The sequence below is a fragment of the Sporichthyaceae bacterium genome, assembly GCA_036269075.1.
Taxonomy (GTDB): Bacteria; Actinomycetota; Actinomycetes; order Sporichthyales; family Sporichthyaceae; genus DASQPJ01.
Genome location: DATASX010000085.1, coordinates 1 through 55,340, shown reverse-complemented (window position 1 = coordinate 55,340; position 55,340 = coordinate 1). Strand labels below are relative to the sequence as shown.

The 55,340-nt window shown below is 70.4% G+C and carries 59 protein-coding genes; 34 read left to right on the top strand and 25 right to left on the bottom strand.

Annotated features, from left to right (window positions below; translation table 11 throughout):
* The first annotated feature begins 311 nt into the window (after nt 1-311).
* Complete coding sequence (locus VHU88_15645; GenBank protein HEX3613121.1) at nt 312-872, top strand: hypothetical protein; 561 nt, start codon at nt 312-314, stop codon at nt 870-872.
* A 39-nt stretch (nt 873-911) separates the two neighbouring features.
* Here the strand turns inward: VHU88_15645 and VHU88_15640 are convergent, their stop codons facing one another.
* On the bottom strand, nt 912-1,361 hold the full coding sequence (locus tag VHU88_15640; GenBank protein ID HEX3613120.1) for a nitroreductase/quinone reductase family protein: 450 nt from the start codon (nt 1,359-1,361) through the stop codon (nt 912-914).
* A 170-nt stretch (nt 1,362-1,531) separates the two neighbouring features.
* Between VHU88_15640 and VHU88_15635 the strand changes: the two genes are divergently transcribed.
* From VHU88_15635 to VHU88_15625, 3 genes are all read left to right on the top strand, one after another.
* A complete protein-coding gene (locus VHU88_15635) occupies nt 1,532-1,816 on the top strand; it encodes a hypothetical protein (protein HEX3613119.1) in 285 nt (94 codons plus the stop codon).
* A gap of 328 nt (nt 1,817-2,144) precedes the next feature.
* Nucleotides 2,145-2,348: a cold-shock protein gene (locus VHU88_15630; protein ID HEX3613118.1), complete on the top strand. Its 204-nt coding sequence runs from the start codon at nt 2,145-2,147 to the stop codon at nt 2,346-2,348.
* A 142-nt stretch (nt 2,349-2,490) separates the two neighbouring features.
* Nucleotides 2,491-2,946, top strand: coding sequence for a group II truncated hemoglobin (locus VHU88_15625; GenBank protein ID HEX3613117.1), 456 nt, complete (start codon nt 2,491-2,493; stop codon nt 2,944-2,946).
* Nucleotides 2,947-2,988: 42 nt separating this feature from the next.
* Here the strand turns inward: VHU88_15625 and VHU88_15620 are convergent, their stop codons facing one another.
* On the bottom strand, nt 2,989-3,480 hold the full coding sequence (locus VHU88_15620) for a CinA family protein (protein HEX3613116.1): 492 nt from the start codon (nt 3,478-3,480) through the stop codon (nt 2,989-2,991).
* A 137-nt stretch (nt 3,481-3,617) separates the two neighbouring features.
* Between VHU88_15620 and VHU88_15615 the strand changes: the two genes are divergently transcribed.
* The gene (locus tag VHU88_15615) at nt 3,618-3,938 is read left to right on the top strand and encodes a hypothetical protein (protein ID HEX3613115.1); all 321 of its coding nucleotides are present in this window, start codon (nt 3,618-3,620) and stop codon (nt 3,936-3,938) included.
* Here the strand turns inward: VHU88_15615 and VHU88_15610 are convergent.
* Nucleotides 3,849-5,078 carry a YbfB/YjiJ family MFS transporter gene (locus VHU88_15610; GenBank protein HEX3613114.1) on the bottom strand — a complete coding sequence of 410 codons (1,230 nt, stop codon included), beginning with the start codon at nt 5,076-5,078 and terminating at the stop codon, nt 3,849-3,851. The two genes, VHU88_15615 and VHU88_15610, sit on opposite strands and share 90 nt — an antisense overlap.
* 82 nt (nt 5,079-5,160) lie before the next feature.
* Nucleotides 5,161-5,598, bottom strand: coding sequence for a hypothetical protein (locus tag VHU88_15605; protein ID HEX3613113.1), 438 nt, complete (start codon nt 5,596-5,598; stop codon nt 5,161-5,163).
* Between the two features lie 140 nt (nt 5,599-5,738).
* On the opposite strand from VHU88_15605, the gene VHU88_15600 reads away from it, so the two are divergent.
* Complete coding sequence (locus VHU88_15600) at nt 5,739-6,212, top strand: hypothetical protein (protein ID HEX3613112.1); 474 nt, start codon at nt 5,739-5,741, stop codon at nt 6,210-6,212.
* 118 nt (nt 6,213-6,330) lie between these two features.
* On the top strand, nt 6,331-6,684 hold the full coding sequence (locus tag VHU88_15595) for a hypothetical protein (protein HEX3613111.1): 354 nt from the start codon (nt 6,331-6,333) through the stop codon (nt 6,682-6,684).
* A 35-nt stretch (nt 6,685-6,719) separates the two neighbouring features.
* Here VHU88_15595 and VHU88_15590 read toward each other — a convergent pair whose 3' ends face one another.
* Complete coding sequence (locus VHU88_15590) at nt 6,720-8,168, bottom strand: DHA2 family efflux MFS transporter permease subunit (protein HEX3613110.1); 1,449 nt, start codon at nt 8,166-8,168, stop codon at nt 6,720-6,722.
* 226 nt (nt 8,169-8,394) lie between these two features.
* On the opposite strand from VHU88_15590, the gene VHU88_15585 reads away from it, so the two are divergent.
* From VHU88_15585 to VHU88_15575, 3 genes are all read left to right on the top strand, one after another.
* Nucleotides 8,395-8,694, top strand: a complete 300-nt coding sequence (locus VHU88_15585; GenBank protein ID HEX3613109.1) for a hypothetical protein — start codon at nt 8,395-8,397, stop codon at nt 8,692-8,694.
* Between the two features lie 320 nt (nt 8,695-9,014).
* Nucleotides 9,015-9,296 carry a hypothetical protein gene (locus tag VHU88_15580; GenBank protein ID HEX3613108.1) on the top strand — a complete coding sequence of 94 codons (282 nt, stop codon included), beginning with the start codon at nt 9,015-9,017 and terminating at the stop codon, nt 9,294-9,296.
* Between the two features lie 146 nt (nt 9,297-9,442).
* On the top strand, nt 9,443-9,853 hold the full coding sequence (locus VHU88_15575) for a DUF302 domain-containing protein (protein HEX3613107.1): 411 nt from the start codon (nt 9,443-9,445) through the stop codon (nt 9,851-9,853).
* A 27-nt stretch (nt 9,854-9,880) separates the two neighbouring features.
* Here the strand turns inward: VHU88_15575 and VHU88_15570 are convergent, their stop codons facing one another.
* Nucleotides 9,881-10,267, bottom strand: coding sequence for a hypothetical protein (locus VHU88_15570; protein ID HEX3613106.1), 387 nt, complete (start codon nt 10,265-10,267; stop codon nt 9,881-9,883).
* A 170-nt stretch (nt 10,268-10,437) separates the two neighbouring features.
* On the opposite strand from VHU88_15570, the gene VHU88_15565 reads away from it, so the two are divergent.
* The 4 genes from VHU88_15565 (at nt 10,438) to VHU88_15550 (ending at nt 13,909) form a co-directional block, all read left to right on the top strand.
* Nucleotides 10,438-11,697, top strand: coding sequence for a phosphodiester glycosidase family protein (locus tag VHU88_15565; GenBank protein ID HEX3613105.1), 1,260 nt, complete (start codon nt 10,438-10,440; stop codon nt 11,695-11,697).
* 84 nt (nt 11,698-11,781) lie between these two features.
* Nucleotides 11,782-12,408: a GNAT family N-acetyltransferase gene (locus VHU88_15560; protein HEX3613104.1), complete on the top strand. Its 627-nt coding sequence runs from the start codon at nt 11,782-11,784 to the stop codon at nt 12,406-12,408.
* A gap of 31 nt (nt 12,409-12,439) precedes the next feature.
* Complete coding sequence (locus VHU88_15555) at nt 12,440-13,129, top strand: hypothetical protein (protein ID HEX3613103.1); 690 nt, start codon at nt 12,440-12,442, stop codon at nt 13,127-13,129.
* 114 nt (nt 13,130-13,243) lie between these two features.
* Nucleotides 13,244-13,909 (top strand): Crp/Fnr family transcriptional regulator, encoded by a 666-nt coding sequence (locus VHU88_15550; protein ID HEX3613102.1) that lies wholly within the window; start codon nt 13,244-13,246, stop codon nt 13,907-13,909.
* Nucleotides 13,910-13,921: 12 nt separating this feature from the next.
* On the opposite strand, the gene VHU88_15545 is transcribed toward VHU88_15550, so the two are convergent.
* From VHU88_15545 to VHU88_15530, 4 genes are read right to left on the bottom strand one after another with little or no spacing between them, the layout of a single operon-like run.
* Nucleotides 13,922-14,338 (bottom strand): DUF3037 domain-containing protein, encoded by a 417-nt coding sequence (locus VHU88_15545; protein ID HEX3613101.1) that lies wholly within the window; start codon nt 14,336-14,338, stop codon nt 13,922-13,924.
* Nucleotides 14,335-15,165: a HipA family kinase gene (locus tag VHU88_15540; GenBank protein ID HEX3613100.1), complete on the bottom strand. Its 831-nt coding sequence runs from the start codon at nt 15,163-15,165 to the stop codon at nt 14,335-14,337. The genes VHU88_15545 and VHU88_15540 overlap by 4 nt, the downstream gene beginning before the upstream one ends.
* A gap of 53 nt (nt 15,166-15,218) precedes the next feature.
* Entirely contained in the window at nt 15,219-16,007 is a 789-nt protein-coding gene (locus VHU88_15535) for a methyltransferase domain-containing protein (protein ID HEX3613099.1), read from the bottom strand.
* A 50-nt stretch (nt 16,008-16,057) separates the two neighbouring features.
* Nucleotides 16,058-17,632, bottom strand: a complete 1,575-nt coding sequence (locus tag VHU88_15530) for a HAMP domain-containing sensor histidine kinase (GenBank protein HEX3613098.1) — start codon at nt 17,630-17,632, stop codon at nt 16,058-16,060.
* 199 nt (nt 17,633-17,831) lie between these two features.
* On the opposite strand from VHU88_15530, the gene VHU88_15525 reads away from it, so the two are divergent.
* From VHU88_15525 to VHU88_15515, 3 genes are all read left to right on the top strand, one after another.
* Nucleotides 17,832-18,341, top strand: a complete 510-nt coding sequence (locus VHU88_15525; protein ID HEX3613097.1) for a hypothetical protein — start codon at nt 17,832-17,834, stop codon at nt 18,339-18,341.
* A 96-nt stretch (nt 18,342-18,437) separates the two neighbouring features.
* Entirely contained in the window at nt 18,438-19,052 is a 615-nt protein-coding gene (locus VHU88_15520; GenBank protein HEX3613096.1) for a hypothetical protein, read from the top strand.
* A gap of 405 nt (nt 19,053-19,457) precedes the next feature.
* Entirely contained in the window at nt 19,458-20,309 is an 852-nt protein-coding gene (locus VHU88_15515; protein ID HEX3613095.1) for a serine protease, read from the top strand.
* A 65-nt stretch (nt 20,310-20,374) separates the two neighbouring features.
* On the opposite strand, the gene VHU88_15510 is transcribed toward VHU88_15515, so the two are convergent.
* Together VHU88_15510 and VHU88_15505 are read right to left on the bottom strand one after the other, a co-directional pair.
* Nucleotides 20,375-21,037 carry an NAD(P)H-binding protein gene (locus VHU88_15510; GenBank protein ID HEX3613094.1) on the bottom strand — a complete coding sequence of 221 codons (663 nt, stop codon included), beginning with the start codon at nt 21,035-21,037 and terminating at the stop codon, nt 20,375-20,377.
* 112 nt (nt 21,038-21,149) lie between these two features.
* The gene (locus tag VHU88_15505; protein ID HEX3613093.1) at nt 21,150-22,649 is read right to left on the bottom strand and encodes an MFS transporter; all 1,500 of its coding nucleotides are present in this window, start codon (nt 22,647-22,649) and stop codon (nt 21,150-21,152) included.
* A 101-nt stretch (nt 22,650-22,750) separates the two neighbouring features.
* On the opposite strand from VHU88_15505, the gene VHU88_15500 reads away from it, so the two are divergent.
* Nucleotides 22,751-23,404, top strand: coding sequence for a helix-turn-helix domain-containing protein (locus VHU88_15500; protein HEX3613092.1), 654 nt, complete (start codon nt 22,751-22,753; stop codon nt 23,402-23,404).
* A gap of 34 nt (nt 23,405-23,438) precedes the next feature.
* Here VHU88_15500 and VHU88_15495 read toward each other — a convergent pair whose 3' ends face one another.
* The 4 genes from VHU88_15495 to VHU88_15480 all read right to left on the bottom strand — a co-directional run bounded on the left by VHU88_15495 (nt 23,439) and on the right by VHU88_15480 (nt 27,670).
* The gene (locus tag VHU88_15495) at nt 23,439-23,684 is read right to left on the bottom strand and encodes a hypothetical protein (protein HEX3613091.1); all 246 of its coding nucleotides are present in this window, start codon (nt 23,682-23,684) and stop codon (nt 23,439-23,441) included.
* An 82-nt stretch (nt 23,685-23,766) separates the two neighbouring features.
* A complete protein-coding gene (locus VHU88_15490; protein HEX3613090.1) occupies nt 23,767-24,408 on the bottom strand; it encodes a hypothetical protein in 642 nt (213 codons plus the stop codon).
* A gap of 292 nt (nt 24,409-24,700) precedes the next feature.
* Nucleotides 24,701-25,714, bottom strand: coding sequence for an SDR family oxidoreductase (locus VHU88_15485; protein HEX3613089.1), 1,014 nt, complete (start codon nt 25,712-25,714; stop codon nt 24,701-24,703).
* A gap of 186 nt (nt 25,715-25,900) precedes the next feature.
* Nucleotides 25,901-27,670: an LCP family protein gene (locus tag VHU88_15480; protein HEX3613088.1), complete on the bottom strand. Its 1,770-nt coding sequence runs from the start codon at nt 27,668-27,670 to the stop codon at nt 25,901-25,903.
* Between the two features lie 393 nt (nt 27,671-28,063).
* On the opposite strand from VHU88_15480, the gene VHU88_15475 reads away from it, so the two are divergent.
* From VHU88_15475 to VHU88_15465, 3 genes are read left to right on the top strand one after another with little or no spacing between them, the layout of a single operon-like run.
* Complete coding sequence (locus tag VHU88_15475; GenBank protein HEX3613087.1) at nt 28,064-31,084, top strand: Pls/PosA family non-ribosomal peptide synthetase; 3,021 nt, start codon at nt 28,064-28,066, stop codon at nt 31,082-31,084.
* Nucleotides 31,085-31,109: 25 nt separating this feature from the next.
* The gene (locus VHU88_15470) at nt 31,110-31,490 is read left to right on the top strand and encodes a YciI family protein (GenBank protein ID HEX3613086.1); all 381 of its coding nucleotides are present in this window, start codon (nt 31,110-31,112) and stop codon (nt 31,488-31,490) included.
* A 41-nt stretch (nt 31,491-31,531) separates the two neighbouring features.
* Nucleotides 31,532-32,359: an isocitrate lyase/phosphoenolpyruvate mutase family protein gene (locus tag VHU88_15465; protein ID HEX3613085.1), complete on the top strand. Its 828-nt coding sequence runs from the start codon at nt 31,532-31,534 to the stop codon at nt 32,357-32,359.
* Here the strand turns inward: VHU88_15465 and VHU88_15460 are convergent, their stop codons facing one another.
* Nucleotides 32,360-33,658 carry an MFS transporter gene (locus VHU88_15460; GenBank protein HEX3613084.1) on the bottom strand — a complete coding sequence of 433 codons (1,299 nt, stop codon included), beginning with the start codon at nt 33,656-33,658 and terminating at the stop codon, nt 32,360-32,362. It lies immediately after the preceding gene.
* 443 nt (nt 33,659-34,101) lie between these two features.
* Here VHU88_15460 and VHU88_15455 point away from each other — a divergent pair, with 443 nt between their 5' ends.
* Both VHU88_15455 and VHU88_15450 read left to right on the top strand, forming a co-directional pair.
* The gene (locus VHU88_15455; GenBank protein HEX3613083.1) at nt 34,102-34,230 is read left to right on the top strand and encodes a hypothetical protein; all 129 of its coding nucleotides are present in this window, start codon (nt 34,102-34,104) and stop codon (nt 34,228-34,230) included.
* Between the two features lie 139 nt (nt 34,231-34,369).
* On the top strand, nt 34,370-34,984 hold the full coding sequence (locus tag VHU88_15450) for a hypothetical protein (protein HEX3613082.1): 615 nt from the start codon (nt 34,370-34,372) through the stop codon (nt 34,982-34,984).
* Nucleotides 34,985-35,010: 26 nt separating this feature from the next.
* Here the strand turns inward: VHU88_15450 and VHU88_15445 are convergent, their stop codons facing one another.
* The 4 genes from VHU88_15445 to VHU88_15430 form a co-directional block, all read right to left on the bottom strand.
* The gene (locus VHU88_15445) at nt 35,011-35,769 is read right to left on the bottom strand and encodes a hypothetical protein (GenBank protein HEX3613081.1); all 759 of its coding nucleotides are present in this window, start codon (nt 35,767-35,769) and stop codon (nt 35,011-35,013) included.
* Between the two features lie 126 nt (nt 35,770-35,895).
* Nucleotides 35,896-36,975: an acyl-CoA dehydrogenase family protein gene (locus VHU88_15440; protein HEX3613080.1), complete on the bottom strand. Its 1,080-nt coding sequence runs from the start codon at nt 36,973-36,975 to the stop codon at nt 35,896-35,898.
* A 10-nt stretch (nt 36,976-36,985) separates the two neighbouring features.
* Nucleotides 36,986-38,098, bottom strand: a complete 1,113-nt coding sequence (locus VHU88_15435; GenBank protein ID HEX3613079.1) for an acyl-CoA dehydrogenase family protein — start codon at nt 38,096-38,098, stop codon at nt 36,986-36,988.
* Nucleotides 38,099-38,100: 2 nt separating this feature from the next.
* Nucleotides 38,101-38,865 (bottom strand): SDR family oxidoreductase, encoded by a 765-nt coding sequence (locus VHU88_15430; GenBank protein HEX3613078.1) that lies wholly within the window; start codon nt 38,863-38,865, stop codon nt 38,101-38,103.
* A gap of 91 nt (nt 38,866-38,956) precedes the next feature.
* On the opposite strand from VHU88_15430, the gene VHU88_15425 reads away from it, so the two are divergent.
* Nucleotides 38,957-39,715: an SDR family oxidoreductase gene (locus VHU88_15425; GenBank protein ID HEX3613077.1), complete on the top strand. Its 759-nt coding sequence runs from the start codon at nt 38,957-38,959 to the stop codon at nt 39,713-39,715.
* Here VHU88_15425 and VHU88_15420 read toward each other — a convergent pair.
* The 3 genes from VHU88_15420 to VHU88_15410 are packed head-to-tail and all read right to left on the bottom strand — an operon-like array spanning nt 39,702 to nt 43,683.
* On the bottom strand, nt 39,702-40,532 hold the full coding sequence (locus VHU88_15420; protein ID HEX3613076.1) for an alpha/beta hydrolase: 831 nt from the start codon (nt 40,530-40,532) through the stop codon (nt 39,702-39,704). The two genes, VHU88_15425 and VHU88_15420, sit on opposite strands and share 14 nt — an antisense overlap.
* Nucleotides 40,532-41,707, bottom strand: coding sequence for an acyl-CoA dehydrogenase family protein (locus VHU88_15415; protein HEX3613075.1), 1,176 nt, complete (start codon nt 41,705-41,707; stop codon nt 40,532-40,534). Before VHU88_15415 ends, VHU88_15420 begins: the two co-directional genes overlap by 1 nt.
* A complete protein-coding gene (locus VHU88_15410) occupies nt 41,704-43,683 on the bottom strand; it encodes an NAD(P)/FAD-dependent oxidoreductase (GenBank protein ID HEX3613074.1) in 1,980 nt (659 codons plus the stop codon). The genes VHU88_15415 and VHU88_15410 overlap by 4 nt, the downstream gene beginning before the upstream one ends.
* Nucleotides 43,684-43,807: 124 nt before the next feature.
* Between VHU88_15410 and VHU88_15405 the strand changes: the two genes are divergently transcribed.
* Genes VHU88_15405 through VHU88_15360 form a run of 10 tightly spaced genes read left to right on the top strand, consistent with a single transcriptional unit; the run spans nt 43,808 to nt 53,947 of the window.
* The gene (locus VHU88_15405) at nt 43,808-44,941 is read left to right on the top strand and encodes a Zn-dependent alcohol dehydrogenase (protein HEX3613073.1); all 1,134 of its coding nucleotides are present in this window, start codon (nt 43,808-43,810) and stop codon (nt 44,939-44,941) included.
* Nucleotides 44,938-46,716, top strand: coding sequence for an AMP-binding protein (locus VHU88_15400; GenBank protein ID HEX3613072.1), 1,779 nt, complete (start codon nt 44,938-44,940; stop codon nt 46,714-46,716). Before VHU88_15405 ends, VHU88_15400 begins: the two co-directional genes overlap by 4 nt.
* 26 nt (nt 46,717-46,742) lie before the next feature.
* Nucleotides 46,743-47,399 carry a TetR/AcrR family transcriptional regulator gene (locus VHU88_15395; GenBank protein ID HEX3613071.1) on the top strand — a complete coding sequence of 219 codons (657 nt, stop codon included), beginning with the start codon at nt 46,743-46,745 and terminating at the stop codon, nt 47,397-47,399.
* 54 nt (nt 47,400-47,453) lie between these two features.
* Nucleotides 47,454-48,242 (top strand): enoyl-CoA hydratase/isomerase family protein, encoded by a 789-nt coding sequence (locus tag VHU88_15390; GenBank protein HEX3613070.1) that lies wholly within the window; start codon nt 47,454-47,456, stop codon nt 48,240-48,242.
* Nucleotides 48,243-48,278: 36 nt separating this feature from the next.
* The gene (locus tag VHU88_15385; protein HEX3613069.1) at nt 48,279-49,067 is read left to right on the top strand and encodes an alpha/beta hydrolase; all 789 of its coding nucleotides are present in this window, start codon (nt 48,279-48,281) and stop codon (nt 49,065-49,067) included.
* Nucleotides 49,068-49,070: 3 nt separating this feature from the next.
* A complete protein-coding gene (locus VHU88_15380) occupies nt 49,071-50,195 on the top strand; it encodes an acyl-CoA dehydrogenase family protein (GenBank protein ID HEX3613068.1) in 1,125 nt (374 codons plus the stop codon).
* A gap of 27 nt (nt 50,196-50,222) precedes the next feature.
* On the top strand, nt 50,223-51,422 hold the full coding sequence (locus tag VHU88_15375) for a thiolase family protein (protein ID HEX3613067.1): 1,200 nt from the start codon (nt 50,223-50,225) through the stop codon (nt 51,420-51,422).
* A 4-nt stretch (nt 51,423-51,426) separates the two neighbouring features.
* Nucleotides 51,427-52,185: an SDR family NAD(P)-dependent oxidoreductase gene (locus VHU88_15370; GenBank protein ID HEX3613066.1), complete on the top strand. Its 759-nt coding sequence runs from the start codon at nt 51,427-51,429 to the stop codon at nt 52,183-52,185.
* Nucleotides 52,182-52,949 carry a crotonase/enoyl-CoA hydratase family protein gene (locus tag VHU88_15365; GenBank protein ID HEX3613065.1) on the top strand — a complete coding sequence of 256 codons (768 nt, stop codon included), beginning with the start codon at nt 52,182-52,184 and terminating at the stop codon, nt 52,947-52,949. Before VHU88_15370 ends, VHU88_15365 begins: the two co-directional genes overlap by 4 nt.
* Complete coding sequence (locus VHU88_15360) at nt 52,946-53,947, top strand: acyl-CoA dehydrogenase family protein (protein HEX3613064.1); 1,002 nt, start codon at nt 52,946-52,948, stop codon at nt 53,945-53,947. The genes VHU88_15365 and VHU88_15360 overlap by 4 nt, the downstream gene beginning before the upstream one ends.
* 13 nt (nt 53,948-53,960) lie before the next feature.
* Here the strand turns inward: VHU88_15360 and VHU88_15355 are convergent, their stop codons facing one another.
* The gene (locus tag VHU88_15355; protein ID HEX3613063.1) at nt 53,961-55,208 is read right to left on the bottom strand and encodes an LLM class flavin-dependent oxidoreductase; all 1,248 of its coding nucleotides are present in this window, start codon (nt 55,206-55,208) and stop codon (nt 53,961-53,963) included.
* Nucleotides 55,209-55,340 lie beyond the last annotated feature (132 nt).

Genomic DNA, 55,340 nt, shown 5'->3' with positions numbered 1-55,340 from the left:
GGTCAGGGCAGAGATCGGGCGCAACCCCTGGTGGCACGGGAAGGCAGGCCGGTATGCAGTCGGCGCCCGGCACACCGGACGGGTCGGGCCCGAGCCGTTCGGTCGTGATCCTCGGCCCGCTCTGCCGTCGCATCAACGGCACCGTTCTGCGCCTGGCCGGCCGCGCCGGACGACGGACCGCTTCCTGACCCGACGTCAGATCCTGCTGCGCCACGTCGGTAGCGCTCGTAGATCTGCAGTACGGTCGCGGCAGCACCCCGGCCGGTCCGGCGGCGGGAGATGAGGGGTGGGCGTTGCGCAGGCTCCAGTTCATGCCGAGCAGCAGGCCCGGTCGGGTAGCCGTGGTCGCCTGCCTCGCCGGCCTGGTCGCGCTGCTTGCGGGCCTGCTCGCTCGCGGCGGCGACGCGCCCGACGTCGCCGGCAAGCCACTGCGGACCTTCACGGCCCCGGGTCTGCGCATCGGCCTGCCGTGCACCCCGAAGAAGATCAGCCAGACGGTGAACACACCGAAGGGTCCGCTGACCTTGGACGACTACGTCTGCGCCGGCGGGACGGACGGCTACAGCCTCAGCACCACCACCACACCCGCGCTGGCGGGCAGGACGATCGACCCGAACGCGACCGCGAGCGGTGCCGCGGCAAACCTCGCCGGCACGGCCCACGACGTGCGGGCCACCATCTACCAGGGGCATCAGGCAGTCGACTTCCGCGTCCCCGACGCGACGTCGGACTCCGTGAAGGTCACGGTGTTCGCCAGAGCCGTCTACGTCGGCTCGGCCGTGTACTTCCTCGAGTACCTCAAGAAGGGCAACAACATTCCCGTCCCGCCGGCCGCATACCTGGACTTCCTGAATTCGCTCCGGTTCGACTGACCCGACCGACCAGCCGCCGGCCAATATCCTGAGGACGCGTCAGTTGTTGTCGAACTCGCACACCACGACGGGGATGTCGCGGTCCGTGAAAGTCTGGTACTGCGCGTAGCCCCGGTAGACCTGCACGATCCGCGGCCACAGTTCGGCCTTCTCCTGCGGGTCGGCCGTGCGCGCCCTGGCCTTCCTTGTGCTGCCGGCGATCGTTATCTCGACCGCGGGTTGCGCCGCCAGGTTCAGGTACCAGTCCGGATGCCGGTCGTGGCCGCCCTTGGAGGCCACCACCACGACCCGGCCGGGTTCGGCGATCGGCGCGGTAAGCATCGTCGAGTGGCGCTTGCCCGATCGCCGGCCGGTCGTGTGCAGTTCGAGGGTCTGCATGCGGCCCAGTCGTTTCGGGAACCGCCCACCGGTCGCTGCCAGCAATGTCCGGTGGCCGTGTTCCAGGACCCAGGCCCCGACCTCGGCCACCTTGTTGTTCCGCAAGAACATGTCGCAGCCTCCCGGTCATTCCATCTGGGCCGATCCTCGCACCTCGCCCACCGCCGGACGGTTCACCCGGCAGGCCGAATCCGAACCGCTTCCCGACGTGTTCAATGAAAGCGCCCGTGGGCTCGGAGCAGGAAGCACCGACCGTCCCGGCACGAACGTCAGGAGGACTCATGCACACCCGACTTGCACGGCGGTTGTCGGTGGTGGCGGTGCTGATCGCCGGGCCCACCCTTGCCGGCGCCTGCGCCGGCGCGGCCCAGGCCGCGACCGCCTCCGCCACGATGGGCACCTGGCAAGGGCATCACCACTGGCACGAGAACTGCAACAACGATCCGGACTCCGAGATGGCCATGGACCCGTACGTCTGCCCGCCGAGCCACAACTGGGGTGACCACTACGAGGAGCACGCCTACCCGGGCGACTACTACGGCTACGGATACGGCCCGCGCTACTGAACCCGAAGGATCCGTGCCTGCGGTCACCTGCTGGATCCCCCTGACGCACGCCAGGCAGCTGCCGGCGGCGCCCCGTCACCCCTGACGGGTGAACCGCGCTCGTGCCTAAGTCCGCGACATCACCGGGCGCGGGTGGGTCGGTGCCATCCGGCCGCCGGCGTGCTAGCCTCTTCGGCAGGTTGCAGCCCAGTAGTTCCTCGTACTCTGTTTTCGCAGACGCCCGCGGACAACGCCCGCCGGGCGTCTCCGTGTCTCCGGGCCCCCGAGGATGAAGTTGCGACCGAGGTCGCGTGGGCGGCCGCCGACAGGTACGAAAGGCATGACGAGCATGGCAACTGGCATCGTGAAGTGGTTCAACGCCGAGAAGGGCTTCGGGTTCATCGCGCAGGACGGCGGCGGTCCGGACGTGTTCGTCCACTACTCCGCCATCGACTCCAGCGGCTACCGGTCCCTCGAGGACAACCAGAAGGTCGAGTTCGACATCACCCAGGGCCAGAAGGGCCCGCAGGCCGAGCACGTTCGGCCCGTCTGACCCTCGCCCGGACGCGCCTGTCGCGCCCCACGCCGCGGTTCACCGAGGCAGTCTCAAGCCGACCGGCCCGACTCCTGCACTGGCGGGCCGGTCGGTTTCATGCCCTGCGGGCGTCCTCGGGGTTCTGGAAAAATCCGATGGCATGACCACCGTCTACGAGGCCGCCGGCGGCGCTGAAGGCATGCACCGACTGGCTGCGGCCTGGCATGCCCGGGTCCTGGCCGACGATGTCGTCGAGCACGCGTTCAGCCACGGCTACCACCCGCAGCACACGGAGCGGTTGGCTGCCTACTGGACCGAGGCCCTCGGCGGGCCGCCCGCCTACAGCACCGCCCACGGCGACGAAACCGCAGTCGTGCGCATGCACAGTGGCAACGGCCCCCACGAGGAGATGAACACCCGCGCGAGCGCCTGCTTCGATCAGGCGCTCGTCGACACCGGCCTGGCCGAGGACGACCGACTGCGCACCGTGCTGCACGAGTACTTCACCTGGGCGACCACGACCACGATGTACCGGTACCACCGCAGCGCGCACGAGGTGCCGACCGGTCTGCGCATCCCCCGCTGGTCCTGGGAAGGCCTGGTCGCCGAGGCCTGACGGCCCCCCGCGGGGAGTGCGCCAACTGCTGATGCCGTCGGATCAGGACAAGTTCTCCAACAGCAGAGCGAGGCCGGCCGCGGCGAACAACTCCATGTTGCGTTCGCGGTCGGCCGACCCGGTCAGCAGATTCCGGGCTTCGGTTCGGCCGTCCGGGCCGTGGACGGCGACCCAGGCGTGGCCGGCCGGGTCGCCGTACGGGTTCCCGGCCGGCCCGGACGCGCCGGTCTCGCTGATGCCCCAGTCCGCGTCCAGTTTCGCGGCGGCCGAGTCCGCCAGCCAACGGGCGAAGGGCTCGCTGGCTCCCCGGGTGCCGGCATCCGGCGGCCGCGCACCGGCCAGCAGTTCGTTCGCCCCCTCGACGGTGTAGATCACCAAGCCGCCCCGGTAGTAAGCCGAGGCCCCGGCGACCGTGAGCAACGCGGCCGAGATCAGTCCACCGGCCGCGGATTCCGCGACCGCGAGCGTCTGGCCGCGGGACTTCAACCGCGCCGCGATCGCCGCGGCCGGCTCTGTCAACTCGGCAGGCAACATGTAATTCCCGATGGGCTGTACCGGTTGATAGAGCTAGGTCGACTACCGGATCATCCGAACGTACACGCAACCCGAAGCGGGTAGGACGCGTATATCAGCGACAAGTCTGAAAACTGGCTGCAGGATCGGGGACCGGGATGATCGTCGGACGTCGCTCGCCGGTCGAGCCGGATGTGCTGCATGCGCTGAAAGCCGTCGGTGGCCTCTGGCCGGCCGAAGTCCGCGGCCTGCCGTACGCCCGGGTGCTGCTGGACGTGCTTGGGCTGATCGGCGGCATCGTCGGAACCATCGCGCTCGCGGCCGCGGTGCCGAGCACCGCCGGGGACCGCACCTCGTTGGTCATCGTCCTGATCTTCACGGCTCTGGTGTCAGTTCTCGGGGTGGTCGATCTGGTCGCACTCCTGCGGCCGCGTCGGCCGCAACCCGCTCCCGCGCAACGCCTGTACGTCGTCCGCTGAGGACGGTCCGCCCTGCGGGTGCTGGGTCGGCAGGGCGGCTGCCGCGAGCGCCGAGGCTGCGACGACGGCTGCGCTGAGCGCGAGGGCCGGGCGGTAGCCGCCGTGCAGCAGCGGTGCCACGGTCACCGGACCCAGGATCTGCCCGACGCTGTAACCGGTCGTCAGGAACGCGACCGCGCCCGTCGTGCCCAGGTGGTTCCCGATCGCCAGTGTCGTCACGACGATCCCGAGGAAGGTCCCCCCGTACAGGGCCGCGGAGATCAGGGCCGCCGGGGCGCCGTCGAACAGCACCGGCAGCAGGACCGCGACCACCTGCAGCGCCAGCGCCGCCACCAGCAACGACGGCCGCGACCAGCGCCGAGCCAGCCCCGCCCACAGCACGGCCGAGGGAATAGCCGCGATCCCCACGACCACCCACGCGCCGGTGCCCACCCAAGCCGCTGCGTGCTGGTCGACCGCGGCCACCAGGAACGTGCCGGCGACGATGTACCCGAACCCCTCCAGCGAGTAACTCGTGACCAGGACGGCGAAACCACGCCCCGGCCGCCCCGCAGCGTCGGGCGAAGCCGCAGGCGCGGGCGCACCGGGCATCGGCAGCGTCCACGCCAGGGCTGCGCCGAGGAGGACGAGGACCGCGGAGCACCACCACGCCTCTTGCCAGTTGCCGTTCTCCCGCAGAACCAGCAGGAGCACCCCGGACAGAGCGATTCCTGCCCCCACCCCGCCGAACCCCCAGCCGACCAGGTGGTGCCGGTGCTCGCGCAGGCCCGCCAGCAACGCGCCGGCGGCGCTGATGAACACCAGCCCGCTGGTCACCCCGGCCACGCACCGCAACTCCGCCCAGACCGGCACGCTGGTCGAGGTCGGCATGAGTGCCAGCGACCCCGCCAGCACCAGCATCGAGGCCCGGAAGGCCGCCACGGATCGGGTCAGCCGCGGCACCAGGATCATGATCACCGCACCGACGAGGTAGCCGACGTAGTTCGCCGTCGCCAGGTCCGCACCGGCCTGCCGGGACAGGCCCGCCTGCTCGTGCATCAACGGCAGGATCGGGGTGTACACGAACCTGCCCACGCCCATCGCCGCAGCCAACGCCGCCCACCCCTGCCCGACCAGCACCCACGGCCGGCCGGTTCTCACCCTCGACCCCCGTTCCGGCACGGCTACCTGGGCCAGGCCGCGCACTGCGACCTCGTCGAGCAAACTGACGTAGCGTCAGGAATCAGTAGGGCCGGGCAAAGCACGAGATCCGGTCGTGCATCCCGATGCCCGGGCGGAAGACGCCGACCTGCGCGGAGCGCCGGCCGATCCAGCCCAGCCAGCCGAGGGAAGCCACCATTGCCAGGAACAGTCCCATTCCCGGGGACACGCCGAACAGGCCGCCGAAACCCGAGGATGTCCGTTCGACGCGGATGAAGTCGTGCCCGACGCAGTAGACCGCGATCACCGCGCAGACCAGGTCCGTGACGCGCGCCCACACGGTCGCCGGAGCCGTGGTGAGCACCAGGCCGATCACGCCGAGGGCCAACGCGGCCTTGCCGTTCTCCGTCGACGTCCCGGAGACGCCGATCGGGCCGGCGGTGAACCAGGTGAACGTCGGCGCGATGAAGAGAACGGCCAGCAGGATGCGCTTGACATTGAGCGGCGTGAACGTCTCCACGAAACCGATCCTCGATGACAACGGGGCGCTGGGCAAGTGACGGCGCCCCGCAGGAGCCGCTCGAGCCACGAATTGTCGGCACCCGCCGGCAGGATTCGCCCTGTGGAGTGCCTGACCGACCCGACCGCCGTGGGCGACGGATGACGAGCAGTGCACCCGTCCGGGTGCGGGAGCGCATGTTCTGGTGCCGAGCGGACGCGCTGGCCGTCTGGGTGGCCCACGTCGTGGAGGAGATCCGCGGCGTCGGCGCCGCGCCGGAGTGGCTGCAGGCCCTTGAGCAGGACTGGTCCGTCGCGGCCGGATTCCCCGACTTCGGCCTGCACTGGGATCCGGAGAGCAACCACGACCTGACCGTCATGGCAGGTGTCTGCAGCGCAGCCTTGCTGCGGGCCAGCGCCGCCGGCGACCTCACCGCGGAACGGCTGTGCCGCTGGGAGATCCTCGACGGCATGACCGTGGCGGGAGGCAACGACGGTCACCCGGTCGAGGTGGACCGGGTCCTCGAGGTCGGCGCGGCGTTCCGAGGTCTGGTCGACGGAACCTTCCCCGCGGACCCACCCGAGCGGCACTGGTTCCTCGGCACGGGCGAAGGACCGCAGCCCACCGACCGGTGAGAAATGCACACGACTCCTGGCCGTGTGTCCCGCTCGAGCTGACCGTTCGACCGATGTGCGAACAGTTGCGGAGGTTGTTCAGTCGAATGGAACCGAACATTCGTCCTCCGGAGTACCGATGGCCAAGCTCACCGCTCACTTCTCGCCGTTGGAGAACGAGACTCTGCTGGCGACCGTCGAGGTCGGCGACGTCCGTTTTCGCACAGACGCGGGGAAAGCCAGACAGACCGCTTACGACGGCACGGCCTACTTGTTCGTCACCGACCAGCGGGTGTTGATCCGTGGCAAGACCGGACTGTTCAAGGTGCGCGAGAAGACGATCCCGGTCGGTTCGATCACCCAGGTCGGTGAGTACAAGGCCGGTGTCGACCAGCGCGTGCTCATCTACCACGTCCACGGCCGGGTCCAACTGCTCGTCCACGGCAGTCAGGAAGCGCTGATCGCCTCGGTGCGACAGGCGATGTTCGTCTGACCGTCCGGCGTTGTGAACGCCTAATTCTTCGGCCTCTAATTCTTCGGTGTCGACAGCGGACTTCGCGCAGGTTCGCGGCGCAGCCCCAGAACAAACATCGGCGTGGCGACCGCGGCGACGGCCGCCGCGATCACGAGCGCCACCCGGTAGGCGTGGGTGAGCTGCGCACTGCCGTGCGCGGCGGCCAACCCGGACACGACCGGGACAACAGCCAGGCCGGTGAGGCTCGCCGTCCGTGCGATGCCGTTGTTCAGACCCGATGCCACTCCGGCGCGCTCGGCACCGGCGGCCGCCATCACACCTGCGGTGAGCGGCGCGACGAACGTCGTCAGGCCCAGACCCAGCAGGATTGCACCCGGCGCCACGTCGGTGCTCCAGGTCGGGTGGGTGCCGACCCGAGTCAGTAGCAGCAGCCCACCGGCCGCCGCCAACGGGCCCAATGCCAGCTGCCACCGGAGTCCGACCTGTTCGGCCAGCGAGCCGGAACGCCCCGAGAACAACAGCATCAGCACGGTCACCGGCAGCAGTGCCAGGCCTGCCCGCAGCGCGCTCCACCCGGCGGCGGCCTGCAGTTGGTAGGCGACGAGGAAGAACGTCAGGCCTATCGAGGTGTACAGGAAGAACGTGCCGATGTTGAGCACCGTGAAATCACGGTCGGCGAACATCGCCGGCGGGACCAGTGGGTCGCCGGCCCGTCGCACATGCCGCACGAACGCCGCGCTCGCGGCCAGCCCGACGCCGGCCGCCGACAGCACCCCTCCATCGAGCCACCCGCGCGGTCCTGCCTCGGTCAGCGCCCACGTCGCCGTGGCCAGTGCGACGACGGCCCAGCCGGTCCCCCGCAGATCGACCGGTCGACCGCCCTGCTGGTCCCGGGTCTCCGGGATCGCCGCGTGGGCACCCACCACGACGAAGCCGGCCACCGGGATGTTCAGCAGGAAAGCCCAGCGCCAGCCCGGCCCGTCCACGATCAGCCCGCCGAGCAGCGGACCCAGGGCTCCGGCCACCCCACTGAGCCCGGACCACGCTCCGACCGCCGTGGCCCGATCGGCGGGACGGAAAATGGACTGGATGATCGCCAGGCTGCCCGGCGTCAACAACGCGCCACCGATGCCCTGCAGGACCCGGGCCGTGATCAGCCAACCCACGGAGGGAGCAAGCCCGCACAGTGCCGAGGCTCCCGCGAACGCGATGGCACCCACCACGAACACCCGGCGACGACCGAACCGATCGCCCAGCGCGCCGCCCAGCAGGATCAACGAGGCCAGGGCGAGCAGGTATCCGGTGAGCACCCACTGCAGCGCGCTGACGTCGGCGTGCAGGTCCTGACCGATGTGCGGGACGGCAACGTTGACGACGGTGGCGTCAAGGGACGCCATGCCACTGGCAGCGACCGTGGCCGCCAGCGCGAGACGGCCGCGCGCCGAGTGCAGCACGAGCCCGGCCGCTGCGTCACCGAAAGCTGCCGCCGGGCGCGAGCACATGCGCTGAGACTGTCACAGCAGGGGGCCGATCGTTCGCGCGTGGCGGCCTGTTCGCCGCAGGCCGACCGAGTTGACGAATCGTCAGATGTGCAGACGTCGGCCACGACCACCGCACTCCGAACAGGGTAGAACCGACCGTTCGCGGGTATTGACTATCGGTGACTGGCCTTTCACAAGAGGTCGGACCGATGCCGACCGACCTCGGCGGGAGCTTTCAGGAGGAATCATGTCGACCCGAATTGCACAGCGGATGTTGACGGCGGCCTTGCTGGTCGCCGGTGCCACTGCGGTGGGCACCGGAGCAGCCCATGCAGGCGTGGCGAACCTTTCGGCCGACGGGGCGTCTTCGAGCGCCGGGTACGCACCTGCGTACCACCATCACCACTGGGCCCCGAACTGCAACAACGACCCGGACTCCGAATACGCGATGGACCGCGACGTCTGCCCGCCCAGCCACAACGCCGGCGACCACTACGCGGAAGAGGGCTACCCGGGCGACTACGGGTACGGCTACCCCGGTTACTGAGACCGCGGAAACAACCGGACAAAGCGTGTAACGCTGCCGGCGAATTGCACGATGTCAAGGTGTGTCCACCAGTAATTCTGCGCGCGGCAGCATAAGGCAGTCGTGCACGATCAGCAGACCCGCAATTCCCTGACACAGCTGGGATCCCGCCCCTGCAATCGCCGGATCCCGTTACCCCGCATTGCGTGGGGCAAACCTTGCTCGGCTCGCGAATTCCCCGAATTCGCGGACGGGCCGACGACTGCCTGGACTGCCCGGCCGATGCTGCGAATGTGGCCGGGCGATCTCGGCGCACCGATGACGCTGAAGGAGCACAAATGATGAGAAACCACCGGATCCTGGCGGCCGCGGCCACCCTGGCCTTCGGAACCCTGCTGAGCGGTACGGCGCACGCCGCGGGCCCCATCGACACCCCCTGCTCGGTCCCGGGCGCGCCCGCCGTTCCCAGCGCCCCGCCGGTTCCGAAGGCACCCGGCGCACCTTCGGTACCGAGCGCCCCGAGTGTGCCCAAGCCCAAGACACCCAAGGTGCCCAAGGCTCCGGATGCCCCCGGCGTGCCGTCCGCACCCGGAGCGGGTGGAAAGAGTTGCCCCACCGGGTGATCCAACTCGCGGGCACCGGGTCGGCGACGCATCGGTCGCCGACCCGGCTACCGGCGGTCGCGCCTAAGCGCCACGACGTCCCCTCGAGATGATCCGCGACAGCGTGCGAAGCTGACGGCCCGTCACTCGAGCCACGTGGAGCTGTCATGACTGACTCGCCGGGCGTCATCCAGGGCGCCGAAGGGATCGACACCACCGTCTCGGCGGGCACGGTGGCGCAGACGCTCGACCGCTTGCTGGCCCTGTTGGCGGTGAAGGGCCTGAAGGTCTTCGCCGTGATCGATCACAGCGGCGAGGCCGCCGCGGTCGGTCTGACACTGCGCGACACGAAGGTCGTCGTGTTCGGGAGTCCCAAGGCCGGGACGCCGGTCATGGCCGCGGCGCCGTTGAGCGCGCTCGACCTGCCGCTGCGGGTGCTGATCCTCGACGACGCCGGGACCACCGTGCTGGCCTGGACCAGACCGACGGCCCTGGGCGCCCGGCACCATCTGGCACCGGAACTCGTCGAACGCATTGCAGGCATCGAGGATCTGGTCCGCGCGGTCGCGGCAGGCTGATCTGCCTGGCACGTCGAGCGGTCGCGGTCAGTCGCCGTCGCCGCTGCGGCCCGCGCGGACCAGGGCAGCCGTCGGCAGCACCGTCGCCAGGAGCACACCGAACACGAGTGCTTTGCTCGCGATCCCCAGCCCGTCCAGCAGGAGCGCGGCGAGTACTACCACCGCCGACGGGATCACCACCAACAGCACCGGCACGTTCTTGACCCGACGCGACACGCGCACTCCCGACCCGCCCTGCTCCATGCCGACCATGCCCCCAACGATTCCCCGCCCCACGGATTCCCCGCCCGCAACGAGCATCCCAGCGATCCGGCTCGGCACGCCAAGCACCAGGCCCGACGGCGGCCCTGCGGAGCCGTCGCGGGCACCGGCGCGCGAGCCCGACCCCCGGCCGACCAGGCAGTTGACCGACACCGGACGATCATCGGAACTGACGCATTGTCAGAATGGAGACGGTCCGCCCCGGCGTGTCGAGCGTTTGTGTCGCACCCGCACGGGCGCCCACGAGGCGCTGAACGACGCGCCACCGGCAATTTCCGACCTGCCTGCACCGGCGGAGGCTCGCCGACCGGCAAGATGTTTTCATGATCATCAGGTGCGTTGCGGCCCTTCTCGCCTGCGGGGGCCTGTCCACTGCCGCGGTCGCGGCGGACCACTCCGACGCACAGCGGGAGCTGATCGCCCTGGGCGTTGAGTACCAGGCGTTCGACGTGCCCACTTCGCACGGGGTCGCGCACGTCCACGTCGTGACCGTCGACCTGCGGCAGCCCGGGGTACGAGCCGGCCTGCTGTACCCGGGGGCGGTCAGCGCCCGGCAACCGGTCGCCCAGATGGCCGACGCACAGGACGCCGTGGCCGCGATCAACGGCGACTTCTTCGACATCAGCGACGACCAGCACCCCGGCGTCCCGGCAACTGGGTCCGCCTCCGGACCGGCGATGATGGACGGGATCGCGCTGAAGGCCGCGGTCCCCCCGGGCCAGCGGTACGGCTGGACGCCGCCGCCGGGCGACACCGCGGAGGTGATCGGTGTCGGCGTCGACGGCCGGGCCCGGACCGCTGCGCTGACCCTGCACGGTCACATCCGCACTCCCCTGGGCACACTGCCGGTGGCCGGCCTGAACCAGTACGCGTTGCCGCAGAACTCGATCGGCGTGTTCACCCCGCAGTGGGGCACGGCTTCCCGGGCGCGAGCGGCCTGCGGGCACGACGACGACCGGTCCGGGCCATGCACCCACAACACCCGGGAAGTGACCGTCCACAACGGCCTGGTCGCGGAAGTTTCGGACACCCTCATGGCCAGTTCGATCCCATCCGGGACCCTCGATCTGGTGGGCCGGGGAGCGGGCGCCGACCGGTTGCGCAAGCTGCGGGTCGGCACGCCGGTGGCGGTCGCCTACTGGCTGGCCTCGACCAGTCGGGTGCCGTTCACGTTCGCCGTGGGCGCACACCGACTGCTGCGCGACCACCGACCGCTGCCCGGCCTCGACGCGGACCAGGCCGAACCCCGCAGTGCGGTCGGGATCGCCGACGACGGACGCGTGCTGCGCCTGGTCTCCACGGACGGTCGCGAGGAGGACTCCACCGGCCTCACCCCGCAGGAACTCGCCGAGGTCCTCGAACGCCTGCATTGCGACCAAGGCGTCTACCTGGACGGCGGTGGCTCCGCCACGCTGGTCGCCCGGGATCCCGCCACCGGCCACGACACCGTCCGCAACAGCGTGGAGGACGGCCACCAACGGTCGGTTCCCAACGGGATCGCGATCTATGCCGTGCCGTTCCGTTCACCCGACCTGCCGCTGCTGCCGCCGTTGCCCCCGATCCTGGATTCGACGACCCGCTGACGTTCCGCCGGAACCGGGTCTCTCACCCGGGATGCTGCCCCGCGCGTCGGTTGTTGTGCCCGACGACGAGTGAGGGAGGCGACCGTGGTCATTCAGATGCGGTCGGACGAGAACGGCGACTGCGTCGAGGCCCTTACCGCGCCGTGCGCGGAGTTCGAACTGGAGGACGGCAGGAGCCTGTGGGTCCGCCCGGTCCGGCCCGACGACAAGGCCCGGATCCGGGAGGGTTTCGGTCGGATGTCGCCGCGCAATCGCCACCTGCGGTTCTTCTCCGGGATCCCCGAACTCACGACCCAGATGCTGATCGCGATGACCGAGGTCGACGGCGTCGACCGCTTCGCCTGGATCGCGCTGACCCGGGAGGACGAGCACGACGTCCTGGTCGGCGTCGCACGCTACGTGCGCCTGGACGACCCGCTGGTCGCCGAGGTCGCGCTGACCGTCGTGGACCCCTACCAGGGCCACGGGATCGGCCGTCTGCTGCTCGACGCACTGGTGCTCGAGGCCCTGCGGGCAGGCGTCACCCGCTTCGAGGGCCAGGTGCTCACCGACAACCTCACCATGCGCGCCGTGCTCACCGACGTGGGTGCCCGGATGCGCTTCGACGAACCGGCCACCCTGCATCTGGAGATCGACCTGCCGGCGCGGGAGCAGACGCTGCGCACAACTCCGATGTACGCCCGGCTGCGGCGGATCACGGCCGACCCGTAATCTGCGACCGACAAGACGGGAGTGCATCGAGTTGCAACCGGCGCAGATCTACACCGCGGTCACGGTCCGGCTGCTCGACCTCGCCCCCAGACTGACCCCGGAACAGCGGGCGATCGTCCCGGCGCCGACGCCGGACTGGACGGTGGTCGACACCTATCGACACCTGGTCGGGGCGACTGCCGACACCCTCCTGGGGCGGGTCGAAGGCCGCGGCAGCCCGGAGTGGACGGACGCGCAGTTGAAGGCGCGCGCCACTCTTCGGCTGCACGAGATCTGCGCCGAGTGGTCCGGGCTGCTGCCGCCGATGGCCGCGCTCCTCGCGGCCGACCCGGGGCTGTTCCGGCTCGAGCTCGGCTACTGGACGCACGAGCAGGACATCCGCGCGGCCGTCGGGCTGCCCGTGCTGCGCGAGGATCCGCACCTGGTCGCGATGACCGCGGCCCTGCTGAGCTCTCGTGTCGAGCCCTACGAGCAGGCCGGGGTGCCCGCGCTGCGGTTGGTCGCGACCGACGCCCCCGTGGACGTCGTGCTCGGCGCCGGCGGGCCCGCGCTGACGCTGCGGGCCGAGGCCTTCGAGTTGCTGCGCACCGTCACCTCCCGACGCAGCCTGCGGCAGTGTCTGGCGGCACAGTGGTCCGGTGGCGACGATGCCGTGCGCACGGCGGCGCTGGAGGCGCTCGCGCTGTTCCCGCTGCCGACCGAGGACGTCCGGGAAGCCTGACCATGTGCCGACTGACCGGTGATGTGGTGTGACGTACGCCACTCGCGGAGTTACAGTGTGTCAGTCCGGTGGCGCCCGCCTCCGTGGCGCGCAGGAGGGCCCGTGACCGATTACATGGTCAGGAAGGCACCGCTGTTCTCGGGGCTCGACGACGAGGCGGCCGCCGACCTCGAGGAGTCGATGCGCCGGGTGGACCTCAAACGCGGCCAGGTGTTGTTCCACGAAGGCGACCAGAGCGATCGGATGTATGTGATCGCCGAGGGGAAGATCAAGATCGGTCGGGCGGCCCCCGACGGACGATCTACCCTGCTGAAACTGCTCGGTCCCGGCGAGGAGTTCGGCGAGCTGTCGTTGTTCGACCCCGACTGTCGCTCCGGCACGGCCACCGCCGTCACCGAGGCCCGACTGTACGCGTTGAGCAACCACGACCTGCGGCCCTGGCTGGAAAGTCGCCCGGAGGTGGCGCTGGCGTTGTTGCGCCAGCTCTCGCACCGGATGCGCCAGAGCCGGGAGGTCGTCGCCGACCTGGTCTTCTCCGACGTCCCCGCCCGCGTGGCCAAGACCCTGCTGGAGCTCTCGACCCGCTTCGGGACCCCCAAGGACGAGGGCGTCCACGTCTGGCACGACCTCACCCAGGAGGAGTTGGCGCAACTCGTCGGCGCATCCCGGGAGACCGTGAACAAGGCGCTGGCCGACTTCGGCAACCGCGGCTGGCTGCGCCTCGAACCCCGCGCGGTGGTGTTGCTCGACATCGACCGTCTCAAGCAGCGCTCCCACTGACCTGACGAGACGTCAGCTGTCTTTCCGGGCCGGCTTTTGCGCTTCCACGGCCAGGACCAGCAACGCCATCAGCCGGTCGGCTTCGGAGTCCGGATCGCCGGTCAGCCCGGTGTGCACCGGCCCGGGTTGCACGACGGTGCTGCGCGGCGCGGTCAGCCACCGGAAGCGGCGCAGCAGGTCCTCCTCGCCGGCCGGTCCCTCCCCGGCGCAGATGCGCGCCGCCGCCGCCAACCCGCGCAGCACCGCTTCCGGGTCGGCAAACGGGTCGAGGGCCCGCAGTCGGTCCACGTCCAGATGCACCCGGGCCCCGAGGTAGTCCAATCCCTTGCAGTACAGCAGAAGTCCCGCGTTCATCCGCTCCCCACGTTCCACCCGCGGCACCACCTGCAGGGCGGCGTACTCGAACACGTGCCGCCGCGGCGCGTTCACGGCCTGCCCCGCTTCAGCCAGGCCGGGCGGGCCCGGGCGGCCTCGGTCGTGGTGTCCGGGACCGGCGCCCGGGCCGCCCAGGCGGCCAACGGGGGCAACCATTCGGCCTGTGCCGCCAGCCGTGCCTTCAGCCGGGCGACGTACGCCTCCCGCACCGCTTGCGGGGAGTCGAAGCCGGGCTCGTCGGACAGCCACTCGTCGGGGACGTCGGCGACCGCGCCGCTCAGCGCGTCGTCGGTGACCAGCGGAGCCAGCGCCGCCGCGGCCGCCGGCACGTCGGGCCCGAAGCGGATCAGTGCGTGCTGCTCCGCGTCGTAGGGCCGGGCGATCGAGGCCTGCGACCGGTTCCAGTCATGGTGGAAGACCAATGCGGCGCCGTGGTCGATCAGCACCAGCCGCCCGTGCCAGTGCAGCATGTTCGGGTTGCGCCAGGACCGGTCGACGTTCTGCGTCAGGGCGTCGAACCACAGCACCCGCCCGGACAACGTCGGGTCGCCCTCGAACACGGCCGGGTCGAAGTCCAGGGAGCCGGGCAGGAAGTCGATGCCCAGGTTGTGGCCCGCGCTACGGCGCAGCAGGTCCTGGACCTCCTCGTCGGGCTCCGCGGGAGCCAGCAACGGGTCCAGGTCGACGATCGCGAGGTCGGGCACCGGCAGCCCCAGTGCCCGGGCGAGGCGGGCGCAGATCACCTCGGCGATCAGCGCCTTGCGGCCCTGCCCGGCCCCACGGAACTTCACGACGTAGATGCCCAGGTCGTCGGTCTCCATCAGCCCGGGCAGCGAACCGCCCTCCCGCAACGGCGTGATGTATCGGGTGGCCGTCAGCACGGGAAGCACGGTGCGCAAGCGTAGTGCCTGGGCAGTTCGTTCCTGACGTGCCGTCAGACCCGAGCCACGACGAACAACCGCCGGAAGGGCATCGGGGTTGCTCCGGCACGGTCTGCCGGGTAGGCCTCGCGCAACATTGCGCGGTAGGTCTCGAGGAACTCCTGCGCGGCGGCCGGATCGGCCTCCAACGCCGTCAGCACCGGTCGCAGGCCGGTACCGCTCATCCACGCCAGCACCGGGTCCGGGCCGGTCAACCGATGTAGGTAGGTGGTCGTCCAAGCCTCCACGTCGGCGCCGGCCGCCAGCAAGCTGTCCGCGTAGACCGGCAACGAGTGCACCCGGTCGCTGCGCCGCTCAACCCGCCCGTCGAGCAGGCCGCTCCACGGGGCCGTCGCGCACAATCGCGCGAGGAGCAGGTGGGCCGGCTCGTCGAAGTTGTCCGGGACGCTGAAGGCCAGGCGCCCGCCCGGGGCCAGGGCCTGGACCCACCCGCCGAACAACTCCAGATGCCCCGGAACCCACTGCAGCAAGGCGTTGGAGAACAGCACGTCCACCGAGGTCCCGCTGCGCCAGGAAGCGGCGTCGCCGAGTTCATAGCGCGGCTCACCGGACCCGGGCGGCGCCGGTTCGCGCAGCGCGGCCTCGACCATCCGCGCCGAGGAGTCGACGCCGAGCACGCCGGCCTGCGGCCAACGCCGGCACAGCAGCCGGGTGGACGTGCCGGTACCGCACCCCAGGTCGACCACCCGGGTCGGTGCCACGACGTCCACCCGGGACAGCAGATCCTGAACCGGACGGGTGCGCTCGGACTCGAACTGCAGATAGACCTGCGGATCCCACACGGCTGCCTCCGCGACGAAGGTATCTTGACATCAAGATATACCGGTCCCGGTCAGACACCCTCGAGCGGGAGCCGCACGGTGAAGGTCGTGCATCCCGGCCGGCTCTGCAACTCCACGTGGCCCTGGTGGGCGGCGACGATGGCCGAGACGATCGACAGGCCGAGCCCGGTGCTGCCGGCGGCCCGGCTGCGGGAGGCATCGCCACGGGCGAAACGCTCGAACACCTCCGGCTGGAGTTGCTCGGGGATGCCCGGGCCGTCGTCGGTCACGATCAGCACGGCCTGGTTGCCGGCGCGGTGCAGCCCGGCGACCACTCGCGTCCCGGGCGGGGTGTGGGTGCGGGCGTTGGCGAGCAGATTCACCACCACCTGGGTCAGCCGGGCCTCCTCACCCAGCACGGTCACCATCGGGTCGTCGGGCAGTTCCAGGCGCCAGTCATGATCCGGGCCTGCGGCGTGCGCGTCGGAGATCGCGCCCATCAGCACACCGGTCAGGTCGACCGGTTCGCGGTCCAGCGGCCGACCGGAGTCCAGGCTGGCCAGCAGCAGCAGGTCCTCGACCAGTCCGGTCATCCGCACGGCCTGGGACTGAACGCGGTCGATGGCGTAGGAGACGTCGCCGGGCACCGGCTCCGGGCTGCGGCGGGTCAGTTCGGTGTACCCCCGGATCGCGGCCAGCGGCGTGCGCAACTCGTGGCTCGCGTCGGCGACGAATCGCCGAACCCGAGTCTCGGATTCCTGACGCACCGTCAGGGCCTGCGCGACGTGGCCCAGCATGCTGTTCAACGCGGCCCCGACCTGGCCTACCTCGGTGCCCGGGTCGGTGTACTCGTCCGGCACGCGGACCGCCAGGGCCACCTCGCCCTCGTGCAGGGGAAGCGCCGAGACCGCCCGGGCCGTGCTCGCGACGCGACGCAGCGGACGCAGCGCCAGCCGGATGATCGCCGCGCCGGCCACCACGGTCAGCAGCAGGCCGCCGGCCGCGACCAGCACGATCACCGCGGACAGCCGGAACACCGTCGCGTCGACCGCCGAGGTCGGCAGCCCGGTGATCGCGACCACCCCGTTGCTCGTGTGCACTGCCAGCAACCGGTAGGTGCCCAGGCCCGGCCCGAGGTCACGGGTGTGCTCCCGGCCGTCGACCGGCACGGTGAGCAGCGTGGCCACCGACCCACTGGTGCCCTGCACCTGACCGGAGACGCCGCCGCGGGTCAGGACGACCGCCGCGGTCACCTGGTTGTTCTGGACGGTCGCGATCACCGTGCCGGCCTGCTGGCCGAGGGTGAACAGCCCCGAGTTCTGATGTCCCGGCGGTCCGTTCAACGACGCGACGGTGCGGCCCGCGGCCGAGGCCACGTCGCTGTCCAGGCGGCCCTGGAGATAGCTGCGCATCTGCAGGACGCTGACCACGCCGACGGCCAGGAACACCATCGCCATCAACGCCAGGACAGCGGCCAGCAGGCGGGTCCGCAGGCTCCAACCCGCCGAGCGCCACCACGATCGGCGCGGCCGCGCCGCGGGCGCGGGACCCGAGCGCGTCGGCTCGGAGGCGGCCTCGGTCACGTCGTCGGCCGCGGCGCGCGGACCGACCAACCGCTGCGAACCGCGGATCACACGAAGGTCCAAAGCGTCACGTCCAAGGTCGAATGCACCGGGTCCTCGACAATGTTCCGGCGCCGGGTTGGAGATCGTCTGAGAACCTCCTTCGAGAAGTCTGTGAACGCCGGCGGCGTGTCGGAGGCGGCGAACGAAACGCCGGCCCCCACCGTCCAAGAAGTGGCGGGCGACAACAGCGACCGCGCAAATGCACGGGGAGGCAGGGCCGATGTCGTTCACCGGACGAGGAGTTCGATCCGCGCTACTGATGGCGACGGTGGCGCTGGCCTGCGCAGGCTGTGGTGTCGGCACGACCGTCGAGGCCGCGACCACGCAGCCCCCCGCCACGCCCGGTACGGCGCCCGCCGGCGGCACCGCGCCCGCCCCGAACCTGCCCGGGCCCGGGCACTCCCGGTTGGTGTCCGCCCAAACCGGCGCCCTGAACCCGCGGCCGGTCAGCTGGGCCCAGGCCCAGACACTGTCCGGGAACACGGTGCGGCTGTACTTCTGGAGCGGTGCCTGCGACCAGGTCGACCACGTCTCCGCCGCCTGGACCGCAACCACGGTGACGCTGACGCTCTATGTCGGAGGCGATCCCAAGGACGCGGGCCGCGCCTGCCCGGACTACGCCGCCGCGACTGCCGTGGACACCACGCTTCGCCAACCCCTCGGCGGACGCCAACTGCTCGACGGGTCCGCGACCGGCGCCGACAGCGGCCACCGGCCGGTGATCACCTGACCGATGAGCCGACCGCGGGAACCGTTGCCCGCGTGGACATTCCGGACGAATGCGGCGCGAACCGGTAAATTTTCCCCGAATCGGAGGGGACGGGAGATGACCGCAGCAGTTCGTACCGTGGCTGCCGGAGCCGTGTCAGTGCTGGCGATCCTGGCCGGGACGATCGCGCCGGCCGGCGCCACGAATCCGCCGCCGGGTGGTTCGGGTGCCGTTCATCCCAGCACCGGCTTCCCCCCGGTCCCCACCCCGTTCACGGTCCGGGTCTCCGTCCAGGGCGGGCCCAAGTGCTTGGACCGCTCCCCCGACGCGTCCCTGCACCTGCGCTCCTGCGAACCGGGCAGCGTCAGCCAGCGCTGGGTCCAGAAGACTCTCGACGGCGAAGGCTTCGGCCTGGTCTACGACATCGCGGGCGACTGCATCATCGACGACCACGGGCGCGCGGTCACCGAGCCGGCGCGGGAGTGCGACGCGGCGGCGGCGAGCGGATCGGACTCGTGGAAGCAGCTGCCCGACGGGACCGTCGCCGCCGCGGAGCCGCAACCTGGCCGGTACTTGTCCGATTACTGGAAGGTCGACACCGGCCGGTCCGGCAGCGCGACCTTCAGCATCGGCGCCGGACCGCACCAGGCCGGGGCCTTCGCCGTCGTCCCGTCACCTGCGACGCCCAGCGCGAGCCCCACGCCCACCGCCACCCCGACGGGCGCCCCTTAGGTCGCCGTGGCGAGTTGTCCGACCTCTTACCGTTCGGTGATCTTCGCGGCCTTTTGCCAGGCAAGTCCCTTAACTGACGCGGGTATTTCCTGATTGTGTGCTTGATCCGGAACGGCGCGTCGGTCGGGAGGAAACCGCGATGGACGTTTTCGTCCGATTCGTCCGGTTTTCCACCCACACAACGGTTTCCCGCGTCGGAATTGAGGCGTCCGATGCCCGTCTTCGCTGATTTTTCCGAGTAATACTGACTATGTCCCGCAGCGCCGAACCTGTGCGGACAACCCCCCAGCCGGCCCGGCTACCCCGGGGCCGGAAGCGTCTCCACTCGAGGTGAGCATGAACAGGTCTTGCGGTCGGCATCGTCGTGGTTCGGGTTCCGCCGTCCTGCGTGGGCGCGGCGGTCAGGTGACGCGGCCACTGATCGCCGCGATCGTCGGGGTGGCGTCCCTCGGCGCGGCCGGTTCGGCTGTGGCTGCCACGACACCGGGCGGCGGGGCGGATTCACTGGTGTTCTCCGGCGGCCGGTGGGCGCCGGTGGCCACCGCGCTGGTGCATCCCGGCGTCGTCACCGTCACCAAGGACGCGGCGTGCACGTCGAACTTCCTCTACGTCGACGGACTCGGCCACACCTACCTCGGACAGGCCGCCCACTGCTCGGGTACCGGTTCGGCGAACGAGACCGACGGGTGCAGCTCCAAGTCGCTGCCGTTGGGCACCCCGGTCCAGATCGCGGGCACCGACATCGTCGGCACTCTCGCCTACAACTCTTGGCTGGCAATGCAGTCCAGCCACGAGAAGGACGCGAACGCCTGCGCCCACAACGACCTGGCGTTGATTCGCCTGCCGGACTCCGCGGTCGCCAAGGCCAATCCGTCGGTGCCGGTGTTCGGCGGACCGGTCGGGCTCAACACCACCGGGACCCACGCCGGCGACACCGTCGTGTCCTACGGCAACTCCCCGCTGCGGCAGGGCATCGCGCTGCTCTCCCCCAAACAGGGCGCCAGCCTGGGTGACGATGCCGGCGGCTGGAGCCACTCGATCTACACCCTGACGCCAGGCATCCCGGGCGACTCCGGGTCGGCCGTGCTCGACGGCCAGGGCCGAGCCCTCGGCGACCTCTCCACACTCGAGTTCGCGCCGCTGCCCGGGGCCAACCAGGTCTCGGACCTGGCTCACGAGATCGAGTGGGCCCGTGCCCACGACGCGTCGCTGCGCCAACTGCGCCTGGTCGCCGGCACCCAGCCGTTCACCGGCTGACCCGACGCTGACCTGGCTTGCGTCGGGGCACAGACAGTCCGCCCCGGCGCAAGCCCGCCCGCGAGCTAGCGGTTCTGCAGCCGCACGAGCGCGGCAACCGCGTCCGCAGCGGGTGTCCGGCCGTCGGTCAGTTCGACGATCGTGCGGGTCAGTCGCGACTCAGGAAGCACAGCCGCGAGGAACGCCGCCACGTTGTCGCGGCACACGAACCCGTACTCCAGCGCCGGCCAGGCGGCCACCAGACCGTCGCCGGGGTCGTCGCGCAGGGTGCCCGGTCGCACGATCACCCATCCCAGGTCGGTGCGGGTCAGATGGGCATCAGCACTTTTCTTCACCTGCATGTAGTGCTCGAAGCGCTCACCGCGTTGTGCGCCACGTCCGGCCTCCGGGAAGGCCGAGACCAGCACGAACCGGCGCACACCAGCCGCAGCGGCGGCCGCGGCGGCTTTCTCCAAGCCCGTCCCGTCGATCAGCGTGGTCTGGTCCATCCCGGTACCGTGCGCGCCGGCGGAGAAGACCACCGCGTCGTGGCCGCTCATCCGGTCGGCCAACTCCGCGACGGAGTCGGCGATCAGGTCACCGGGCAGTGCGACAGCCCCGGCCGCGGCGATCGTCTCGTGCTGCTCGGGCTTGCGATGCATGCCGGTCACCGCGTCGCCGCGGGCAGTCAGCAACGTGGCCAACCGCCGTCCGATCCCGCCGGCCGCCCCGATCACGAACACCTTCATCCGACCATTCCATCGTCCGTGTCTCCGGCGCCGGGAAGCAGGGTTACACCGAACCGACGAGGCCCCGCGCGGTTTCCCGGGCGGGGCCTCGTGACCTACGTCTGACGGTGCGTCAGTGGACCATCACCGGCTCGGTGCTCGCGGTCTGCGCGACGGGCGCCGCGGTGCCCGACGGGAGCACTGCTCCGACGAGACCGGCGCCGATCGCGAGGATCCCGGCGGCCCACCAGAAGGTCGTCGTGTACGAGTGCACCGCGGCGGCCTGCAGCAGCGCCGGGGTCGGCACGCCCTTGCCCGACAGGTAGCTGGAGACCGCGTCGCCGGCGATCGTGCCGAGCAGCGCGACGCCGATCGAGCCGCCGACCTGCTGGACGGTGTTGACCATCGCCGACGCGACCCCGGCGTCGCGGTGCTCGACCCCGGCGATCGCGGTCTGCATCGCGGTGGCAAAGACGACACCGATGCCGAGGCCCATCACGATCAGGCCGGGCAGGACATGGGTCGCGTATCCGGTGTCGACACCGATGCGGGCGAGCAGCGCGAGGCCGACGGCGGCGATCGCCATGCCCGTCGGGATCAGGATCCGGGCCCCGAGCCTGCGCAGCAGGACCAGCGCGGTGACCTGCGCTGCGGCCACCAGGGCGGCGACCATCGGCAGGAACGCGATGCCGGTGCGGATGGCTGAGAAGCCCACCGTCTGCTGCAGGTAGTAGGTCAGGAACAGGAACACCGCGAACATCCCGGAGCCGACCACCAGCATCGCCAGGTACGAGCCGGCGCGGTTGCGGTCCAGGACCACACGCGGCGGCAGCAGCGGGTGCTCAACCTTGGTCTGCGTCCAGGCGAACGTGACCAGCAGCAGCGCGGAGACCACGAGAGAGCCCACCGTGACCCCGTCGGCCCAACCGGCGGTCTCGGCGTGCGAGATGCCGTAGACCAGGCTGAACAGACCGGCCGAGGCGGTCAGCGTGCCCCACCAGTCCAGGTGCACGGACCCGCTGCGCACCATCCTCGGCAGCAGTCGGGCGGTACCGAACAACGCGATGGCGGCGAACCCGAGGTTGATGTACAGCGCCCAGCGCCACGACGCGTAGGTGGTCAGCGCGCCCCCGAGCAGCAGGCCGATCGCGCCGCCGGTACCGGCCAGCGCGCTGAAGATGCCGAAGGCCTTGGCGCGCTCCTTCGGGTCGGTGAACGTGGTGGTCAGCAGGCCCAACGCGGCAGGCGCGAGCAGCGCGGCGAAGACGCCCTGCGCGGCCCGGGCACTGGCCAGCATCGCGAAGTTCTGGGCCGCGCCGCCGACCGCCGAGGCCGTCGCGAACCCGACGAGGCCGATCATGAAGGTCGCCCGGCGACCGATCAGGTCACCGAGTCGCCCGCCGAGCAGCAGCAGGCTGCCGAAGCTCAACGCGTAGGCCGTGACCACCCACTGGCGATCGGCGTCGGAGAAACCGAGGGCGCGCTGCGCCGACGGCAGCGCGACGTTCATGATCGTCGCGTCGAGGACGACCATCAACTGGGCAACGCCCAGGATCGCGAGCGCGAGCCAACGGTGCGAAACCCTTGGCTCGGCCTCCGCCGCGGAGCGCGGCAGCGGAATGGTCTGGGTCATCGCAGGTTCCCCCTCCAAGCGGAGGCAAGTCCTCCGGTTCACCTGAGACGTTACGAGCGATCCGGAGGTTCCGCCTCCGGTTTATGGGTAGTCTGTGGATCGTGCGAACGGATGAGAAGCCGCTGCGAGCCGATGCCGCGCGCAATCGGGAACGGATCCTGACCGCCGCCGGGGAAGTGTTCGCCGCGCGCGGCCTGGACGCCACACTCGACGAGATCGCCGCGCATGCGGGCCTCGGCGTGGGCACCGTCTACCGGCGCTTCGCCAACCGGGAAGAACTGGTCGAGGCGCTGTTCCAGGAGCGCCTGGCCCAGGTCGCGACGCTCGCCTCCGCGGCCCTGGAGGAGCCGGATTCCTGGGTCGCGCTGAACCTGCTGTTCGAGGCACTCGGCGCGATGATCGCCACCGACCAGGGCCTGTTCGAGGCGATGATCTGCCGCCCGGAGAACCAGGGCCGGGCTGCGGTGCGCGAACGGATGCAGCCGATCGTCGGTGAGATCTTCGCGCGGGCGCAGGCCGATGGACACCTGCGGGCCGACGTCGTCCCGACTGACTTCCCGATGCTGCTGCGGATGATCGCGGCCGTCGCCGAGTTCACCCGTGAGGTCCGGCCCGAACTCTGGCGGCGCTACCTGGCGATCCTCCTCGACGGCCTGCGGGTGGACCGCACGGAACTCACCGAGTTGAGCGAGACGCCGATCGACCCCGTCGAGGTCGACGAGGTGCGGTCCTGCTGGGGCTCGCGCCGGCGCTGACGGATGCCGGCGCCGCACCTGCGCGCAGTTCTTGTCAGGCGAGCAGGAAGCCGATCGCGACGAACAACGGGGCCAGGAGGAACATCCCGAGCCACATCATGCCGACCGGCAACCCCAACGCTTGGGCCGCGTGGCTCTGCCGGTCGAGACGGCGCTGCTTCTTCGCGTCGGCCCGGAACTCGGCCTCGACCCGAGCCGGCATCTCCTTGAGCCATTTCATGTCGGCAGCCCAGGCCGCCTGCAGGCGGGCTTGCTCAGCGAGGTACGGGTCTCGGTCCATGGCATCTTCCTGGTTCGTCGGTGCGGGCGCGACACGGCGCGGGGCAGGGGTGTTGCCGGGCAGACCTGAATCTGACTGACCGTCAGCGGGCGGCGCTGTCGCCGACGTGCTCGGCGGAGTCGGCGGAGGCGGGCCGCTGCGGGGCAATGCGCCCGGCCTGGCGGCCCTCGTTCCACGAGATGCCCGGGTAGAGGCGGTTCAGCAGTGCATCGAGCGCGTCCCAGCGCAGCGCCACCGGCGCGGTGAAGTGCGTGAGCGCCATGAGCTCGACCGACCGGGCCATCACCGGGTCGGCGCGGCCGGGCACGGCTGCGGGCAGGATCGCAGCCAGCATCCGGCCGGCGATCGCGCCCGGCACCGGCTCGCTGCCACCGGCCGGGTCGACGTAACGCTCGATCATCGACTGGAACGTGCGGCGCCGGTGGGGGGCCCGGACACGGGTGTCCAGGACCATCTCCTCGACGGCCTCGTCGATGCCCTCGAACTCCTGGGCGTCGTCACCGTTAAGGATCACGGCATGCCGCTCGGCCACCAGGTCCAGGTCCCACTGCAGGCCGAAGACTGTGCCACCGTCGGACGGAACGCCGACCTCGACAAGCGCGCCGGCACCGGCCAGACGCTGCGGGCTCAACGGATCGTGATCCAGCGCGTAACCGAGCACGAACGCGGAACGCAGCCCGATCGCGAGTGAGAAATCGTCGCTGACGGTGAACAATTCGGACAAGGCAGGCCCCTCCCAAGATCTATCCTGGGAGATCGTCCCGTCGATTTCGACCCACTGGATCGGCCGTTCGGCCGGCGCAGGGCCGGCCGAAAGTACGGTTCCGAGTCGTGAAAAACCCCGGCACAGCAACGAATCCGGCGAATCGGACCGACCTGCGCCCGAACTGGACCACCCGCCTCGCAGCGCGACCGCGACCGCGACCGCGAGGCTCAACCGGCCAGGGTCAACAACGTTCCCCACCCAGCCCGCAACAACAGGGCCTTCGACAGCGGTGGCACTTTCTGACTGATTGTCACTTCGTAACCGCTCGAGCGGTGGCGGCCGCGACCAGCACGCCCGCGCCGAGCGCACCGAGCAGCCCGTGGTGCTGGGAGGCCCAGAGCTGAGCGCTGCGTGCCGTGGCCCTGTCGTCGAAGCGCCCGTGCGCCCCGAAGTCCTGCCCGGCCGGGCCGTCGGCGGGCTCCCAGAGGTTCACTGGGGCGTCGGGCGGGGCAGGTTCGTCGGTCTGCTGCGCCGAGAATCCGGTGCGGGCCAGGTAGCGGTCGAGCAGGCCCGCGGCCAACTTGTTCGCGATCAACGTCGCCGCGGTGGTCCCGCCGACCCAGTACTCCCGCCGACGGGGGTGATCCGCGGCGTACAGGACGGCACGCGCCGCCACCTCCGGTTGGTAGATCGGCGGCACCGGTTGCGGCCGCCGCGGCATCCGGGACAACACCCAGGAGAACTGCGGGGTGTTCACCGCCGGCATCTGGACCATCGTCACCGAGACATTGCTGCGCTCGTGCAGCAACTCGCAGCGCAGCGAGTCGTGGAAACCCTGGATCGCGTGCTTGGAACCGCAGTACGCCGACTGCAACGGAATCCCGCGGTAGGCCAACGCCGAGCCGACCTGCACGATCGCGCCCCGGTCGCGCGGCAGCATCCGGGTCAGCGCGGCCCGAGTCGCGTAGACGTAACCCAGATAGTTGACCTCGGTGACCCGCTTGAACTCGTCCGGCTCGATCTGCATGAACGGGGCGAACACCGAGGTGAACGCAACGTTCACCCACACGTCGATCGGCCCGAACTCCGACTCCGCCCGCCCGGCCGCGTCCATGACCGCGGCCGCGTCGGCGACGTCCACCTCGATCGGCAGCGCCGTGCCACCGGCTCGCTCGACGTCCGAAGCAGCACCCGCCAGCCCGCTGCCGCCGCGGGCCAGCAACGCCACCTTGTCGCCGCGCGCGGCAAAGGCCTGCGCACACGCCCGGCCGATCCCGCCGCTAGCTCCGGTCACAACCACGACCCGGCCTCGCTCGTCCGCCATCGGTGCCCACTCCCCTTCGCCCGGCCCGACAGTGCGAGCTGTCGGTGCCCGAACGGCCTACCCGGCAGCGGCCCGTTCGACCTTTTCTGTCGTATTGCGATACTTACCGGAGGCTGGGAGCACAAACGCGCGGGCCACAGGCCTTGGGACGCGGGCTCCTGGGTGACGGGCAGTCAGAAAGCGGTGTCAGCCGTTCGGCCGGGTCTCCTTCAGTTGCGGCTGCGCACCTTCCGGCCTCGGCGCGACGGGTGTCGGCACTGCCGGTGCGACCGGCGCGAGCACCGCACTCGGATCGGCCCCCGGCTGGTCGCCGAGCGCACCGGGCAGCGCCGTCGGCGCGGGTTTCGGTGCCGGACGCGGCTTGACGGCGGCGTCGCCGCGCGGCTTGGGCAGCCCGCTGCAGATGTCCCCGTCCGCGGACCGGGCCAAGGCCGCGGGCAGCGCATCGGCGGTCGAGTCCGCGCCCGGGGCATCGCCATTCGCGTTCGCGGTGGCAGAATCGCCTGTGTCGGCCGAGGGATCCGGCGCCAGGTTGGTTCCCGATGCCGCAGTGGGCTGGTGCAGACCGCCGAAGTCGGTGCCGATCGTCAGCGTCAGGCCGTGCTGCTTGCCCGGTGTCGGCTGGGCGGCGACCGGGCCGCGCAGCACCGATTTCAGCAAGGTGTCGCCCTCACCGGCCGACAGGCCGGTCGCGGAACCGGCGTGGGTCGAGCCGACCCCGACGACCCGGAAACCCATACGCCGCAGGCCCTTGGCGACCTCGGCCGCCTGACCGCGGCGATGGGTCGCGTTGAGCACGCGGACCAAGACCGCCGCGGCGCCGTTGACCGGATGCAAGGACTGCACTCGCACCGCGGCGGCGGACGAACGCTTGGCAGGCCGGAATGCGGAGGCGTCGATCGGTCGGTCGGCCGACATGTCCTGGAAGATCTGGTCGAACCCGGGCTGCATCGGGACGACCCGGTTGCGGTTGTTTGGGTCGTCGGTGGTCGGGGCGGTGATGAACGTGATGTCGTGCGTGGTCAGCCCACGCAGCTGCCGGGCCAGCGAGACCAGCTTCCGGATCGAGCCCAGGCCGGGATCCACGGTCAGCGACGCGGTAGCGGCGTTCGCCAGTTTGTAGAGCGTGACCGGATTGCTCAGGGTTCCTGCGCTCTGCACCTTCTGCGCCAACGAGGACAGGAATGCCTGCTGCATCTTGATGCGGTCCAGGTCCCCGCCGCCGCCGACGCCGTGCCGGTCGCGGACGAACGCCAGCGCCTCCTGGTCGCGGATCGTGTGCCGACCGGGATCGAGGTTCAGGCCGCTGCGCCAGTCGTGGATGCCGGGCGCGGGCACGCAGACGTCGATTCCACCGAGCGCATCGACGATCCCGCGGAAGCCGTTGAAGTTCACCTTGATGAAGTGGTCGACCCGCAGGTTGGTCATGTGCTCGACGGTGGCCACCGCACAGGACGGCCCACCCAGGTTCATCGCCCGGTTGAACATGTCGCCCGCCGAGGCCGGGATCAGCCGGTAGTCAGCCTTACGGGAGACGCAGGCGGGCCGGGGCACAATCAGGTCGCGCGGGATCGAGGTGACCACCGCGTGCTTCATGTCGCCGGACAGGTGCACGAGCATCGCGGTGTCGGACAGTTCCTCGGAGTCCCCGCGATCCCCGAGCGTGGCCCCCACCTGGCCCGCGCGGGACTGCGAACCCAGCACCAGGATGTTCTGCCCGACGCCCGAGTCGGTCGGCCGAGCTCCGACGACGTCGATCGCCTCGACGCCGACGTTGCCCGCCAGTTTCAGGTACAACCCTCCGGCGCACCCGCTGACCAGCATCAGCGCCGTCCCGCCGCTGACCACGACCTTGCCCCGTCGGGTCAGGCGTCGCCACAGCCACTGGTTCCTCGGCCGGGCAGCCAGGACTGGACCGCCCGGGCGATTCTCCGGACGCCCGTCGCCTTCGGCCATCCCACTCCTTCCCCGCCCCCCGACGGTGTCCGGAGTGCTTTCAGTTGGGTCTGTCGAGATCCAGTTTGTCTGTTACTGGTGTGACTGATGTGACGACGCGCCGGGTTGTCACCCACCCCGGCGGACGATCGTCCGACTCGACGAAACGGGCAGAACCGTCACTGAGCGCAACAAGTGACGTGTCATCAGATCAGGGACGCCGGGGTGTCCGGACAGGGCGCGGATTGTCGTGAAGTGGCCGGAAGTTCCGGCGGATCCCTTCGCCCGCTCATGGTTAACGTCAGGCTAATGTGATCGACATCTTGGCATCATCGGGCTGCGCGACCCCCGGACCCCGGTCACTCTGTGTGTGCGTCGGCACCTGTGCCGCCTGGTTGGTCCAAGGGGGTTCGGGTGACGACCTACATAGAGGGCCGGTCCGCCAAGCAGTTGGCGGCCGAGTTCGCCGAGATCCTCGGCGAGGTGTTGGGGACCGCTGCAATCGATCCGGCGGCGGGCTTCTTCGAGGACCTCGGCGCCGATTCACTGACCATGGCGAAGTTCTGCTCGCGCGTCCGCAAGCGCGCGGATCTGCCCAAGGTGTCGATGAAGGACGTCTACCGCTCACCCAGCCTGGCGGCGTTGGCCACGCACCTGGCTGCGACCGCCGACCCTGCCGCCGGACCTGCCGCCGTGACCGCCGACCCGGCGAACGACCTGGCCGAGTCGGTGGTCGTGCCGCAACCTGCGCTGCTCGCCGAGCCGGCGCCCGGCTCGGCTCCGGTCGCGCCGGTCGGCCGGATCCAGTACTTCCTCTGTGGTCTCGCGCAGGCGGTGTTGCTGCTGGCCCTACCCGTCGCGCTGGCGACCGTGATGGTGCTGGCCGACGATTGGTTGACCGGCGCCGACGGTCTCCTGGACACCTACCTGCGGACCCTGGCCTTCTCCGGTGCCTTGGTGACGGCGGCGTTCGTCGTGCCGGTGGGCGTGAAGTGGTTGCTCGTCGGGCGCTGGAAGCCGACCGAGATCCGCATCTGGTCGTGGGGCTACCTGCGCTTCTGGGTGGTCAAGTCAGTGGTCCAGAAGAACCCCCTGATCCACCTGCTGTCCGGCTCTCCGCTGCTCAACCTCTACCTGCGGGCACTCGGTGCCCGGGTCGGCCGCGGCACCACGATCCTGGCCGCCCAGATCCCGGTGTGCACCGACCTGGTCAGCATCGGGTCCCGGTCGATCCTGCACAAGAACGTGATGCTGTCCGGCTACCACGCGCAGGCCGGGGTCATCCGCATCGGTACGGTCACCATCGGCGACCGGGTGCTGGTCGGGACCCGTTCGGTGCTGGACATCGACACCGTGATGGGCGATGACTCCCAACTCGGCCACGCCTCCGCGCTGTACCGCGGCCAGATCGTGCCGGCCGGCGAACGTTGGCACGGCTGCCCGGCCCGCGCCGGTGGCGCCGATTTCCGCACGATCGAGGAACGTTGGCCGATCCACGGGCGGCGCATCCGGTTCGGCGTCTTCCAACTGCTGAACCTGGTGGCCTTCGGGATTCCGTTGAGCCTGCTGATCCTGGCGGGGCTGTACGTGCTGCCCAGCTATCTGACCGGCACCGGCTGGGGCGACGGCAGGCTGGACACGGCCTCGTTCTACGGCATCGCGGCGGGCATCTCGGCGCTGGTGTTCCTCGGGCCGGTCCTGGTCGGGCTGCCGCTGTTGGCCGTGGTGACCCGACTGGTCGGGCGGTTCGTCCGACCCGGTCGCGTGTACCCGTTGCACGGCATCCGCCACGCGCTGCTGCGGTTCAACACCCGGGTCACCAACATGAAGTTCTACGCCACCATGGCCGCGGACTGCTCGTTCGTCGTGCACTACCTGCGGATGGTCGGCTGGCGGCTGAAGCCCTACGTCCAGACCGGCACCAACTTCGGCGTCGTGATGCACGACGACCCGTTCGCCGTGTCGGTCGGCAAGGGCACCGTGGTCGCCGACGGGCTGATGGCGACCAACGTCGACTACTCCGCGACGACGTTCCGGATCTCCCCGGTGGCGATCGGGGCCGACAACTTCCTCGGCAACCACGTCGTCTACCCGGCCGCCGGTCGCACCGGCGACAACTGTCTGCTGGCCACGATGGTGATGGTCCCGATCGACGGGCCGGTGCGGGAGGGCGTCGGGCTGCTCGGCTCACCGCCCATCGAGATCCCCCGCACGGTCGCCCGCGACCACGGCCTCGCCGTGACCGACCCGCAGGAGCTGCGCCGCGGCCTGCGCCGCAAGAACCGCCACAACGCGGTGACCCTGATGTGGTTCCTGCTGGTGCGCTGGTTCGTGATCTTCGCCGGCTTCATCGCCGCCGAGGTCGCCGGCGAACTCTGGGACTCACTGGGCACCTGGGCCCTGGTGGCCTGCGACGCCGGGTTCGCGCTGTTCCTGTTCGCGTTCTACACGGCCACCGAACGCGCCGTCACCCGCTGGGCGACCCTGGCACCGGACGGCGTTTCCATCTACAGCAAGGCTTTCTGGCGTCACGAGCGCTACTGGAAGATCCCCTCGCACACCTTCGTGCAGATCTTCAACGGCACTGTGTTCAAGGGCCTGTGCTGGCGGCTGCAGGGCGCCAAGATCGGCAAGCGCCTGTTCGACGACGGCGCCGGGTTCGTCGAGCGGTGTTACGTGCACATCGGCGACCACGTCACGCTGAACTCCACGGGGACCGTGCAGAACCACTCGCAGGAGGACGGGGCGTTCAAGTCCGACCGGACCTACCTCGGCGACGGGGTCACGCTCGGTCCGGGTGCCTTCATCCACTACGGCGTCACGGTCGGCGAGGACGCGGTGATCGGGACGGCCTCGTTCCTGATGAAGGGCGAGCAGGTCCCGGCCGGCGAGCACTGGGGCGGCAACCCGGCCGAGCCGATCGAGCGGCCCGCGCGCCCGCTGCCGCAGTTGCAGGTCGAGGCAGACCCGACAGCCTCGATTCCCGCGCCGCGATCCGCCCGCTTCCGCCTCGTGCTCGCCGGCTACGCATCGGCGCTGGCCGGCGCGGGTGCCTGGGTGACTCTGGGTGGGGCGCTGGCGGGCAACTACCCGGTCATCTGGGCAGGGTTCGGCGCCGCCGCGTGGCTGACCGGTCTGCTCTGCCTGGTCGCGGTCGCCGTCGACACCTTGCGCACCGTTCGCCGACGCACCGCGCGGCCGGAAGCCGTTGCCACGCCGTTGATTCCGCGGCAGCCCGGCCCGGTCCAGATCATCCCCCCGCGGTCGGCTCCTGCGGCGGAGGTCATCGAACCCCGCGCCGTGGCGATCGAGGAGCCCGCCGGGATCGATACCGCCGCCGGCGACGCGTGGACCCGACTGTCCGCCCAACTGGACGTGCTCGAGCAGTTGCAGGCGAAGTGGTTCGACGGCGATCCGGTCGGGCGAGACAAGTGACTCAGCCGAGCGGAAGGTCAGAGCAATGACCAGCACCCGACACTTCGTCTACCGCCTCATTCCGCACCAGCGGGAGGGCGGCGATCCCCGGGCCGACACAGCGATCGGGGAACACCTGGCCTACTGGGCCGCGCTGGTCGACGCGGGCCGGGTCGTCGTCGCCGGCCCCGTGGCCGGAGCGCTCGGGGTCTGGGGCCTGGCCGTGGTCGCCGCCGAGAACGTGGAGCAGGTCCGCGGCCTCGGCCAGGCCGACCCGGCGGTGGTCGCCGGGATAGCCGAGTACGAGGTCCTGGAGATGCCCAGTTCGCTGGTGCGGTCCTTACCGCCTGCGCAGCGCCCGACCACGGGACGGATCCACCCGCCCCGCCGCAGCGACGGTCCGCGTCGACCGCACCGTTGCTCCTGACCGGGTCGGCGCTCGCCGGCTGAGGCCATAACGTGTCGGTCATGACTGCCGGGTCGGAGATCTACGAGCGTTTCCTCGCCCTGCACGCCCGCGACGGCGGCCTGGTGATGCCCAACGCGTGGGACGGCCTGTCGGCGCTGCTGCTGGCCGACGCCGGTTTCGAAGCGATCGGCACCTCCTCACTCGCGCTCGCGGCGAGCCTCGGCCGCCTCGACGCCCGGCACGCCGTCAGCCTCCAGGAGCACCTCGCGCACGCCGTGCTGCTCGGCCGGCTGTCCGGGTTGCCGATCAACGGCGACTTCGAGGACGGCTACGGCCGCACCGGGGCGGACGTGGCGGCCACGGTCGACGTGGCCGTCGAGGCCGGGTTGGCCGGGATCGGCGTCGAGGACACCAGCGGCGACCCGCGGAACCCGATCCGGCCGTTCGACGAGGCGGTGGACCGGATTCGGCACGCGGTGGCCGCGGCCCGCGGCCGGATCGTGCTGACCGGCCGCTGCGACAACTTCGTCCACGGCAGGCCCGACCTCGACGACACCGTCCGCCGGCTGACCGCCTTCGCCGAAGCCGGCGTCGACGTGCTCTACGCGCCCTTCCTGCCCGACCTGGCGGCCGTGCGGACGATCGTTGCGGCGGTCGCCCCGAAGCCGGTCAACGTCGTGGTGTCCCCGATGGACAAGAAACTAACGGTCTTCGAGCTGCAGGCGGTCGGCGTCCGGCGGATCAGCCTCGGCGGCTCGCTGTACCGACATGTGATGGCCGCGCTGGCGCAGGCCGCGGCCGCGCTCGCATCCGGCGACATCGCCTCGGCCACCGAGACCATGAGCATCCAACGCATGACCGACCTGCTCAGTCCGGCCCAGGAGTGATCAGCCCGGGGGTGCGTCGGACAGCGGCTGGTGCGCAGTCTCGGGCAGCCGGATCAGGAGCGGCAGGACGAGCAATCCCGTGCCCAGCAGGAAAACCGCGGGCGCCAGCCGCCAACCCGTGGCGGAGACGAGCACCGAGGCGATCAGCGGACTGAGCCCGCCGAACAGCGCGGTGGCCGCGTTGTAGCCGAGGGCGAGCCCGCTGAATCGGCCTGCGGTGGCGAGCTGCTCCGGGATTGCGGACGCGAACACCGCGCTCGCCGCCGCCGCCGGAACAGCGAGCGCCACCATGGCCGCGAGTGTCGGTCCGAAGGTCCCCGCGCTCAGCAGGGCGAAGAGCGGCAGGGCGGGAAGCGCGATGGCCAGGGCGCTGACCACCATCACCGGCTTGCGACCGGTGACATCGGCCAGCCACCCGATGACCGGCGTGACCGCGAAGACGATGGCGGCGGCGATCGTCGACAAGGCCAGGGAACTGACCGGGGACCTCCCGACAACCTCGGACAGGAACGTGGGCACGTAGGCGATGGCGACGTAGTAGGAGACCGAGCCGAGCGCACTCATGGCGAAGGCCGCCAGCACCCCGCGACGCTGGTGCTGCAGGACATCGCGAAGCGGGGCGCGCGAGATCCGTCCCTGCGCCCGCAGCCGATCGAAGCTCGGGGTCTCGCGCAACGAACGGCGGGCGATCAACGTGCCGGTTGCCAGCAACGCCCCGAGGCCGTAGAGAACCCGCCAGCCCCAGGCATCCAACGCGTCGGTCGGCAGTTCGGCGGTGAACAAGGTCGCCAGGCCCACTGCGAGAAGCGCCCCGATCTGACTGGTGGCCGGGGCCCAACTGGCCACGTACCCCCGGCGTCGTGGGCCGGTGACCTCGAGCAGATAGACGAGGACGCCGGTGTACTCACCGCCGACCGAGAACCCCATCAGGCCACGCAGGACCGACAACAGCACGCCCGCGTACGGACCGATCTGCGCGTACGAGGGCAGCAGCGCCGTGATCGCCATGGCCGCGGCCATCACCCCGGCCGAGATGACCAGGGTGAAGCGTCGGCCGATCCGATCGCCGAAGTGACCGAAGAACATGGCCCCCACCGGACGCATCAGGTAGGCGGCGGCGAACACCCCGTAGGTGCGGATCGACGCGTTCTGGCTGTGGAAGAAGACGCGGCCCAGTACCGGCGTCAAGTAGAGGTAGAGGCTGAAGTCGTACCACTCAACGACGGTCCCGAGCGCCGCGATCCAGACCGAGCGTCGCGCTACGGGGTCGATCGAGGGCGTATCCGCCGCCACGCGCATCAGGCCCTCTCCGCTCAGCCACGCTCGTCCCGACCATGTTCAGCCAACCGCAGTCGGCCAGGAAGCGCGCCCCTGCGTGCCGGTGTACGGGACCGGGGGGTGCGGCGTACGATCCGAAGTCCAGCGGGCGACGCGTTTGCGAGGCAGCGACCATGAGACGGACTGCGGCAGGTAGTGCGCTGGTCTGCGTCGGGTTCGCGATGGGGGCCCTCGGGGCGACCCTCGCCGGCCCGCAGGTGCACCGTACGGAGATGGCGTTCCTGCACGCGGGCGGGGGGCCACACCTCGCCGTAGCCGGCCATACCCGATCCGTGCCCTCGCCGGCAGCCGGCCGGCGGCACCTGTCCGTCCGGGGACCCCTCACCGACCCTAGAAACGGTGTCCCGGCCATAGCCGCGGCAGGTCCGGGGACCACGGCACCCGACACTCGAACCACGGCCCAGATGAGCCCTGCCCCTGCGCAGCCCCTCGGCATCGACGTCTCCCTTGACCCGGCCCGCTCCATCGAGGCCGCCAAACTCGACCTGTACCGGATCCTGACCGGGCTGCCCATCCTCACCCCTGGGCACTGACCGACCACCGGTGCGGCGTCGGGCTGCAACGGCGGCACTCGTGCTGCCGGCGATAACGCTCGCCGCATGCGGAACGCCGGCCGCCCGCACCGCCGCGCCCGGCTCGACCTCCGGTCCTAGTGCGCAACCCACGGCAGCGATGAGCCTGCCCATGGGCAACACCGCCGGGTCGCGGCCCGGCGGGACCGGGCCCGACCGCGCCCAGGCCGCCCTCGGGGTGCTGCGCGCCGGCGACCTTCCCGGCTGGACCGGCACACCGACCGAACACGACCCGACCGACGACTCCGTCGAGGCGGACCTGTACCACTGCCTGGGTCTCACGCCCCCGCACTTCGCCGGCCGCGACTACGGAATCACTTACAGCAAAGGGAAAACGCTGATCGTGACGAGCGCGGACGTGGTCGGATCCGCTCGGACGGCAATCACCACCGCGCAGGCAACCGGGCGCCCCGGACATGCCAACTGCTTCGCCAACCAGATCACCGACGACGTGGAGAAGGCCGCGGTCGACGTGCGAGCGCTGTCGGTGAAGCCGACCAAGGCGAACGTCACCGGCGCCGACGAGGTGTTCGCCTTCCGCGTCGTCGCCGACGTTTCCGGACCGCAGGGCGAGGTCACGGTCAACCTGTACCGGGTCGATGCCACGCTCGGGCAGACCGAGATCACGATCAGTCAGATCGTCACCGACGCCGCGCCCTCGCCCGCGCGGGTGGACGCACTGGCCGCACTGGCCGTCTCGCGGGTCAAGCACTGACGCGGGCCCGCTCGATTGAGCTTGAGTCAGGGTGCAGCCGTGTGCGCAGGACCGATGGCCGCGACGATTCGGGCCGCGATCTTGGCGGCGTCGCCGTAGGCGGTGGCGCCGGTGGCGCCGGCGCGAGTCGTCGAGTGGAAGACCGAGACGAGCAGGTTCCCGACCCGCACGACCACGCCGGTCTCGCCGCCGAGGTAGCTCGACGAAGTGATCTCGAACTGCACGCTGTCGGCGCCGATCGCGGGGCCGGCCTGGGTGCTCACGTGATAGGTCGGCTGGTTCGGGTCGGCCTTGTCGAGGAAGGTGGCGCAGTCGGAGAGCCGCTTCAGGAACGCGGTCATGATCGTGGCCGCGTCGGTGCCCCGGTAGTCGTCGACCTCGGAGCTGATCGCCTGGTCGGACTGGTCGTCGAACTCGTCCTGCGCGAACGACGCCGAATTCGGGCCGGGCAACTGGGAGAGGAACCCGGTCGTGGTCAGGCTCGGGCAACCGACCGCGTCGGCGCCGGGCACCACCGGGCTCGCAGCGGCCAGTACCGCGCCGCTGTCCCGGGTGTACGCGGCGGCCGGCCGGTATCCGACCGGCACGTCGGCCGCGGTCAGCAGGAACGACCTGAGCTGGGGGCCTTCGAGCAAACCGGCGGTCGGGTCCGGCGGCGCAGCCAAGGTGGCGGCCTTGTCGACCGCGGACGCCCCGTTGGTGAGCCCGTCAGAGGCACACCCGGCGACCACGGCGAGGAGCGCCGCCACGGCGAGCGCGATCCCCGTCGCCCTCCGGGGGGACACGACCGACACATCGATTCCTGTCGAAGATTGTTCGACATGTGACGGGTCGCTCTCCCGGAGCGTTCCGAACGCAGCACGAAATCGGCCACCCGCAGGAGTGGCCATCCTCCGAACGGGCCGGGTCAGTCAGAGGCCGAGGCGTTGCACCAGGCGCTCGCGATGGTGCGCGATGCCGCCGAGCAGCAACTCGGAGCTCTTCGCCCGCTTGAAGTACAGGTGGGCGCGGTGCTCCCAGGTGAAACCGATGCCGCCGTGCAGCTGGATGCTCTCAGTGGCCACCCGCGAGTACGCCTGGGAGCAGTGCGCCTTCGCCAGCGAAGCGGCGACCGGCAGCTCGGCGGGGGCGCAATCGGCTGCCCAGGCGCCGAACTGAGCGGCGGCGCGAGCCGACTCCACCTCGAGCAACAGGTCGGTCCACACGTGCTTGATCGCCTGGAACGAGCCGATCGGGCGGCCGAACTGCTCGCGTACCTTCGCGTACTCGACGGTCTCGGTCAGGCAGCCCGAAGCGCCGCCGACCTGTTCCGCCGCCAGCAGCACGGCAGCTACGTCCAGCGCGTGGTCGAGGATCTCGGTACCCGCGCCGCCGACGCCGACCGGCTGCGCCGGGGTGGCGTCGAGTGTGAGGCGGGCCAGTCGTCGGGTCTGGTCGACGGTGGCCAGCGGCTCCCGCTTCAGGCCGGGCGCGTCACCGACGACCGCGAACAGCGAGACGCCGACCGCAGTGCGCGCCGGCACCACGACCAGGTCCGCCAGGTGACCGTCGAGCACGTAGCCCGCCTCGCCGGTCAGCGCCCACCCGTCGGGCGTCCGTTCGGCCGCTGAGGCTTCCAGCGCAACGGTGGCGATCAGCTCGCCCTGCGCGATCCGCGGTAGGTACTCCGCGGCGGCGGAGCCCCCGGCACGGGCCAAGGCCGGTACGGCCAACGCGACGGTGGCGAAGTAGGGGCCGCCGAAGACGGCTGCGCCCATCGCCTCGAACACGACGGCCTGCTCCTGCAGGCCGCAGCCCGCTCCCCCGTAGTCCTCGTCGATCGTCAGGCCCTGCAGACCCAACTGGGTCGCCATCTGCCGCCACACCCTGGGGTCGTGGCCAGTCTCGTCGTCCATCAACGCGCGCACCGCGGACTCGGGCGCCTTGTCGGCAAGGAAGTCCCGCACGGTGCGCTGCAGTTCGAGCTGTTCGGCGCGGAGCGCGAAGTCCATGTCGTTTCCCTTACCGCGCCGCGGGTTCGCGCGGCAGGCCGAGGATGCGCTCGGCGACGATGTTGCGCAGGATGTTCGAGGTTCCACCCATGATCGAGTAGCTGTTCGCGTAACACATGCCACGGGCGACGTCCCCGGCCAGCAGGGTCTGGGACCCGAACGTGCGGGCGACGAAGTCGGCGACCCGACGCTCGTGCTCGGTGCAGAACAGCTTGGTGGCCGCGCTGAAACCCTTCGGGGCCTGGCCGCAGGCCTCCCGGTAGACCAGTAGCCGACCGAGCCGGTAGCGGGTCTCGATCTCGGCGACCTCCTGGCGCACCAGCGCATCGCCCAGGTCGGCGCGGTCCAGCGCGCGCCGGTAGAGCGCATGGTTGGACACCAGGCGATCGATGCCGCCGCGTTCGTGCTCGAGTTGACGCATCGTCTGCTTGAACGCCGCACCCTCGACGCCGACCAGGTTGCTCGCCGGCACCCGCACGTCGGTGAAGAACACCTCGCAGAAGTGCGCGCCGCCGGCCATGTCCTTGATCGGGCGCACCTCGATGCCCGGCGAGTTCATCGGCACGATCAGCTCGCTGATGCCTGCGTGCGGCGGGCCGTCGGCGTTGGTCCGGCAGATCAGGTACACGAAGTCGGCGACCGCGCCGAAGCTGGTCCAGATCTTCTGCCCGTTGACGACGAAGCCGTCGCCGTCGCGCACCGCTCGCGTGCGCAGCGCGGCCAGATCGGACCCGGCGCCCGGTTCGGACATGCCGATGCACCAGGTTGCCTCGCCGGCCAGGATTCCGGGCAGGTAGCGCAGTTGCTGCTCGGCGGTGCCGTAGGTGTAGATGGACGGGCCCATCTGCCGCTCCGCCACCCAGTACGAGCCCACCGGGGCGCCGGCACCGATGAGTTCCTCGGCAATGATCATCCGGTCGATGGCCGGCCGGCCCGCGCCGCCGAACTCCGTCGGCCAGGAGATCCCGATCCACCCGCGCTGCGCGAGTTCCCGGGCGAACGGCGGGCAGTACCCGTTGATCCAGGAATCGGCCACCCAGCCGTAGCGGGCGACCGCCGCGGCGGCGACCGCCTTCGCCTCCGCGCGCAGTGCCTCTTGTTCAGCTGTCCAGGAGAAGTCCACCCCTACGCCCTCATGTACGCGCCGGCCGAGACGTTGATTGTCTCGCCGGTGATCGAGCGGCCGGTGTCGGCGGCCAGGAACAGCACCGCGTTGGCGATGTCCTGCGGGTCGATGCTCGTCGGCAGCGGTTGGCGCTCGTGGAGCCGTTGCAGGTCCTCGGCCGGGATCATCCGGGCCAGGAACGGGTTGGGAACCAGGCCCGGGGCGACGCCGTTGACCCGCACGCCGTAGCGGCCGACCTGCGCGGCGGCCGCCCGGGTCAACCCCACCACCCCTGCCTTCGCCGCCTGGTAGGCGACGTTGTCCGGGATGACGTCCGTCCACGCCTCGATCGACGCGATGTTGATGATCGATCCGGACCCCCGCTCGATCATCTGCGGGAGCACCGCGCGCATCAGCAGGAAGTGCCCGGTCAGGCACACGTCCATGACCCGGTGCCAGGACGCCGGCGATGTCTCCCACAACGGCGCGGGCTCCGAGGTGCCCGCGTTGTTGACCAGCACGTCGATCCGGCCCAAGTCGCCGAGGATCTCCTCGACGACCGCGGCAACCGCGGCCTCGTCGGTCACGTCGAGCACCCGGCCCAGCACCTTGCGGCCGGTCGCCTCGGTGATGGCCTCGGCCATCTTCGCGGTGCGCTTGGGGTCGAGGTCGGTGATCACCACGTCGGCACCGGCAGCGGCCAGCACCCGGGCAGTGGCCGCCCCGATGCCCGCGCCTGCGGCGGCGGTGATGAGCGCGACCTGGCCGTCGAGAGTGGCCGTCATCGAGGGCTCCTCGGGTCAATTCCTTGTAATATTGCGACTATTCGTCGCAGAATAGTCAGGGCCATTCGGCGAAGTAAAGGAGCGGTCGGCGATGCCAGGACTGGTGGACGGCAAGGTTGCGGTCGTCACGGGCGCGGCGAGCGGCATCGGCCGCGCGGCGGCACTCGCGCTCGCGGCGCAGGGCGCCAAGGCGATCATCGTCGCCGACGTGCGCAAGGACCCGCGCGAGGGCGGCACCCCCACCCACGAGGCGGTGTCCTGCGAGGGCCGCTTCGTCATGTGCGATGTCCGCAAGCCCGGCGACCTGCAGGCCGCCGTCGCCGCCGCCGACGAGTTCGGCGGCATCGACATCATGGTGAACAACGCAGGCATCGTCGTCATGGGCGACTTCCTGGAGTTCACCGAGGAGCAGTACGACCGGCAGATGGACGTCAACGCCAAGGGGGTGTTCTTCGGCACCCAGGCCGCCGCGCGCCGCATGGTCGAGAAGGGCGGCGGCGCGATCGTCAACGTGTCCAGCGTGCTGGGCATGGTCGGCAGCGGTGCGGTCGCCGCATACTCCGCGTCCAAGGGCGCCATCAAGCTGACCACCTACTCGGCCGCGAACTACCTTGCCGGCAAGGGCGTTCGGGTCAATGCTGTGCACCCCGGTGTCGTCGGCACCGAACTGGTGACCGGCGACTTCGGCCTGCCGATGGAGATGGCCACCCAGGTCTTCCCGATCCCGATCGGTCGACCGGCCACCCCGGACGACGTGTCGGGGGCGATCGTCTTCCTGGCCAGCGATCTGTCCGCCTACATCACCGGGGCGTCGCTCGTGGTCGACGGGGGCATGATCACCAAGATGTGAGGGAGCGCAGCAGCGCCTCGTCGAATGCTGCGGGCACTTCCAACATCGGGTAGTGCCCGCAGTCCAGCGTGATGAGCTGCCCGTCGGGCAACCGCTCCTGCAGCCAGGCCGCGCCCTCGATCGGGCTGACCGGATCGGCGGCGCCCATGATCTGACGCACCGGCAGTTTCAACGTCGACAGATCGGCGATCAGGTCGGTGTGCAGGTACGTGGGATAGCTGGCGATCGCCGCCCACGACGGCATCTGCAACTGCATGCGCAGCAGCCAACCGACCACGTCGGGGTCGGGCTCGCCGGCGAACGCCGAGGCGATGGTGCGCCGGCGCGTGGCGATCCGCTTGGTGCGCTCCAGATGCACCAGTCGCGCCTCCAGGTCCGTGCCGTCCGGACCGAACGGGTACTCCTCGCTGCGGCTGGCCCGTGCGCCGTTGGAGCCCACCATGATCAGCGCCGACACCCGCGACGGTTCGCGAACGGCCAGCCGCATGCCGATCTGGCCGCCGAAGGACCAGCCGACAACCGCGGCCCGCGGCAGTTGCAGCGCGTCCAGCACCGCGACGACGTCGCTCACCAGGCGGTCGATGTCGTATCCCTGCAAGGGTTTCGTCGATCTCCCGGTGCCGCGCACATCGAGCGCGATGACCCGGTATCCGTGGGCGGTGAGCGGTTCGACCTGACCCTGCCAGGCCTCGCTGTTCAGCCCGAAGCCGGCGATCAGCACGACCGGCCGGCCGCTGCCGTGGTCCCCGACCTGCCAGTCCTCGACGTGCCAGTCATCGACGTGCAGGACGACGCCGGGCTCCACCTCGACGAGCATCACCGCAGCCCGTAGGTGGCGGAGATGATCTCGCGCTGGATCTCGTTGGTCCCGGCGTAGATGCACGGGGCCAGGGCGTCGCGGACGTGGCGTTCCATGTCGTACTCGCAGGCGTAGCCGTAGCCGCCCATCATCTGCATGCCTTCCAGGGCAACGCGTTTGGCGGTCTCGGTGACCTTCAGCTTGGCCATCGAGGTCAGCCGGGTGAGCTGTTCCGGCGTGCCCCGGCCGGTGTCGACGCGCTGGGCCACGTCGTAGGTGATCAGCCGGGCGCACTCGACCTCGGTGGCCAGGTCGGCGATGCGATGCCGCAACGCCTGGAACGTGCCGATGGCCTTGCCGAATTGCTTGCGGGTGCGGACATAGTCGAGCAGGTCGTCCAGGGTGCGCCGGGCCATGCCGATGCCCTGCGCGGCACACACCACACGTTCCCCGTTCAGCCCGGCCATCACCTGCGGCCAGGCCCGGCCGACCTCGCCCACCACGCATTCGTCGGGGATGAACACGTCGGTGAGGAAGATGTCGTTCACCTCTTTGCCGCCCATCGTCTCGATGCCGCGGATGTCCACGCCGGGCAGCGCGGTCGACACCTCGAACGCGGTCAGCCCGGCCTGTCGGGAGTCCTCACGACTGGTCCGGGCAATCAGCAGCATTCGCTCGGCGATGTGCGCCGAGGAGCACCAGGTCTTCTGCCCGTCGAGGATCCAGCCGCCGTCGCCACGTACCGCGCGGGTGGAGATGTTGCCTACGTCGGAACCGGCCTCCGGCTCGGAGATCGAGATGGCGAAGATGGCGCCGGCCGCGATGGCACCGAGCGCGTCTAGCTTCTGCTTCTCGGTGCCGTACCGCTTGTAGAAGCTTGACACCGTGGCCGACGAGCCGGCCCCGTTGATCGGGGCCATCCCGCGCCAGGTCTCCTCCCAGAAGACCGTGTACTCGACCAGGCCGGCGCCCGCACCGCCGTATTCCTCAGGAATGTAGAGACCGGCCCAACCGAGATCGGCCATCTTCCGGTACAGCGCCTGGTTGTGCGCGTGGGTGCCGTGCTCGGTGAGCGCATCGCGCTGTTCCCGCGTGCCGCACTCACGCCGGCAGAACTCCGCGATGCTCGCCGCCAGCGCTGCCTGCTCCTCGGTGAGCAGCAGTTCAGTCGTCGGCGCGACCGCCGCGCTCATCCCGCCGCGGCCTGATTGCGCGGAACCAGATGGAAGTCGCCGAGGTCGACCTCATGGGTCATGTGCCAGTACTCGACGTTGGTCCACGGCATCGGCACCACGATGCGCCCGCGGGCGTTGCGGTAGTAGGTGGTCATCCCGGGGTGCGACCAGATCGTGCCCTGCAGGGCATCGGTGATCTGCTTGTCGTACCCGTCGTGGACCTCTTCGCGGCACTCCACGCTGCTGGCCTCGCCGGTGGCCAGCAGAGTCAGCAACGACATCACGTAGCGCACCTCCATCTCGATCGTCAGCGCCGCGCTGCCGCCGTGGGCCGCGAACGTGTTCGGGCCGAGCAGCATGAAGAAGTTCGGGAAATCCGGGACGGTGATGCCGAGGTACGCCCGGGCGTCGTCCTCGCCCCAGGTCTCGCGCAACGTGCGCCCGGACCGGCCGCGGACCTCCATCGGGCCGAGCACCCGAACGGCTTGAAAGCCGGTGGCGATCACCAGGACGTCGGCCGGGTACTCGACGCCATCGGCACTGATCACGGCGTCGGGCCGGATCTCGGTGACCGACTCGGTGACCAGGTCGACGTCGTCGCGGCACATCGTGCGGAACCAGCCGTTGTCCAGCAGCGGCCGCTTGCCGTAGGGCGGGTAGGTCGGCAGGCACGCCTCGAGCAGGTCGGTGCGCTCGCCGAGTTCGGACTGGATGTAGGAGGTCAGGTACTCCCGATGCCGGTCACTGCTGCGGTTGACCGACCGCTCCGGGTGCTTCCACGCCGGGTCGATCTGCAACGCCGGGTAGAGCCGGTCGCCGAAGTTCCACACCAGCCGCAGCCGGTACCAACCCATGTAGAACGGGACGTGGGTCATCAACGTCCGGGTGGCCGCGCTGGTGTCGCGCATGTAGTTGTTGTTCGGCAGGCCCCACTGCGGCGAGCGCTGAAACACCGTCACATGTGCTGCCTCGTCGGCGATCGCGGGCACCAGTTGCATCGCGCTCGCACCGGTGCCGATCACCACGACCCGCGTGCCACGCAGGTCGACGGAGTTGTCCCAGGCCGCGGTGTGCATGCTCGGCCCGGCGAAGTCCTCGATCCCCGGGATCGCCGGGAACGCCGGACGGTTGAGCAGCCCCACACCGGTGATCACCGCGTTCGCGACCAGCGTGCCCTGCGCGCCGGACGCCTCGCGCACCGTGGCCCGCCAGACCTGCGCGGCGTCGTCCCAGTCCAGGGACTCGACCTCGGTGCCGAACCGGATGTGCCGGCGCAGGTCGTAACCGTCGGCGAGTTGTTCGAGGTAGCCGTGCAGTTCGTCGCGCTTGGCGAAGTACCGCGACCAGGTCGGGGACTGCGCGAAGGAGAAGCAGTAAAGATGGCTCGGGGTGTCGACGCCGCAGCCGGGATAGGTGTTCTCCAGCCAGGTGCCACCGACGTCCGGATTCTTCTCCACGATGGAGAAGTCGATCCCGGCCTTCTTCAGCTTGACCGCGGCGCACAGCCCGGACAGGCCGGATCCGATGATGAGCACGGCGACCGGCGTGGTCATCGTGGCCGGGTCGGGAACCAGGTCGCGGTCGGTGACGCCGAGTTCCTCGGCCAGCAGACCGCCGATGTCCTCGGGCAATCGCTGGCTGGAACCCAGCGACAGGGAGAGCATCCGCACCAACCGCTCGGGGCTGGGCGCCGGCGCGGGCAGCAGCGTTCCGTCGTGCCATGCGCGTAGCACGACCAGCGCTTCCGCACGGACAGCGGCCTGCAATTCCTCCGAGAGCCCGGCGGAATCGTGATCGTCGACGCCGAGCGGGGCGGCGGGCGCGAACCGTCCGGACAGCCATTCGTCGTCGCCGGTCAGGTGCGCGAGGGCGGCCAGCAGCGTCGGGATGTTGGCATCCGCCAGGGCCGCCCGCAACTCGTCGTCGGTGAGGTCGGAGCGGCGCAGATCTGCCGGCGAGCAGACCAGGAAGTCGCCATCTTTTTGACTCTCCACGTCTCAATAATATGAGACGCGGGGTCTCAGTCAAGAGCCAAGTGCCGTCACCGGAGGCGTTGACGGCCCGCCGACCTGCGCGATAATAAACAGACCTATTGGATCAAAAATCCTCCTGGACGGGGTGAGGACCACGGCCCTTGCCGCTGTTTGCACCAGCCTGCGAAAGCCGCTGGAGGTCGTGGACCTCATCGTGGAGGCGCCGCGGGCGGGCGAGGTCGCGGTCCGGGTGATCGCCGCCGGGATCTGTGCCTCCGACCTTTCCGTGCAGAAGGGGGACCTCCCCGGTCCGCTGCCGATCGTGCTCGGCCACGAGGGCGCGGGCGTCGTCACAGCAGTCGGTGCCGGGGTCGAGCAGATCGTGGTGGGCGATCACGTGACGGTGTGCGCCATGCCGCAGTGCGGCCGGTGCCGGCGCTGCGTCCGGGGTCAGACGGGGTTGTGCGAGCGCGCCGACGGGGTGCTGTTCAGCGGCGCGCAGTTGGACGGCTCCCGGCGGTTTCGCACTGTGGACGGTATTCCGGTCGCCCAGATGGTCGCGGCGGGTACGTTCGCCGAGTCCGTCGTGGTTCCCGCGATCTCGGTCGTGCCCCTGCCCCGCGAGTTCCCGTTCGCTCCCGCCGCGCTGCTCGGCTGCGCCGTGCTCACCGGCATGGGCGCCGCGCGGAACACCGCGGCGATCCGACCCGGCGACACCGTTGCCGTGCTCGGCTGCGGCAGCGTAGGGCTCAGCGCGATCCAGGGCGCCCGACTGGCCGGGGCAGGCCGCATCGTGGCCATCGACCTGATCGAGGCGAAGCTCGGACTGGCCCGCACGGTCGGCGCCACCGACGTGGTCGGTGCCCGCGACGCCGATGTCGTCGCCGCGGTAAAGGATCTGACCGCCGGCCGCGGCGCCGAGGTCACCATCGAGGCGGTCGGGGCGCAGGCCACCGTGGACGCGGCGATCCGGATGACCGATCGAGGTGGCGAGGTGGTGTTCGTCGGCGCGGGCGGTCCGGCGATCCGGATCGACATCCCGCAGTTCCGGGGCCTGGTGGGCAGCGCCAAGACGTTCAAGGGCTGCCTGTTCGGCGCCGCCGACATCCACCGCGACATCCCGCAATTCGTCGAGTACTACCGGACCGGCGAACTGCTGCTCGACGAACTCGTGTCTCGCACGTTCGGCCTGCACGAGATCAACGACGGCTTCGCGGCCGTCGCCGCCGGCGAGCTGATCTCCGCCGTAGTGCGGTTCGACCTGCAGGAGGCCTCATGACAACGGCGGCGCTGGCGGCCGGCGACCTCTGCGAAGCGTTCGCCCGGACCGTGGCCGACCGGTCCGGCGAGGTCGCGATGCGATCGTCGGACGGCGCCGTGAGTCTGACCTGGCAGGAGGTCGACGCCGCGGTGCGCGCGGCCGCCGCCGGCCTGGCCGCGTTGGGCCTGGCCGCGGGCGGGACCACCGCGATGATGCTCAGCAACCGCTACGAGGCCGCGGTCGTGGACCTGGCCACCCTGCACGTGGGTGCGGTACCGGTGTCGCTGTACAACAGCTCGGCGACCGCCCAATTGGTCTATCTGCTCGACGATTCGCGGGCCGACCTGCTGATCACCGAACAGGCGTTCGCGGACAAGGCTCGGGCCGCGATCGAGGCCACCGCGCGCAAACCGCGACTGGTCGTCGTGGACGGCGCGGACGGCGCGGAGCCGAACTGGACCGAACTGCTCGCGCTCGCCGAGCCGTCGGCGCCGGGCACGCGGCCGAGCCTGGACCCCCACGACGTGCTGACCGTCGTCTACACCTCGGGCACCACCGGGGTGCCCAAGGGCGCCGAGCTCACGCACTTCAACATCCTCGAGCAGATCCGCGGCCTGCACTCCCTGGGCCGGTTGCCCGCGGGCGGGCGCGCCCTGTCCTACCTCCCGTTCGCACACATGGGCGACCGCCTGTGCGCCTACTACATGCCGATCGTGATGGGCGCCGCCATCACCTACCACCCGGTGCCGAGGACCGCGGCGGCCTTGCTCCCGGAGATCCAGCCCACGCTGTACATGGCGGTGCCCCGGATCTGGAACCACCTGCAGAACGTGGCGCGGCAGTTGATCTCGAACGACCCCCGCAAGGACGAGCTCGAGGAGGCACTCGAGCTCGGGTGCCGCCTGCACGACGAACGACTGGCGGGCGCCGCGGTCGACCCCGCCCTGCGCGCCGCGTGGCAGGCGCACGACGCCGCGCTGCACGGGCTGCGCCGGGCCTTGGGCCTGGCCGGCGGAGAGTTGCTGTTCACCGGCGCCGCGCCACTGCCGGCGGAGACCCTGCGGTTCTTCGCAGCGATCGGCGTCGTGCTGGGCGAAGCCTACGGGCAGAGCGAGACCGCCGGGATCATCCTGTGCAACCCGGCCGGTGCCGCGCGCCCCAACACCAACGGCCTGCCGCTGCCCGGGGTGCAGGCACGGATCGAGCCGGACGGCGAACTGCTGCTGAAGGGCCCCATGGTGATGAAGGGCTACCGCGGCAAGCCCGAGCTCACCGCCGAGGTCATCGACGCCGACGGCTGGCTGCACACCGGCGATGTGTTTGTCACCGACGAGGCCGGCTACTTCCGAATCGTCGACCGCAAGAAGGAGATCCTGGTCAGTTCCTCAGGCAAGAACGTCTCACCGGTCCTGGTGGAGAACACCTTGGCGGCGGCCACCGCGCTGATCGCCACCTCGGTGTGCATCGGCGACGCGCGGTCCTACGTGACCGCGTTGATCGTGCTGGAGCCCGAACTGACCGCCACCGTCACCGGTGCGTCCGACCCGATCCGCAACGCCGAACATCCGGAGGTGCTGGACCGATTGCGCAACGCGGTCCGCGCGGCGAACGAGAACCTCAACACGGCCGAGCAGGTGCGCCGCTTCCTGGTCGTTCCGGGCGTCTGGCTGCCTGGCACCGAGGAGCTGACCCCGACCATGAAGGTCCGGCGCAAGCCGATCGACGCGAAGTACGCCGCCGAGATCGAGTTGCTGTACGGCCCGCCCTCCGAGCGCGTCCAGGATGTCTCGTGACCGACACGCCGTTACGGTTGCCAGGAATGAGCAAGACTCGAGCTTCGGCGGCCGAGGTCGCGGGCGACGAGCGCCCGGCGGACAACGGTGCGCCGCGCGGCCGCGGCCGACCACGTCGCGACATCGACCGCGAACAAGTAGCCGACGCCGTCGAGGAAATCTTCGAGGACGGGGGCTACGAGGCCGTCTCGATCGAGGAGACCGCCAAGCGCCTGGGCGTCTCCCGGGCCACGCTCTACCGGACCGTGCCGTCCAAGGAACACCTGATGGCCATCCTGTTCGAGCGGATGACCGGGGAGCTGTACGCGGCGGCGCTGGCGATCGTCGAGGACCCGACGCTGTCGGCACGGGAACGACTGGAACGCCTGGTCCGCGAGCAGGTCGACGCGGCTTTCCGGCAACGCAACTACCTGCTGGTGTTCTTCGGCGGCGGCGGGCTGCCCGCCGAGGACCTGGAGCGCTGGGCCACCTGGCGCCGCGCCTACGAGGGACTTTGGATCGCCGTGGTCACCGCCGCGATCGAGGCCGGCGACCTCCCGGACGACGACCCGCGCCTGGTGACCCGCCTGCTGACCGGCATGACAACCTGGGTCGCCCGCTGGGCCCGACCCAACGGTCCGTTCGAGCCGGCCCAGATCGCCGACGTCGCCCTGCGTCTTGTGCTGCCCGAGACGAGAGAATAGTCTCGGGTTTCTGAGACTGCGGAGCTCAAAAAGATTCGGGGAGGCGAGGCCGGCGTGGAGCACCGTGCGCTGACCCTGCGCGTGGACGGGCCGGTGGCCGAGATAACGCTGACCCGCCCGGAGCTGTTCAACCGGTTCGACGACACGCTGCACGTCGAACTCGCCGTCGCGCTCGACCAGATCCGCCGCGACGAGAAGGTACGTGCGGTCGTGCTGGCCTCCACCGGGAAGGTGTTCTCGGCCGGCGGGGACTTCGAGCTGATGCGCGCCGCGCAGGCCGACGTCGCAACCCGGCTGCGGATCGTCGACGACGGCCGACGCCTGCTCGACGCGCTCACCTCGTTGCCGCAGCCGTTGGTCGTCGCGCTGCACGGCGCCGCCATCGGGCTGGGTGCCACTGTCGTGCTGACCGCCGATGCCGTGGTGGCCGCGCGCACCGCGTCGCTGTCGGACCCGCACGTACACATGGGCCTGGTCGCCGGCGACGGGGGATGTCTGGTCTGGCCGCAAGCCGTCGGCATGCTGCGCGCCCGCCGGCACCTGCTCACCGGCGACCCGGTCGACGCCGCGACCGCATTCACCATCGGTCTGGTCACCGACCTGGTCGACACCGCCGAGGAGGTGCTGCCGGCCGCTCGTGCGTTGGCCGCGCGGATCGCGGCGTTGCCCCCGTTGGCGGTGCAGGGCACGAAGCGGGTGCTGAACCAGGTCACCGCGCATCGCGCCGGCGAGGTGGTCGAACTAGCCTTCTCCCACGAGGAGACCACTCTCGCCTCGCAGGACCTGCTCGAAGCCATCGACGCCTTCACCGAACGCCGCCCCGGGGCCTTCTCCGGGAAATAACCACAGTCCGGGCCGCTGAACCAGTCGGAGGATCCCGTGCCCATCGCGGAGCTGAACGGCAACAAGCTGTACTACGAGGTCACCGGCGAAGGACCTGAGACCCTGGTGCTCTCCCACGGCGCTTTCCTGGACCACACGTTGTGGGACCACGTGGTCGCGGAGCTGTCCGGCGAGTACCGCTGCATCACCTGGGACGAGCGCGGTCACGGCATGTCCGAGTGCAACGGGCCGTTCGACTACTGGGACGCCGCCGACGACGCCCTCGGTCTGCTGGAGTTGGCCGGTGCCGAGAACGCCGTGTTCGTCGGCATGTCACAGGGCGGGTGGCTCAGCCAGCGGGCCGCGCTGGCCGCCCCGGAGAAGGTTCGCGGCCTCGTTCTGCAGGGCACGTCGATCAGGCAGCTCACCCCCGAGGAGCACGCCGGCTACTCCCAACTCGGCGGCGCGTGGGTCGCGATGGGCCCGGTCGGCGACATCGCCGACGCCGTGCTCGGCATCCAGTTCGCCGGCGCCGACTACGACGGATCCCGGTTCATCCAGCGCTGGCAGTCCAAGGCCCCGTCGGCCTGGGCGCAGGTGTGGGACACCATCCTCGGCCGCGACGACATCACCGGGCGGGTCAAGGAGATCACCTGCCCGGTCTCGGTGGTGCACGGCACTGCCGACGCGGCTTTCTCGGTGCAGATCGCCAACGAGACGTCCGGCATGGTGCCCAACTGCCTCGGCGTCACGTTGGTCGCGGGTGCGCCCCACGCCGCCGCGCTCACCCATCCCCTCGAGATTTCCGCGGCCATCCGCACCTTCATGCAAGGCCTGTCCGGGTAGCGCATGCGGCGAACCGTTCTCGACGAACGACACGAGGCGTTCCGCAAGGAGGTTCGGGCCTTCCTGCAGGACGAGGTGGTGCCGGAGTACGCCGAGTGGGAGCGAGCCGGTGCTCCCCCGCGGGACTTCTGGCCCCGCGCCGCCGCGGTCGGCATCCTCGGCATCAACGTCCCGGTCGAGTACGGCGGAACGCCGGGCACGACCTACCTGCACAGCGCGGTCTTCGCCGAGGAGGCACAAGCCCTCGGGCTCGCGCTCGGTGGCGTGCGGGTCCAGGTCGACATCTGCATGCCGTACTACTTGTCCTACGGCACGGGGGAACAACGGCTGCGCTGGATCCCGCGGCTCACTGGCGGCGACGCGATCACCGCGATCGCCATGTCCGAACCGGCCACCGGGTCGGACCTCAAGGGCATGGCGACCACAGCACACCGCGAGGGCGACCGGTACGTGGTCAACGGTGCGAAGACGTTCATCTCAAACGGTATGAAGGCCGATCTTGTGCTGGTCGCGGTGAAAACCGACCGGGACGCCGGCCGCGACGGCATCAGCCTGCTCGTCGTCGAGGAAGGCATGCCGGGCTTCTCCCGTGGCAAGAAGCTGGCGAAAATGGGCCAGCAGGCGCAGGACCTCGCCGAGCTGTTCTTCGACGATGTCGAGGTGCCCGTCGACAACCTGCTCGGCGAACCCAACCGCGGATTCGCCTACCTGACTGCGAATCTGGCCCAGGAACGCCTCTCGATCGGGGTCAACTCGCAGGCCGCCGCGGCCGCCGCGCTGGCGGCCACCGTCGAGTTGGTCGGCGCCGGCACGCGGCCGGGTCAGCATGTGAAGTTCGAACTCGCCGCCTGCGCCACCGACGTCGCGGCCGGTCAAGCACTGGTCGATCAAGCGCTCGCCGCGCACGAGGCCGGTGAGCTGAGCCCGTCGGACGCGGCCATGGTGAAGTTGTTCTGCACCGAACTGCAGGGCCGGGTCACCGACCGTTGCCTGCAACTGCTCGGCCCGGCCGGGGCCCGCAAGTCAGGTCCGTTGGGCCGGGCGTACGCCGATGCCCGGGTGGCCCGGATCTACGGTGGATCCAGTGAAATCATGAAAGTGATCGTCAGTCAGTCGCTCGAACTCTGAGAGGACAGCGACATGAGAGGAATGGCCATGCGTGACGCGGTCATCGTGGACGTCGTCCGATCCCCGATGGGGAAGGGCAAGGCGCCCAAGGACGGCAAGCCGGGCGGTGCGCTGTCCGGGGTGCACGCGGTGGAGTTGCTCAGCCAGACGCTGAAGGCGTTGCTGGATCGCAACCCCGCGCTCAACCCTGCCGAGGTCGACGACTTCATCGTCGGCTGTGTCAGCCAGGTCTCCGAGCAGGCCGGCTGCATCGGCCGCTGGGCGTGGCTGGGCGCGGGGCTGCCGGAGCACGTCCCGTCGACCGTCGTGGACCGGCGTTGCGGGTCCGCCCAGCAGGCCTTCGACTTCGCCGCGGCGGGCATCATCGCCGGTGTCTACGACGTGGTCGTGGCCGGTGGCATCGAGTCGATGAGCCGTATCCCGATGGGCACCGCGAGACTCGGCGCGGACGTCTACGGGCCGTCGTCCACCGCCCGTTACGCGCCGGGTCTGGTCCCGCAGGGCATCTCGGCGGAACTGGTCGCCGCCCGGTGGAACCTGGACCGCGAGATGCTCGACGCGTACTCGGCCCGGTCCCATCAGCGCGCCGCCGCGGCCGCGGCGGCCGGTGGGTTCGACAGCGAGATCGTGCCGATCACCATCCCGAAGGGAATCGTCTCCTCCGACGAGTCGATCCGGCCCAGTACCACCGCCGAAGGGCTGGCCGGGCTGAAGCCGGCGTTCGAGAACGAGGCGATGGCGGAGCGCTTCCCGCAGATCAACTGGTTGATCACCGCGGGCAACTCCTCGCAGATCACCGACGGCGCAGCCGCTCTGCTCATCATGAGCGCCGACCGCGCCGATGCCCTCGGGCTGCGCCCACGGGCCCGGTTCCACGCCTTCGCGGTGGCCTCGGACGACCCGATAACCATGCTCTCCGGGCCGATTCCGGCCACCGAGAAGGCGCTTAAGCGCTCCGGGCTGAGCATCGATCAACTCGACCACTACGAGGTCAACGAGGCCTTCGCGTCGGTGCCGCTGGCCTGGGCGCAGCACTTCGACGCCGACCCGGCCAAGCTGAACCCGCGTGGCGGCGCGATCGCGTTGGGCCATCCGCTGGGCGCATCCGGGGCTCGGATCATGGCCACCATGCTCAACCATCTCGAGGCCACCGGCGGCCGCTACGGCCTGCAGACCATGTGCGAGGCCGGCGGCATGGCCAACGCCACCATCATCGAAAGGCTCTAGCCCTATGGAGATCGCAGGCAACGCCGTCCTGGTCACCGGGGGCGCTTCCGGGCTCGGCCTGGGCACCGCCCGCGCGTTGGCCAAGGCCGGCGCCAAGGTGACCATCCTCGACCTGCCCAGCTCCGCGGGCGCCGAGGTGGCCGCCGAACTGGGCGCGACCTTCGTCGCCGCCGACGTCACCGACACCGCTGCGGTCGAGGCCGCGCTCGATGCCGCCGAGGCGGCGGGCACGCTGCGCGCCGTCGTGCACTGCGCAGGCAAGGGCGGCCCGGTGCGCGTGGTGGAGAAGGACGGCAGCCCGGGGTCGCTGGAGAAGTACACCGAGACCGTGACGGTGAACCTGATCGGCAGCTTCAACGTGCTGCGGCTGGCCGCCGCGCGGATGGCGCGCACCGAGTCCGCCGACGGCGAACGCGGGGTGGTCATCATGACCGCGTCGGTCGCCGCCTACGAGGGTCAGATCGGCCAGATCCCCTACGCCTCCTCCAAAGCAGGCATCGTCGGCATGACGATCGTGGCCGCGCGCGACCTTGCCAGTAAGCAGATCCGGGTCGTCACGATCGCACCCGGCCTGTTCGACACCCCCCTGCTCGCCCGGCTGCCGGAGGACGTCAAGACCTCACTGGGCAAGTCGGTGCCGCACCCCAGTCGGCTCGGCACACCCGACGAGTACGCCAAGTTGGCGCTGGCGATCATCGACAACCCGATGCTCAACGGCGAGACGATCAGACTCGACGGGGCGATCCGGATGGCACCGAGATGAGTGAGCTGGTTCTGTTCGAATCCTTCGACGGGGTCGCTGTCATCACGTTGAACCGGCCCGAGCGCCGCAACGCGATCGACCTGCCGACCGCCGAGGCGATCGCCGCCGCGCTCACCCAGCTCGACGAGCGCGACGACCTGGTGGTCGGGGTGATCACCGGCAACGGCCCGGTGTTCTCGGCGGGCATGGACCTGAAGGTGATCGCGGCCGGCGGGCCCCGCCCGATCGTGCCCGGCCGCGGGGCGTTCGGGATCGTGGAGCGCCCGCCGACCAAGCCGCTGATCGCCGCGGTCGAGGGCGCCGCGTTGGCCGGTGGCTTCGAGATCGCGCTGGCCGCCGATCTGATCGTGGCGGCCGACAACTCCTCGTTCGGGCTGCCCGAGGTCAAGCGCGGCCTGGCCGCCGCGGCCGGCGGGGCGGTGCGGTTGCCGCAGCGCATCCCGTACTCGCACGCCATGCGGATGATCCTTACCGGTGAGCCCATCTCCGCGCAGCGCGCGTACGAACTCGGCCTGGTGGTCGAGTTGACGCCACCCGGTGCGGCACTGGCCGCCGCGAAGGCGTTGGCGGGCGCCATCGCGGTCAACGCACCGCTGGCGGTGCGCACCTCCAAGCAGGTCGTGAACCTGGTGCAGGGCACTTCGTTCAGCGAGGCCTTCGAGCGACAACGACCACTCATGCAGGTGATCCGCGAGTCGGCCGATGCCCGCGAAGGAGCCGTGGCGTTCGCGGAGAAGCGCGAACCCAAGTGGACCGGGCGGTGAGAACGGCCCGCCGAGGAGTCTTCGACGAGGAGCACGAGGCCTTCCGGGACAGCGTCGCGCGCTTCCTGACCGAACAGGCGGTGCCGAACCGCGACCGTTGGGACAGCGAGGGGATCGACGCCGAGTTCTGGACCGTCGCAGCCGGCTACGGCTTCCTCGGCCTGGCGGAGGCGGGAGACCCGCGCTTTGCCGCGGTCGTGCTCGAGGAGGCCATGGCGGCGGGGCTGCCGGCCGTCGCGCTGTCCCTGGCCGCGCACGAGAGCTTCGTGGAGTTGGCCGGTCGCGAGGTCCGGGGCCTGCTGGCCATGGTCGACGGCGGCGCGCTGCGTGCCGAGGCCCTCGGCGCGGCATGGGTGCTCGACGGCACCGCGGAGACCGTGATCAACGGGGGCGGCGCCGGCCTGTTGCTGGTCACCGTAACTGACGGGGTGTCAGAACTGCTGTTCACCGTCGAACCTGACGCCGCCGGTCTGCACAGGTCGCCCGCCGACGCCCTTCTCGGTCTGGAGAGCTGCGACGTGGCGGATCTGCGCCTCGAAGCGGTCACCGCCGCGGATCGACTCGACACGGACCCCACGGCAGCGCGAACCGCGCACCAACTCGCACTGGCCGTCGCGGCCATGGCCGGGGCGCGTACGGCGCTGGCCGACACGGTGGTCTACGTCAAGCAGCGCAAGGCCTTCGGGCGAGCGATCGCGGAGTTCGAGAACACCCAGCGCGTGCTGGCCGGCGTCGGGGCGCGGGTGACTGCTGTGGGCGCTTACGTCGACGGCTGCCTGGGCAACGCCGCCCGGCTGTCCCCCGCGGACGCCGTCGCGGCGAAGTTCTGCGCCGCCGACGTGCTGGCGCTGGCCGTGGACTCCGGCGTCCAGTTGCACGGCGGTTACGGCTACATGTGGGAGTACCCGATCGCCCGCGCCTACGCCGCGGCCCCGTTCTTCCGTCTGCACGCCAGTGCCGGCGAGCACTCTCTGCTCGCCGGCGCCGTCGGGCTCTGACTCGTTCGCGGAGTTACCGGACCGCGGGGAGCACCTTCTCGGCGAAGAGCTCGAGTTGGCGGCGCTGGACGTCCAGCGGCATCGTGCCCTGCTGGAAAAATTGCCACACCATCCAGTCCAGCGCACCCTCCTCCTCGCCGTCCTCGGCGTGGCAGGTGTTGAGCTCCTCCATCTGGCGGCGGACGTCGTCGACAGTGCCGCACAGTAGCTGCCGGACCTCGATCAGGCGCTTGGCCAACGCGGCCTCGTCCTTGAACGACACCGGCGCGTCCGGGGCGTCCTCGGCGGTCCGGAACATCTCGGCGAAGCCGAATTTGTTGAAGTAGTTGTGCCACTCGTAGGCCGCCGTGTGCACGGCCATCTCGAAGGCCTCCTCGCGGGTGTCGCCGATGCACACCGAGCGGGTGGCCCCGAACCGCTCACCGAGCTTGAGCTCGTGACCCTGCTCCCGGGCAGCCTCGCGGTAGGCCATCGCGTGTTCCCGGAAGGCGCGCGGCCGGCCCTCGGTGGCGATGCAGGAGAAGCCTCGCTTCGCCGCGGCGATCATGCTGGCCGGGGACACGGTGTACGGCACCCAGATCGGCGGGTACGGACGCTGGTACGGCGGCGGGGTGACGCCGATCTTGCGGACCACGCCCTCGGCGTCGACCTCGTCCTGCGAGCCGAAGTCGCGGGTCCAACCGATGCCGCCGAAGCCCTTGATCCCTTCCGCGTAAGGGAAAGGCACCTGGTAGTGCTTGCCGTCGTGGTCCCAGGAATCCTGGGTCCAGGCCTTGAGGATGATGTCGACGTTCTCGTTGTAGACCTCGCGGTTGCGCACGTCGGAGTCCGCGTCGACCAGCGAGGTCGAGCCGCCCTGGGACAGGATCTGGATCCAACGCTTCTGGTAGCCGCGGGCGAAGGTGGCACCGACGCGGCCCCTGGTCAACTGGTCGAGCAGCGCGATGCTCTCGGCAATCCGGATCGGGTCGCCCGCCGTCGGCACGATCGACATCGGATAGAAGTGGATGTTCTTCGTCCGTACCGCCAGGTCGGCGTACAGGGTGATGGGGTCGGGCATGACCTCGCCGCCCTCGGAGTGCAGGTGGTGCTCGGTGGTCGAGAACGCGTCGTAGCCGAGTTCATCGGCCAGCACGGCGATTTTCCGGACCTCGTCGAGCATCATCTGGTAGCGCTCGGTGTTGCGCCCGATGGGCCGCAGATCGCGCCGCTCGTTGAGCGTCGCGGGGATCGTCGGCATCGCGAACACGCTGACCTTCATGCCGCCCCACTCCTGTCTCGCTGATTTTTGAGCCCTGGTGTCGCAAATCTAAACCGGCCGGGTGTCGTCACGCTAGCCCCCCCCCCCCCCCCCCCCCCCCCCCCCCCCCCCCCCCCCCCCCCCCCCCCCCCC

Bases quoted from the DNA above. Each gene is read 5' to 3' on its own strand.
- VHU88_15645 (HEX3613121.1), top strand. From the start codon at position 312: ATGCCGAGCAGCAGGCCCGGTCGGGTAGCCGTGGTCGCCTGCCTCGCC.
- VHU88_15640 (HEX3613120.1), bottom strand. From the start codon at position 1,361: ATGTTCTTGCGGAACAACAAGGTGGCCGAGGTCGGGGCCTGGGTCCTG.
- VHU88_15635 (HEX3613119.1), top strand. From the start codon at position 1,532: ATGCACACCCGACTTGCACGGCGGTTGTCGGTGGTGGCGGTGCTGATC.
- VHU88_15630 (HEX3613118.1), top strand. From the start codon at position 2,145: ATGGCAACTGGCATCGTGAAGTGGTTCAACGCCGAGAAGGGCTTCGGG.
- VHU88_15625 (HEX3613117.1), top strand. From the start codon at position 2,491: ATGACCACCGTCTACGAGGCCGCCGGCGGCGCTGAAGGCATGCACCGA.
- VHU88_15620 (HEX3613116.1), bottom strand. From the start codon at position 3,480: ATGTTGCCTGCCGAGTTGACAGAGCCGGCCGCGGCGATCGCGGCGCGG.
- VHU88_15615 (HEX3613115.1), top strand. From the start codon at position 3,618: ATGATCGTCGGACGTCGCTCGCCGGTCGAGCCGGATGTGCTGCATGCG.
- VHU88_15600 (HEX3613112.1), top strand. From the start codon at position 5,739: ATGACGAGCAGTGCACCCGTCCGGGTGCGGGAGCGCATGTTCTGGTGC.
- VHU88_15595 (HEX3613111.1), top strand. From the start codon at position 6,331: ATGGCCAAGCTCACCGCTCACTTCTCGCCGTTGGAGAACGAGACTCTG.
- VHU88_15590 (HEX3613110.1), bottom strand. From the start codon at position 8,168: ATGTGCTCGCGCCCGGCGGCAGCTTTCGGTGACGCAGCGGCCGGGCTC.
- VHU88_15585 (HEX3613109.1), top strand. From the start codon at position 8,395: ATGTCGACCCGAATTGCACAGCGGATGTTGACGGCGGCCTTGCTGGTC.
- VHU88_15580 (HEX3613108.1), top strand. From the start codon at position 9,015: ATGAGAAACCACCGGATCCTGGCGGCCGCGGCCACCCTGGCCTTCGGA.
- VHU88_15575 (HEX3613107.1), top strand. From the start codon at position 9,443: ATGACTGACTCGCCGGGCGTCATCCAGGGCGCCGAAGGGATCGACACC.
- VHU88_15565 (HEX3613105.1), top strand. From the start codon at position 10,438: ATGATCATCAGGTGCGTTGCGGCCCTTCTCGCCTGCGGGGGCCTGTCC.
- VHU88_15550 (HEX3613102.1), top strand. From the start codon at position 13,244: ATGGTCAGGAAGGCACCGCTGTTCTCGGGGCTCGACGACGAGGCGGCC.
- VHU88_15525 (HEX3613097.1), top strand. From the start codon at position 17,832: ATGTCGTTCACCGGACGAGGAGTTCGATCCGCGCTACTGATGGCGACG.
- VHU88_15520 (HEX3613096.1), top strand. From the start codon at position 18,438: ATGACCGCAGCAGTTCGTACCGTGGCTGCCGGAGCCGTGTCAGTGCTG.
- VHU88_15510 (HEX3613094.1), bottom strand. From the start codon at position 21,037: ATGAAGGTGTTCGTGATCGGGGCGGCCGGCGGGATCGGACGGCGGTTG.
- VHU88_15505 (HEX3613093.1), bottom strand. From the start codon at position 22,649: ATGACCCAGACCATTCCGCTGCCGCGCTCCGCGGCGGAGGCCGAGCCA.
- VHU88_15495 (HEX3613091.1), bottom strand. From the start codon at position 23,684: ATGGACCGAGACCCGTACCTCGCTGAGCAAGCCCGCCTGCAGGCGGCC.
- VHU88_15485 (HEX3613089.1), bottom strand. From the start codon at position 25,714: ATGGCGGACGAGCGAGGCCGGGTCGTGGTTGTGACCGGAGCTAGCGGC.
- VHU88_15480 (HEX3613088.1), bottom strand. From the start codon at position 27,670: ATGGCCGAAGGCGACGGGCGTCCGGAGAATCGCCCGGGCGGTCCAGTC.
- VHU88_15470 (HEX3613086.1), top strand. From the start codon at position 31,110: ATGACCAGCACCCGACACTTCGTCTACCGCCTCATTCCGCACCAGCGG.
- VHU88_15465 (HEX3613085.1), top strand. From the start codon at position 31,532: ATGACTGCCGGGTCGGAGATCTACGAGCGTTTCCTCGCCCTGCACGCC.
- VHU88_15460 (HEX3613084.1), bottom strand. From the start codon at position 33,658: ATGCGCGTGGCGGCGGATACGCCCTCGATCGACCCCGTAGCGCGACGC.
- VHU88_15455 (HEX3613083.1), top strand. From the start codon at position 34,102: ATGAGCCCTGCCCCTGCGCAGCCCCTCGGCATCGACGTCTCCCTTGAC.
- VHU88_15450 (HEX3613082.1), top strand. From the start codon at position 34,370: ATGAGCCTGCCCATGGGCAACACCGCCGGGTCGCGGCCCGGCGGGACC.
- VHU88_15440 (HEX3613080.1), bottom strand. From the start codon at position 36,975: ATGGACTTCGCGCTCCGCGCCGAACAGCTCGAACTGCAGCGCACCGTG.
- VHU88_15430 (HEX3613078.1), bottom strand. From the start codon at position 38,865: ATGACGGCCACTCTCGACGGCCAGGTCGCGCTCATCACCGCCGCCGCA.
- VHU88_15425 (HEX3613077.1), top strand. From the start codon at position 38,957: ATGCCAGGACTGGTGGACGGCAAGGTTGCGGTCGTCACGGGCGCGGCG.
- VHU88_15420 (HEX3613076.1), bottom strand. From the start codon at position 40,532: ATGCTCGTCGAGGTGGAGCCCGGCGTCGTCCTGCACGTCGATGACTGG.
- VHU88_15415 (HEX3613075.1), bottom strand. From the start codon at position 41,707: ATGAGCGCGGCGGTCGCGCCGACGACTGAACTGCTGCTCACCGAGGAG.
- VHU88_15400 (HEX3613072.1), top strand. From the start codon at position 44,938: ATGACAACGGCGGCGCTGGCGGCCGGCGACCTCTGCGAAGCGTTCGCC.
- VHU88_15395 (HEX3613071.1), top strand. From the start codon at position 46,743: ATGAGCAAGACTCGAGCTTCGGCGGCCGAGGTCGCGGGCGACGAGCGC.
- VHU88_15380 (HEX3613068.1), top strand. From the start codon at position 49,071: ATGCGGCGAACCGTTCTCGACGAACGACACGAGGCGTTCCGCAAGGAG.
- VHU88_15375 (HEX3613067.1), top strand. From the start codon at position 50,223: ATGCGTGACGCGGTCATCGTGGACGTCGTCCGATCCCCGATGGGGAAG.
- VHU88_15370 (HEX3613066.1), top strand. From the start codon at position 51,427: ATGGAGATCGCAGGCAACGCCGTCCTGGTCACCGGGGGCGCTTCCGGG.
- VHU88_15365 (HEX3613065.1), top strand. From the start codon at position 52,182: ATGAGTGAGCTGGTTCTGTTCGAATCCTTCGACGGGGTCGCTGTCATC.
- VHU88_15355 (HEX3613063.1), bottom strand. From the start codon at position 55,208: ATGAAGGTCAGCGTGTTCGCGATGCCGACGATCCCCGCGACGCTCAAC.